The organism is Micromonospora sp. GCM10011541, from assembly GCF_042650725.1.
In the GTDB taxonomy this organism is placed as follows: domain Bacteria; phylum Actinomycetota; class Actinomycetes; order Mycobacteriales; family Micromonosporaceae; genus Micromonospora; species Micromonospora sicca.
The window spans coordinates 1-56,456 of record NZ_JBHSBP010000077.1 but is presented as its reverse complement, the minus strand read 5'-3'; the positions used below and the strand labels follow the sequence as shown (position 1 = coordinate 56,456).

Genomic DNA, 56,456 nt, shown 5'->3' with positions numbered 1-56,456 from the left:
GGCGAACGCCCGACGGGTGGGGATCGGCGCATGGACGACGTACTGGCCGCGGCGCGGGACTGGCGCCGGCGGGGCATCCCGTTCGGCCTGGCCACCGTGGCGTCCAGCGCCGCGGGCGGCCTGACCGCACCGGGTGACCTGCTGGCCGTGGACCCGTCCGGCGACGTGCGCGGTGGCATCCCCGCCGGCTGCGTCGAGTCGGCGGTGCTCGACGCGGCCCGGCGGAACGGCGGCACCGGTCGGGCACGGCACGGACTGCACGGCCCGATCCACCGCGCCCCGGACCGGGCCCGCCGGCCCGCCGGGTCGCTGCGGTGACCGTCGCCGGGCTGCTGCTCGCCGCCGGGGCGGGGCGCCGGTTCGGCCGGCCCAAGGCGCTGGTCGAGCTGGACGGCGAGCCGCTCGTCCGGCGCGCGGTCCGGCTGCTCCGGGCCGGCGGCTGTGCGCCGGTCCACGTCGTCGTCGGCGCGGGCGCGGACGCGCTGCCCGAACTGCCCGGGGCCGTGCTCGTCGTCAACCGGCACTGGCGGGACGGGCTGGGCGGTTCGCTGCGCCACGGCCTGGCGTCGCTGCCCGATCAGGTCCGCGCCGCCGTGGTGGTGCTCGTCGACCAGCCGTCGCTCACCCCGGCGGCGGTACGCCGGGTGTGCGCGGCCCACGCCGCCGGCGCGCCCGTCGCGGCCGCCGGCTACGCCGGACGGGTCGGGCACCCGGTGCTGCTCGACCGCGCCGTGTGGCCGCTGCTCGACCGGTACGCGACCGGGGACCGGGGCGCCCGCGACCTCCTGCGGGCCCGTCCCGACCTGGTGACCGTGGTGCCCTGCGACGGCCTGGGCTCGCCCCGGGACGTGGACACCCCGGCCGACCTGGCTCGGCACGGGTCGGCGGGTCACCAGGAGTGACGAAGGGGCAGGCCGAGGAAGTGGGCGTACCCGTCCAGCGCCGCCTCGACCCGGGTCCGCAGCCCCGGGTCGAACGGGGCCAGCGGGTGCACGGTGACCGTGGCCCGGCTCTTGGTGAGGGTGCGCTTCCAGGTGCCCACCACCCGCCCGGCGCGGACGACCGTGGCCTGGAAGATCCCGTTGCCGCCGGGGATGACCGCCTGCTTGTGCGCCGGGTCGAGCATCAGGCTCCGGTCCTTGAACCCGAGCAGGTATTCGTCGAACCCAGGGAGCACGTGCAGGTCGTCGACCTGCTCCCTGGGCGCGTCGAGCAGCGCCGCGTCGACGACCGCCTCGGTGTCGTCGACCCGGACGGTGGCCAGGGCGTCGCCGGCCACCGCGATGCCGCGTTTCGCGTCGGCGGCGGTCAGCCCGGTCCAGCCGGCGAAGTCCTGCCGGGTGGTGGGGCCGTGGCTGCGGAAGTAGCGCACCGCCAGGATGCCCAGCGCCTCGTCGCGCTCCGGCCGGTGCGGGTCGGGCGCCCACTCGTCCAGCACGGCGAACGTCTGCTCCGAGCCGACGTGCGGGGCGATGCAGGTGACGCCGCGCTGGCTCGCGTACCAGAGCAGGTGGTAGCCGCGCTGCCCGGCGGTGTCGATCCCGGCCGCCGCGAGGGTGGCGAGGCACTCGGCGCGGGTGAGCCGGCCGCCGCCGGCCAGCGCGGCGCCCAGCACGTCGGCCGCCCGGTCGGCCTCGGCCTCGGTGAGCCCCAGGGTGGCCCGCCGCGCCGCCGCGCCGGCCAATGTGCGGACGCCGGTCACCGCCAGCATCCACCGGGCGTCCCGCGCCGGTACGAGGTGGACCGTCCCGCGCATCGGCCAGGTCCGCAGCGCCTCCCGGCGCTCCAGCGCCGCCCGCACGTCGGCGACCGTGCGCCCCGGCAGGCGTACGCCCAGCGACCACAGGCCGCTCGCCACGTCCTGGGCCTGCATGGCGCCGAACCACTCGACCACCCCGGCCACGTCGTCCGGCCGGGCGGTCGGGTGCGGGCGCAGCAGCAGGCTGGTCATCCGCAGGGCCAGCGCCTCCGCGCCGGTGAGCCGCACGTCCACGGGCCGCCTTCCGTCGGTGGTGGCGGCCAGCATAGGCGGCCGGTCCGACGTTTCCGGGGTGGACGTGACCGGGCGGGTGGGCTGGTCGCCCACCCGCCCGGGTTGTCCGCGTCAGCCGGCAGAACCGTCAGCGGTTCCGGCGCGCCCGCTCGGGCACGTCCGCGTCGACCAGTTCGCGGCGGACCTGCGCGTTGACCGGCTCCTCCTCGACCACCTCGTCCTTGTCGAGCCGCACCCGCTCGACCGGGACCTGGTCCTTGGCGGCCACCGGATGCTCGGCGCGCAGCTCCATCTCCCGCTGCTCGTCGCCGATGTCCGGCCGGACGTCGCCCCGGTTCGCCGCGGTGATCGGCTCGCGGACCACGCTCACCTCGTCGTGCTCCACCGGGACCGCGGTCTGCACGTTCTCGGTCACCACGTGCTTGCGGAGCCGGGCCGTGCCGGCGGGCTCGCTCTCGGTACCGACCCGCAGCCGCTCCTCCGAGCGGACCACCTCGGGCGCGCCCGGCATCCGCTGCGGCGGCTGCTCCGGTTGCCGGGCCGCGCCCTGCTGCTGGAGCTGGTAGTGCTGATACAGCTGGGTGAGCTGGTCCGTGCCGAGCGGCTGGTCGGTGCCCGTTTCGACGTTGGGCGCGCTGCGGACGGTCGCCTTGTCGTACGCCACCTGGAGGCGGCCGTTCTCCTGCATCCGGGCCGCCTGAAGCGGGGCCATCGACTCGTGGTGGCCCATCACCCCGGTCTTCACGCTGACCCAGGTGGGCTCGCCGGCGGCGTCGGCCCAGACCTGGCCCACACTGCCGATCTTCGCACCCGAACGGTCCTGGACGTCCTGTCCGTACAGCGAACGGATCTGCTGCTCGGTCAGTCGCATGGTTCGTCCTTCCTCTCGTGGGTCACGACCTGGGTCCCCGCCGGGGTCCGTGGCATTCGCCGGATCCGGGACGAACTGGAGCAGAAGTGCCGGAAGTGACCTGGGCTGCACGCATAAGCGTCGCTGTAGCGGGGATGCGCCAGCCGCGATCGACGCGAGGAATGCGAGGTGTGGGATGACAGCGTCCAGCGAACCGGCCGGCGGCGCCGGCAGGGGCGCGGCCCGGCCGGCCGCCCCGGCGACCCAGGCCAAGACCAGCGCCGCCGCCACTTTCGCGCTGGTCTTCGGAGTGGCCGGCCTGCTCAGCGTGCTCACCGCGATCCTGGCGTCGGTGGGGCTGCTGCTCGGCATCATCGGCGTCATCCTGGGCATCGTCGGGCTGAAGATGAGCCGGCGGCCCGGGGTGACCGGACGCGGCGTGGCCATCGGTGGCCTGGTGCTCAGCGCCCTGGCGGTGCTGCTCGGGCTGGCGCTCGCCGCCGGCATCAGCACCTTCCTCAACAACGAGCAGGCGGTGGACCGGCTGGAGAAGCGGGTCACCGACCTGCGCGACAAGCTCAACGACTGACCGACGGCCGGTCCCCGAATCACGGTGGCCGGTTAGGGTGGGCGGCGTGCTCCGTCAGGTCACCGGCATCCGGTACGTCACCCCGCTGCGCGAGGGCGGCTCGCTGCCCGGCGTGGTGGAGGCCGACGACCTCGGCACCTACGTGGCGAAGTTCCGCGGCGCCGGGCAGGGGCCGAAGGCGCTGGTGGCGGAGGTGATCTGCGGCGAACTGGCCCGCCGGCTCGGGCTGGCCGTGCCGCCGCTGGTGATGCTCACCATCGACCCGGTCATCGGCCGGGCCGAGCCCGACCAGGAGGTGCAGGAGCTGCTGCGCAACAGCGGCGGCGCGAACCTGGGGATGGACTTCCTGCCCGGCGCGCTCGGCTACGACCCGGTCGCCCACCCGGTCGAGGCGGAGCTGGCCTCCCGGGTGCTCTGGTTCGACGCGTTCACGGAAAACGTCGACCGGAGCTGGCGCAACCCCAACCTGCTGATCTGGCACCGGCAGCTGTGGCTGATCGACCACGGCGCCACCCTTTACTTCCACCACAATTGGCCGCGCGCCGAGGCCGCCGTGCACCGGGCCTACCGGGCCGACGACCACGTGCTCGCCCCGTACGCCACCCGGCTGGCCGAGGCGGACGCCGAGCTCGCCCCGCGGATCGACCGGGAGCTGCTCACCGAGGTCCTCGCGCTGGTGCCGGCGGAGTGGCTGACCGGCCCGGACTTCGACACCCCCGACGCCGCCCGGGCGGCGTACGTGGACCACCTGGCCCGGCGGGTGGCGCGGACCGACGCCTGGCTGCCCGCGGGGAGCGTGGCATGAGAGAGCCGTTCGAGTACGCGGTGATCCGGCTGGTGCCCCGGGTGGAGCGCGGCGAGCAGATCAACGTGGGCGTGCTCCTCTACTGCCAGGCCCGCGGTTTCCTCGGCGCGCGTACCCATCTGGACGCCGACCGGGCGCGCGCCCTGGCCCCCGACGTGGACCTGGAGGCGGTGGCGGCGGCGCTGGGCTCCTGGGACCGGACCTGCGGCGGCGACGGGCCGGCGCGGACGATGAAGCCGGGGGAGCGGTTCCGCTGGCTGGCCGCCCCGCGGAGCACGATGATCCAGGCGGGTCCGGTGCACACCGGGCTGACCGCCGATCCGGCGGCGGAGCTCGACCGGCTGATGGCCGCCCTGGTCCGCTGACCCCTGATCGCGCTACGCCAGCCTCGTCGCCGGCGGAGCGCGATCCCCCGTTCAGGTTCGCCGGTGTGGGGCGGCGGCGGGGTTCCGCCGACACCGGTGCGACCAGGATCCCCGGCCGGCGGAGCCACGGCACCGTTGCGGATCGGAACTTGCGGAAATCTTGAGCAGGCGCAACCTATCGACCTCGATGACTGTGTGCGGTGACCGTTTGACGCCGCAAGCAACGGGTAGTCGCCGGAGCTGATCCGATTTGAGGAGGGAACGTCTGATGGATGGTCGGACCAAGGTCGCGGTGATCTACTACAGCGCGACCGGCATCACCTACCAAATGGCGCAGTCAGCGGTCGAAGCCGCCGGCGAGGCCGGGGCCGAGGTGCGCCTGCGCAAGGTACGTGAGCTGGCGCCCGACGAGGCGATCCGCTCCAACTCCGGGTGGCAGGCGCACCACCTGGAGACCCAGGACGTGATGGAGGCGCAGCTCGACGACCTCTCCTGGGCCGACGTGGTGATCTTCGGCTCGCCCACCCGGTACGGCCTGGTCGCCGCCCAGCTCAAGCAGTTCATCGACACCACCGGCCCGCTCTGGGCCCAGGGCTCGCTGGCCAACAAGGTGTACTCGGCGTTCTGCTCGACGGCCACCTCGCACGGCGGCCAGGAGTCCACCCTGCTGGCGCTGTTCAACGTCTTCTACCACTGGGGTGGCATCGTGGTGGCCCCCGGCTACACCGACCCCAGCCAGTTCGTCGCGGGCAACCCGTACGGCGCCTCCCACACCAGCAACAACGGCGAGACCGCGCCCGACGACATCGCGCTCAAGGCGACCGCGCTGACCGTCCGACGCGCGGTGCAGATCAGCACGGCGCTGAAGAAGGGCCTCGCCGGCTGACCCCGGCCGGTGGCGACCGGTGGTCGGATGGAGGCTCTCGACCCGTCCGGACCACCGGTCGCCCTTGAGCCCTACCCCCGATCGACCGGACCATGCCCGGTCAGGGCCGGGTGGGCGAGCAGATGCCCGAGCAGGTCGGCCAGCACGGCCAGGCCGTCCCGGCTGAGCACCGACTCCGGGTGGAACTGCACCCCGGCGAAACCCGGTCCGCGCAGCGCGTGCACCGCCCCGTCGGCCGGGTCCCGGGACAGCTCCACCGGCCCGTACGCGCTGGCCACCCGGTCGGCGTCGGCGCGCGCGGTGAACGTGGAGTAGAAGCCCACCCGGCGGGTCGCCCCGAAGACCCCCACGTCCCGCTGCAACCCCTGATACGGGGCTTCCCTTCGGTGCAGCGGCAGCCCGAGCAGCCCGGAGAGCAGCTGATGCCCGAGGCAGACCGCCAGCGTCGGTCGGCCGGCCTCCAGCAGGCCCGCCAGCAGCGCCCGCATCGTCGCCATCTTCGGCGCGGTGAGATCGCCCGGATCGCCCGGCCCGGGGCCGACCACCACCAGGTCGTACCCGTCCACCGGGGCGGGTTCCCGCCAGTCGCGGCGGTCCACCCGCAGGCCGAGCGCGCCGAGCTGGTGGGCGAGCATGCCGGTGAAGGTGTCCTCACCGTCCACGATCAACGCCCCCAGGCCGGTGAGCCCGGGCAGCGCGGACGCGCCGGGCGTGCGCTGGTCGAGCCAGAACCGGGCCAGCGGGGCGTTGCGGGCGGCCAGCGCCGCGCGGACCTCCGGGTCGTCGCCCAGCCGGGCCGCCGGGCGGGCGCCGGCCTCCGGCGCGTCCGGGCCGAGGCCGAGCGCCGCCAGCACCCCGGCCGCCTTCGCGTGCGTCTCCGCCACCTCGCCCGCCGCGGTGGAGTGCCGCACCAGGGTCGCCCCGACCGGCACCCGCAGCTCGCCCGCGGGGGAGAGCTCCGCGGTCCGGATCAGGATCGGCGCGTCCAGGGTCTGCCGGCCGGCGTCGTCGCGGCCGAGCAGCGCGAGGACGCCCGCGTAGTAGCGGCGGCCCACCCGCTCGTGCCGGGCGATCACCCGGCAGGCGTTCTCCATCGGGCTGCCGGTGACCGTCGGGGCGAACATCGTCTCCCGCAACACCTCCCGGACGTCCCGCGAACCGCGCCCCGCGAGCAGGTACTCGGTGTGCGCGAGGTGCGCCATCTCCTTCAGGTACGGCCCGACCACCTGACCGCCGTGCTCGGCGACCGTGGCCATCATCTTCAGCTCCTCGTCGAGCACCATGTACAGCTCCTCGACCTCCTTCGGGTCGTGGAGGAAGCGCAGCAGGGCGTCGCGGTCCGCCGCCGCGCCGGTGTGCCGGAACGTGCCGCTGATCGGGTTCATCATCACCAGGCCGTCGTCGACGCTGACGTGCCGTTCCGGGCTGGCCCCGACCAGGGTCCGGGTCCCGGTGTGCACCACGAACGTCCAGTACGCGCCGCGCTCGCGCAGCAGCAGCCGGCGCAGCGCGGCCAGCGCCGCCACCAGCGGCGGCCCCTGCACGGTGGCCCGCATGGTCCGGTGGATGACGAAGTTCGCGCCCTCGCCCCGGCCGATCTCGTCGGCGAGCACCCGGCCGACCGTCGCGGCGTACTCGTCGTCGGCGATGTCGAAGCCCGCCCCGGTGCTGCGTACCGGGCCGTCGGGCAGGACGTCGAGCGCCTCGGCCAGTCCGATCCGATGGTGTTCGGAGATCACCAGGCACTCCAGCGGCACCCCGTCGTCGACGCAGGCGAAGCCGCGCTCGCCGATCTGCCGGTACGGGACCAGGGCCAGCGTGCGGGGGCCGGGCGGGCCGTCCGGCAGCGGGATGTCGGCGAGCCGGTCGGCCGTGCGTACGGTGCCGGTGAACAGCTCGAGGTGGTCGGCGCCCTCGCGGCGGACGACGGCGAACGGGCCGGGGTCGACGCCGTCGGCGACGGCGGCGAGCAGGTCGTGCGGGCGGGTCATCGAGGTCTCCTCGGGCCGGGAGCCGCCGGCGGGGCGGCCCGGGATGCCGGGGAGAGACCGGCGGCCGCCTCGTCGGGCGGCCGCGTGGGAAAGCTACGCGCGGGGGTGGGCCGCCGGGTCGGCGGGCCACCAGCAGGACAGGTGCGCGGGCATGGCGATCACTGTACGCGACCCGTCGGGCCCCGGGAACCCGATCGCCGCGCCGCGGCCGAGTCGGGATCTTGGCTTCGCCAGCCGCCCTGCCGGGTAGGTTGACCGGCGATGGACATTCTCGCTCTCGACCTGGGCACCTCCTCCGTGCGGGCACTCGTGCTGGACGCGGACGCCATCCCGCGGCCCGGCGCGCTGGCCCGGCGGAAGGTGCACCTGGTCACCGGCGAGGACGGCAGCGGCACGCTGGACGGCCGGCGGTACCTCGCCTGCCTGCTGGAGTGCCTGGACGAGCTGGCCGACGCCGGCCACCTGCGCGACATCGAGCTGGTGACGGCCTCGGCGCAGTGGCACTCGGTGGTCCCGCTGGACGCCGACGGCGAGCCGATCGGGCCGGTGCTGACCTGGCTGGACACCCGGCCGGAGCCGCCCGCGGGCGCGGCCGGTCCGGCCGACCCGGACGCCTTCCACCAGCGCACCGGCACCTGGTGGCACCGCTGCTTCTGGTCGCTCCGGCTGCCCTGGCTGCGGGAGCGCGCGGGCACCCCGGTCGCCCGCTTCGCCGGCCTGGCCGAGTACGTCCTCGGGGTGCTGCTCACCGAGGCGCCCGTCTCCATCTCGATGGCCTCCGGGACCGGGCTGGTCGACCTGCGCCGGCTGGACTGGGACCCGGAGGCGTGCGACCTGGCCGGCGTACGCCCCGGCGAGCTGCCCCGGTTGGCCCCGATGGAATGGCGCGGCCGGCTGCGGCCGGAGTACGCCCGGCGCTGGCCGCAGCTGGCCGGAGCGCGGTGGACCGCGCCGGTGGGCGACGGCGCGGCGTCCAATGTGGGCTCCGGCTGCGTCGACCCGTCCCGGGCCGCGGTCACCGTCGGCACGTCGGCCGCGGTACGCCTCATCCAGCGGGTGCCGGCCGGAGCGGAGCTGCCGCCGCTGTCCCATCAGCTGTGGCGCTACCGGGTGGACCACGAGCACGTGGTGACCGGGACGGCGTACTCCAGCGGCGGGAACATCTTCGCCTGGGCCCAGCGGGAGCTGCGGCTGCCCAGCGGCGCCGAGTTGGAGGCGGCGCTGTTCCGGGTGCCGGCGGACGGCCGGGTGATGGCCAATCCCCGCTTCGGCGGTGACCGCCCGCCGGGCTCGGCCCCGGCGGGCTCCGGTGAGCTGCGCGGGCTCAGCTTCGGCACCACCGCCGTCGACCTGCTCGCCGAGTTGATGAGGGGCCTGTGCCGGCTGGTCGCCAAGGACCTGACGGTGCTGGAGGCCGGCGTGGTGAAGCCGGCCGAGGTGGTGCTCGGCGGGGGAGCGATGGCCGCCTCGGCGTGGTGGCGGCAGGCCTTCGTCGCCGCGCTGGCCCCACGACCGGTCCGGCACCAACGACATCCGGAGATCGGGGCGACCGGGGCGGCGTTGGTGGCGCTGGGCCGGGTCGCCGACGGGGGACGGATCGGCGGCATCGGCCGGACGGACTAGGTGGACGCGCCGAACACCGTAGCCGGTGCCCGGCCGGGCTGACCGTCCTCGTTCACCGGCCGGTCAGGCCGTTGACACCGCACGCCGGCCTGGTTGGATGGACTGCGCTCCCCGAGGTGGCGGAGGCGAGGGACCGAGGAGGCATGTGTGGGTGCAGGTCCCGACCCCGATCGGGGCGCGGTCTCGAACCACCGCCGGAGTCGGTTCGACGTGCGGGTCGTGCCGCACCGCCGCCGTTCGGCCCTGCGGCTGCGGGACTGGCGGATGGGGACCAAGCTCGCCACCGTGCTGGTCATCCCCACGGTGGCCTTCCTGGTGCTGGCCGGCGTGCAGACCCGCGGCCTGGTCGGGCAGACCACCACGCTGAGCGACTTCGCCCAGCAGGTCGGCATCGGCCGGCAGATCACCGAGGCGGTGGACCGACTCCAGCGGGAGCGGGACCGGACCGCGGGCGAGCTGGCCGCGCTGCACGGGTCCGCCGGGGGCGCCGAGCGGGACGCGGCGATCGCCGCGCTGAAGCCGCTGCAGACCGCCTCCGATCAGGCCCTGGCCGACCTGCGCGGCGCGGCCGAGCCGCTCGCCGACGCCGACGCCGCCTGGCGGGTCGGCTACTCCGAGGTTCTCGAGGCGTACGACCAGGTCATCTACATTCGGGCCGCGGTGCCGCCGGCGGTGCTCAGCAGCGACACCATCCTGAGCAACTACCACCGGGCGATCGGCGCGCTGCTCGCCCTGCTGGCCCAGCCCTCGCCCGGTGACGACCAGCGGGTGCTCACCGACGCGGTGCTGCGCTACGTCCAGCTCTCCCGGGTCAAGGAGCTCTCCTCGCGGATCCGCGCCGAGCTCTACGCGGCCGCCCGCGCCGGCCGATACGCGGCCGACGACCAGGTGGCCCTGGCCGACCTGCGGACCCAGCAGCTCACCGCCCTGGGCGCGTTCCGGGTCGTCGCGACCGCGGACCAGGTTCGCCGATACGACCAGACCTCCGAGGACCCGGGGTTCGTGGCGGCCACCAAGCTGGAGGAGACGACCCTGCCCGGCACGGCCGCCGAACCGGCGGTGCTGCTCGCGCCGGCCTGGTGGATGGTCAGCGAGCGGCGCCAGGACCTGCTGCACCGGCTCGAGAACGAGGTCCTCAACGACGCCGTACGCCGGGCCGACGCGGCCAGCTCGGGGCAGCTGCGGGACACCCTGCTGGTGGTCGGCGGCATCGGCGCGGTGCTGCTGGTCGCCGTGCTGATCTCGCTGCTGATCGGTCGCTCCATCGCCCGGTCCATGCGGCTGCTGCGCAGCCAGGCGCTGCGGATCGCGCAGGTGGAACTCCCCGACGCCCTGGACCGGCTGCGCGCCGTGGACAGCCCGGTGACCGGGATCGACGTGCCGCCGGCGGTGGTCCGTTCGCTGGACGAGATCGGCGAGCTGGCCGAGGCGTTCGTGGCGGTGCACCGCAGCGCGGTCAGCGTCGCCGTCGAACAGGCGCTGATGCGCCGCAACGTCAACGCCATGTTCGTCAACCTCGCCCGGCGCAGCCAGGTGCTGGTCGAGCGGCAGCTCGAACTCCTCGACGACCTGGAACGCGAGGAGAGCGACCCGGAGCAGCTGGAGAACCTGTTCAAGCTGGACCACCTGGCCGCTCGCATGCGCCGTAACGACGAGAGCCTGCTGGTGCTGGCCGGCACCGAGTCCACCCGGCGGTGGACCCGGCCGGTCGGCCTGGCGGCCGTGCTGCTGGCCGCCAGCGCCGAGATCGAGCAGTACCAGCGGGTCCGCCACGACTCGAGCCCCGACCTGCACGTGGTCGGGCACGCCGTCGGCGACCTGGTGCACCTCTTCGCCGAGCTGCTGGAGAACGCGACCGCGTTCTCCCGCCCGGACACCATCGTCCGGGTCACCGCTCGGGCCGAGGGCCTCGGGGCGTTGGTGGAGATCGCCGACCAGGGGCTCGGCATGAGCCCGAGCGGGCTCGCGGAGGCGAACGCGCTGCTGGCCGAGCCGCCGGCGGCCGACGTCGCGGCCTCCGAGCGGATGGGCCTGTTCGTGGTCAGCCACCTGGGGGCGCGGCACCGCATCCAGATCCGGCTGGAGGGCGGCGAGGGCGGCCTCGTCGCCCAGGTCCGGATCCCCGCCGAGCTGCTCGCGCCGGCGCCCGCCCCGGAGCTGGACGCCCCGGCGTCGCCCCGGATGCTGACCACCCCGATCGGCGCGGCCATCCGGCCGGCCACCCCAGCCGCGGTGCCGGTGACCGGGCTGCCGGCGTCGCGCCGGCCGACGGAGGTGCCGGTGGCCGGTGCCCGGCCCGGGGCGCCGACGGAGCTGCCGGTGGCGGGTCGGCGGCCGCCGGTCCCGACGGAGCTGCCCGTGGCGGGCCGGCGGCCGGAGCCGCCGGCGGCGCCGCGGCAGACCCGGCAGCTGCCGGTTCGGGCCGAGGACCTGCTCACCCCGTCGGCCGGGCCGACCGGCGGCGGCTGGTTCTCCCGGCAGGGGCCGTCGTCGTCGACGCTCGGCGTCACCCCGCCGCCGGCCGAGACGCCGGTGACCGGTGGGACCAACGAGCGGGGCCTGCCGGTACGGGTGCCGATGGCGCAGCTGGCCGCGGTCACCCGGTCCGCCCGCCCGGACGAGCCCGCCGCGCGCCACGAACCCGACCCGGACGCGGTCGGCGGCATGCTGTCCCGCTACTACGGCGGGGTGCGGCGGGCCGAGGCCGAGGAGACCAGAGAGTTGATCATGCCGCCCTTCGGCGACCGCAGTGAAGGGGTGGCCAGCAGTTCCGCCGCGGACCGAGCCCGTCGGGCGGTCGAAGTCGCTACCGGGGACGAGCCAGCGTGAGGACAAGGCAGGCGTACCGCTTCGCGTTGGACCTGACGCCCCGACAGGAGCGGGCGGTGCTGGCTCACGCGGGGGCGGCGCGGGTAGCGCACAACTGGGCGCTGGCCCGGGTGAAGGCGGTGATGGATCAGCGGGCGGCCGAACGCACTTATGGCATCGAGGGGGCGGGCCTGACCCCCACGCAGGGCTGGTCGCTGCCGGCGCTGCGTAGAACGTGGAATCAGGCGAAGTCCGATGTGGCGCCGTGGTGGGCGGAGTGTTCGAAGGAGGCGTTCAACACCGGTCTGGACGCCCTGGCTCGGGGGTTGAAGAACTGGTCGGACTCCCGTACCGGCAGGCGCGCTGGACGTCGGGTGGGGTTCCCGCGGTTCAAGTCCCGGCGCCGCTCGACCCCGTCGGTGCGGTTCACCACCGGCGCGATCCGGGTCGAGCCGGACCGTAAGCATGTGGTGTTGCCCCGGCTGGGCCGGTTGAAGCTGCACGAGTCCGCCCGTAAGCTCGCCCGCCGGGTGGAGGCGGGCACCGCCCGGATCGTGTCGGCGACGGTGCGCCGCGACGGTGGCCGCTGGTTCGTGGCGTTCTGCGTCGACGTCGCACGCGCTGAACGCGGGCCGGCGCAGCCACAGGCGACGGTCGGCGTGGACGTTGGGGTCACCAACCTCGCCGTGCTGTCCACCGGCGAGATGGTGCCCAACCCCCGCCACTTGGAGGGCGCGGCCCGCAGGATGCGCCGTCTCGCCCGGCGCGCCTCTCGCCGGGTCGGCCCGGATCGGCGCACCGGGCAACGTCCGTCCAAGCGGTGGGAGCGGGCCCGCGCCCGGCTCGGCCGGGCGCACGCCCGGGTCGCTCATCTGCGCCGCGACGGCCTGCACAAGCTGACCACCCGGCTCGCCCGCGAGTACGCCACCATCGTGGTCGAAGACCTCAACGTCGCCGGGATGCTGCGCAACCGGCGGTTGGCCCGGCGCATCGCCGATGCCGGGTTCGCCGAGCTGCGCCGGCAACTGGCCTACAAGACGGCGTGGAATGGCGGGCGGCTGGTGGTGGCCGACCGCTGGTATCCGTCCTCGAAAACCTGCTCGGCTTGCGGCGCGGTGAAAACCAAGCTCGCCCTGTCCGAGCGGACCTACATTTGCACCGTCTGCGGCCTGACCCTCGACCGGGACGTCAACGCCGCACGTAACCTCGCCGCACTCGCGGCTGAGGTGGACACCGCCGGGAGTGGCCCGGTGGCCGGAGGTGGAGCCGACCGTAAGACCCGCCAAGGCGGGCCGGTGGCCGTGAAGCGTCAACCCGGCATCGCTTCAGCGAGCAAGACCGGGACCGTCCCACCGCAAGGCGGGACATCCAATCACATGCTCACCAAAGCATCATGAGAGGAACGGAACAACAGTGATTACGTTGAGCCAGGAGGCGCGTGACCTGAGCTGGCTGGTGAACGCGTTCGCCGAACGGGTCCCCGGGGTGGCGCACGCGGTGGTGGTCTCCTCCGACGGGCTGCTGGTGGCGATCTCCGCCCACCTGCCCCGCGACCACGCCGACAAGCTGGCCGCCGTGACCTCGGGGCTGATGAGCATCACCGCCGGTGCCGCCCAGATGTTCGACGGCGACGTGGTGAAGCAGACGGTCGTGGAGATGGGCCGCGGGTACTTCCTCGTCATGCAGATCCGGGACGGCTCGATCCTGGCCACCCTGGCCGCCGCGGACGCCGACATCGGCGTGGTCGGCTACGAGATGGCGCGGTTGGCGAAGCAGGCCGGCGAGATGCTCACCCCCGCACTGCGGGCCGAGTTGCAGCAGGCGCTGCCCCGCTGACCGGGACGACCGGGCCGGGGCGTCCACCCCGGCCGGGTCGCCGCCGCGGCGCTCAGAGGCCGTTGTCGCGGATCACCGTCCGGTACCAGTGAGCGCTGCTCTTGAGCACCCGGCGCTGCGTCGGGTAGTCGACGTAGACCAGGCCCCAGCGCTGGTCGTATCCCTCGGCCCACTCGAAGTTGTCCAGCAGCGACCAGACGTGGTAGCTCTCCAGCGGCACCCCGTCGGCGATCGCCCGATGCGCGGCGGCGAAGTGGTCGCGGAGGAAGTCGATCCGGCCGGAGTCGTCGACGGTGCCGTCCGGGCCGAGCCTGTCCGGGCAGGGCAGGCCGTTCTCGGTGACGGTGATCGGGATCCGGCCGTAGTCCCGGGTGACCCGGGTCAGGATGTCGTACATCCCCTCGGGGTAGATCTGCTGCCAGTCCGCCTCCGAGGTGGGCCAGCGGCGGGTGGTGTCGCCGCCGGCGGTGACGTAGATGGGCGTGTAGTACTGCACCGCGAGCAGGTCCACCGGGCTGGCGATGACGTCGAGGTCGCCGTCGCTGATACCGGCGGCCAGCCGGCTGTCCGGGCCGAGGTCGGCCAGCACGTCCCGCGGGTACGCGCCCTTGAGGACGGAGTCGAGGTAGAGGCGGTTCTCGTAGCCGTCGTACAGCCGGGTCGCCGCGGCCGCCTCCGGGCTGTCGTCGGCCGGGTAGCAGGGGTGCAGGTTGAGGGCGGGGCCGATCCGGCCGGCCTGGCCGGTGGCCCGCAGTGCCCGTACGGCCAGGCCGTGCGCCAGCTGGAGGTGGTGGGCGACCAGGTAGGTGGCCTCCGGGTCCTGCCGGCCCGGCGCGTGGTGCCCCCACAGGTAGCCGTTCTGCACCACGGTCTTCGGCTCGTTGATGGTCAGCCAGACCGGGACCCGGTCGCCGAGGGCGCGGAAGACGGCGTCGGCGTACTCGGCGAAGCGGTGGGCGGTGTCCCGCGACTCCCAGCCGCCGGCGTCCTGCAACGCCTGCGGCAGGTCCCAGTGGAACAGGGTGGCCATCGGCGCGATGCCGCGCTCGTGCAGCCCGTCGACCAGTCGCCGGTAGAAGTCGAGACCGCGCTGGTTCGGCTTGCCGGTCCCGTCGGCCTGGATCCTCGGCCAGGAGATGGAGAACCGGTAGCTGCGAAGGCCGAGGTCGGCCATCAGGTCCAGGTCGTCGCGGTAGCGGTGGTAGTGGTCGGCGGCGACGTCGCCGGTGTCGCCGTTCCGGGTCCGACCCGGGGTGTGGCTGAAGGTGTCCCAGACCGACTCGCCCCGGCCGTCCTCCTTCGCCGCCCCCTCGATCTGGTACGCCGACGTGGCCGCGCCCCAGCCGAAGCCCGGCGGGAAGCGCAGCGGTCCGCGCGGGTCCGGGTCGTTCTCCCGGTCCTGGCTGCTGTCGCAGCCACCGACGGCCGCGGTGGCCACGACGGCTGGGGTGGCACCCGCCAGCCCGGCGCGGGCCGCTCCGGCGGCCGTGGCGGACAGGGCGGCGCGGTGGAGCAGGCGCCGTCGGGGAAGTTTCGACATGAGCGTTCTCCTCGGAGGATAGGGCCCCGACGGCCGGGAGCGCTCCCATCATAGGCAGGGGTTGCCGTGCCCCGATCCCGCGGGTGGGGCGCAGGGCGGACGTCGCCATGGCGTGCGCCGACTACGGGAACCTTCCCAACGAGTGAGCGCTCCCGGCGGACGGGCAGCCGGCCCCGCCCGTCCGCCCGCCCGACCGGGCCCTCGGGGAACTGGAGCAGCCCGGTCGGCGGGATGGCCTGATTCGCACGGTCAGGCCGGGTGGGCCGGCCGTCCGGACGAAGCAGCGGACCGGCCGGCCCACCGCTCCGTCCGGAGACGAGATTGCCGCGAAAAAGTCCACGAAAATCCGCGCTGCACGGGATCACACGGCGGCGGTGGACGGAGTAACCTACATCAACAAGAGAGGCCGCTCCCCCCGTGGCGGCCTCTCTTCACGTCCGGCGCCGGCTAGTCCCGACCGGCCGGACGCCGCGGCTCCGCCGGCCGGCCGGCAGCGCCCGACCCGGCCCGCTCCGACCACCTCCGCCGGCCCGCCGGCACGGCGACCGTGGTCTGCCGCGCTCCCGCCGAGCGCCGACCCGAGCCGGCCGTTACGGTGTGCGGGTGCGCGAGACGGCGAGGGGTTGGACGGCGGTCTGGTTGGTCGTACTGGCCCTGGCGCAGGCGGCCGCCTTCCTCGTGGTGTGGCGGCTCGCCCTGCACACCGAGGTCGGCCAGTGGCTCGACACCGTGGCGCTCACCGGCAACCGGATCGGCCAGGAGCAGATCGACGGGCCGGTGGGCCGGATCCTCAACGCGATGTCGGCGGTGTCCCTGGTGGTGGCCACCGCGGTGATCGGCTTCATCGCGCTGATCCGGGGGCGCAAGGCCCTCGCGGTCACCGCCACCCTGCTGATCGCCGGCGCCAACGTCAGCACCCAGTTGCTCAAGCAATTCCTGACCCGGCCGGACTTCGGGGTCGACCCGGAGCGGGCGGCGGCGGGGAACAGCCTCCCCAGCGGACACACCGCGGTGGCCGCCTCGGTCGCGATCGCGCTGATCCTCGTGCTGCCGCCCAAGGTGCGGGTCGTCGGCGCCTTCCTCGGCGCCGGGTACGCCGCCGCCGCCGGGGTGGCCACCCTCTCTGCCGGCTGGCACCGACCGAGCGACGCCGTGGCGGCGTTCCTCCTGGTCGGGGCCTGGGCGGCGGTGGCCGGCCTGGTCCTGCTCCTCTTCCAGCGGGAACGGGCGGCGATCTCCCCGCAGGACGCGCACCGGGCGGCCGCCGCCGTCCTCGGCATCGGCGGGGTGCTCGCCCTCGTCGCCTCCGCGCTCGCCCTGTCCTGGCTGGTCGACCTCCCCGAGGTTCCCGCCGACGAGCTCTCCCGCCGCCCCCTCTTCGTCGGGTATGCGGGCAGCGCGGCCGGCATCGCCGGGACGATCGCCGTGGTGGCCGCGCTGGTCCTCGCGGTGGTGCACCGCCTGGTGCCCCGGTACAAGGGGTAGTCAGCAGTTCACCGATCTGTGAGCAGACGTGCGAATCTGTGAGTATTAGTATCGGTCTATGAAGCTTGCCGAGTGGGCGTGTCGCAACGGGGTGCACCCGCAGACCGCGTACCGATGGTTCCGCGAGGGGATCATGCCGGTGCCCGCTCGGCGTCTTTCGTCTGGCACGATCATGGTGGATGTAGCCGGTGATGACACTCAGGGCCAGGTGGTCGTCTATGCCCGGGTGTCGTCGGCCGACCAGCGAGCCGACCTGGATCGGCAGGTAGCCCGTGTGACCGCGTGGGTGACCGGGCAGAAGATGGCCGTCTGTCGCGTGGTGACCGAAGTCGGGTCTGCGCTGGACGGCCGACGCGAGAGGTTCCTCGGGCCGCTGCGCGACCCGAACGTGACCACGATCGTCGTCGAGCACCGGGACCGGTTCGCGCGGTTCGGTGCCGAGTACGTCGAGGCGGCGCTAGCCGCGCAGGGACGTCGGCTGCTGGTGGTCGACCCGGCCGAGGTGGACGGCGACCTGGTGCGGGACGTGACGGAGATGCTGACCAGCCTGTGTGCCCGGCTGTACGGCCGCCGCGCGGCAGCGAACCGGGCCAGGCGCGCCGTGGCCGCCGCCACCGCCGGGGACCTCCGGTGAAACGGTACGAGCCGCCGGCCGGCTGGACCGTACAGGCGTACAGGTTCGCCCTTGACCCCAGCGACGGGCAGGTGGCCGGTCTGCGCCGTAACACCGGCGCGGCACGGTTCGCGTACAACCACATGCTGCGGCGGGTCGGCGCGGTCAAGGCGCAACGCGCCGCCGAGGCCAGCTACGGGGTGGCCGAGGCGGACCTGACCCCGTGGCAGGGCTGGTCGCTGCCGGACCTACGCCGCACCTGGAACGACATCAAGACGTGGGTGGCGCCGTGGTGGGCGGAATGCTCCAAAGAGGCGTTCAACACCGGCCTGGCCAACCTGTCCGCGGCGCTGGGCAACTGGCAGGCCTCACGTACCGGTGCCCGCAAGGGCCGCCGGATGGGCTGGCCCCGGACCAAGAGGAAGCACGGCCGCAGGTCGGCCCGGTTCACCACCGGCGCGATCCGGGTCGACCCCGGCTACCGGCACGTGGTGTTGCCACGGCTGGGCCGCATCCGCACCCACGAGTCCACCCGTAAGCTGGCCCGGCGGGTGAAGGCCGGCACCGCGACGATCCTGTCCGCAACCGTCACCGAGACCGCCGGCAGGTGGTTCTGCGCGTTGCAGGTGGCGGTCAAACGCGCCGTGGGCCGTCCGGCGCACACGCCGAAAGCCGGTCGGATCGTCGGCGTGGACACCGGCATCAAGCACCTGGCGGTGCTGTCCACCGGCGAGCTGGTGCCCAACCCGGCACCGTTGAAGGCGGCGTTGACCAAACTCGGCAAGGCCCAACGACGGGCCGCCCGCCGAATCGGCCCGTACGACCCGGCCACCGGGCGTAAGCGGAACGCGTCCAATCGGTGGCAGCGGGCGCAGGAGACCGTGGCCCGGCTGCACGCCGTCGTCGCCGCTGTCCGCGCCGACTCGTGGCACCAACTCACCACCCGGCTGGCGCAACAGTTCACCACGGTCGTGGTCGAGGACCTGCACGTGGCCGGGATGGTCCGCAACCGTAAACTGGCCAGGGCTCTGATCGACGCCGCCCCGGCGACCCTGCGCCGGCACCTCGGCTACAAGACCGGTTGGTACGGCAGCGTGCTGCACGTCGCCGACCGGTGGTACCCCAGCTCCAAAACCTGTTCCGGCTGTCAGACGGTGAAACCCAAACTGTCGCTGGCCGAACGCACCTTCAACTGCACCACGTGCGGACTGTCCCTGGACCGGGACGTCAACGCCGCACGTAATCTTGCCGGCCTGGTTCGGCACGTCGACCTGGAGTTGCTGGGCGACGCAAAAACAGGACGTGGAGCCTACGTAAGACCCGTAAGACCTGCACCCGCAGGCGGGGCAGCGGGCCGTGAAACGTCAAGACCGACACATCCGATCAACGCCGTCCGGCAACGGACGGCTGCCAATCGTGAGTCACGTTTACTCACTGAAAGGTAACGGCTAACTGCGGTAGTAGGTGCCGACCATCGTGCCGCTGGCGATCTCCTTGTCGGTGAGCGCGCGGTGCACGTCGGTGGCCTGGGGCGCCTCCGGCAGGTCCAGCGGGCGCTCCAGCGCGTAGAGGCGGAAGAAGTACCGGTGCGGATCCTCGTGCAGTGGCGGATGCGGGCCGCCCCACCCGGTCGTACCGAAGCCGTTGGGCCACTCGCGGCCGCCGTCCGGCACCGCGCCCTCGGCGACCCCGCCGGATCCCGGCGAGATCCCGGTCACCAGCCAGTGCAGGAAGGGAGCCTTCCCGGCGTCCGGGTCCTCGACGATCAGGATCAGCTCCTCGGCCGCGTCGGGGACCTGGGACCACTGCAGCGGCGGCGAGACGTTTCCGCCTTCCCGGGAGAAGCGCCCCGGTAGCAGGTCGTGATCGTTGAACGCGGTGCTGCGCAGCATGATGCCGGCCATTCGACGCCCCCTTTCGTCCACCGGCGCGTACCCGGCCAGGGGGTGCCGAAACGGCCGCGTGGGAAGGTACGCCCGGCGAACCGGATGATCGGGGAGGACGGATGGACGAGGTGCGGACGGCGTTCCGGGACGAGTGCGCCCGGCTGGCGGAGCTCCTGCGAGGGCTCGACGAGGCGGACCTCGACCGACCCACCCCCTGCCCGCCGTGGAACGTCCGGGACCTCGTGGCGCACGTCCGCACCGGCGCCCGCCGCCTCGTCGACATGCTCGCCGCGCCCGCCCCGGACCGGGCGGAGGTGGATGCCGCCGGCTACTTCGGCGCCGCCAAGTTCACCCCGGAGGTGGACGGCGCCAGGATCGACAGTGCCCGGCGGGAGGCGCGCGAGCGGCCCGGCGTACCGGAGGTGGCGGCGGACTTCGCGCGAGCCTGGCAGGCCACCGACGAGGCCGTGGCCGCGCAGCCGCCGGGCCGGCTGGTCCACACCCGACACGGTGACGCGATGACCCTGACCGAGTTCCTGCGGACCCGGGTGGTGGAGGTCGGCGTGCACGGCCTGGACCTTGCCGACGCGCTGGACCGGCGGCCGTGGCTGACCCCGACGGCCGCCGCAGTGGTGGCCGACCTGCTGACCGGCGGCCGCCCCGTCCCGGCCGGGCTCGACTGGGACCCGCTGACGGTGATCCGCAAGGCCACCGGCCGGTCCGGCCTGACCGACCGGGAGCGGACCCTGGTCGAGGAGGCGGGCTTCCGCTGGCTTTCCTTCGGCGGCTGACCCGGTCCGGGCCTCCATTGTCGACCGCGGTCGCCGACCTCGCGCGGTCCTACGTGGTGCGGGGTCAGTCGCCGGTGCGGGCGGCCGGGACGTGCGGCGCGGTGCCGCGCAGGTGGTCCAGCACGATCGGGTCGATCCGGCCGGGCACCAGCCGCTCCTCGAGGTTCTCCACGCCGGCCCAGGACGCCAGCGCGTCGTCCAGCCCGGCCGGACCCACCGGGTGACCGACGGCGGCCAGCAGCGCGGCGACATCGTCGGCGAGCGGGCCGGCCAGGTCCCGCAGGGTGGCCGGATCGGGCTTGCCGAAGAGCAGGGTGTGCGTGTCGAGCAGCCGCCCCAGCTCGGTCACCGGGTCGGGGTGGTCGTCCACCCGCAGGTCGACGACGGTGTCGCCGGTGCCGGCGTACCCGCCGTGCCGCTCGACCACCAGCAGCCCGGCGCTCTGCCGGCCCCGCCGGTCGCCCCCCGCGCGGTCGCCGGCGTGCAGCGCGGCGAGCAGCCGCTGCGGGAACGGCAGGCCGGCGCCGCCCAGCCAGGCGTCCCGGACCGCGTCGATGACGTGCGGTCCGGCGAGGATGTTGCCCTGGGCGGCCCAGCCGTCGCCGGCCTGCCCGCCGGCCCACGGGTGGCAGCGCGGCCCGGTCCAGGTGGCGCCGTCGCCGGTCGCCCCGACCACGCCGAGCTGCCGGTCGTCCCGGCCGGGGTCCGCCGCCACCAGGCCGGCCACCACGTCGGGGGCGGCCACGCCGGTGCGCAGCAGGGCCAACCCCTGCGGCCGGTACGCGAGGTTGACGTGCGCCTGGGTGGCGACGGCGCCCACCTCGGCCTCGGCCGCCGGCACCAGCGCGCCGGCGGCGAGGAATTTGCTGGCCACGGCGACGCCATGCAGGCGGCCGTCGGCGGACCGGGCGACGATCGAGAAGGTCACCCGCGGATGGTAGCGCCGGTACGTCCCGGCCGGCGCCCTGGCGCGACGGGGCCGGCGCCGTCAGAAGGGGGAGGTGGCCGGCTCCCACGGGCGGCCGCGGGCCCGCAGCAGGCCGTTCTCGTCGCCGTCCTTCATGGTCGGTGCTTCCGGCCCTGGCTCCTGCCCACCTGGCGGTCGTAACACTCTTTCCGGGCGGAACGGGGGGTATCGCCCGGATCGGGGCGGTGCGACCGACCGGGATCTTGCTCGGGGCGACGGCGAGCGGGCACGATCGACCGGTGACGAACCGATGGGGCATGACGGTGCCGTTGAGCGGGATCCCGCTCGCCGACCACGCCGCGGTCTACGCGGCGCTCGATCAGGCCGGTTTCACCGACGTCTGGTCGTCGGAGGTGGCCGGCGCCGATGCGTTCACCCCGCTGGCGCTCGCCGCGGCGTGGCAGCCGAGGCTGCGGCTCGGCACCGCGATCACGCCGGTCTTCACCCGGGGGCCCGGGCTGCTGGCGATGAGCGCTGCCGCCCTCGCCGAGGCGGCGCCCGGCCGGTTCGCCCTCGGCATCGGCGCCTCGTCGCCGGTGCTGGTGCGGGACTGGAACGCCGTCCGCTTCGACGAGCCGTTCCGGCGGACCCGGGACGTGCTGCGGTTCCTCCGCGCCGCGCTGCGCGGGGAGACCGTCGACGAGGTCTACGACACGTTCACCGTCCGCCGGTTCACCCTGGAACGCCCCCCGGCCGTCCCGCCGCCGGTGCTGCTGGCCGCGCTGCGCCCCGGCATGCTCCGCCTCGCCGCCGCCGAGGCCGACGGGGTGATCCTCAACTGGCTGGCCGCCGACGACGTGCCCCGGGCCCTCGCCGAACTCGGCGACCGGCGGCCGGGTTTCGAGGTCGTCGCCCGGATCTTCGTCTGCCCCACCGAGGACGCCGCGCACGCCCGCGCGCTGGGCCGCCGGCTGATCACCGGCTACCTCACCGTCCCCGCGTACGCCGCCTTCCACCGCTGGCTCGGCCGGGAGGCGACGCTCGGTCCGATGTGGGCGGCGTGGGCGGCCGGGGACCGGCGCGGCGCCGCCGCGGCAGTGCCCGACGAGGTGGTCGACGCGCTGGTGCTGCACGGCTCGCCCGAGCAGTGCGTGGCGCAGGTCCGCCGCTACGCCGAGGCCGGGGTGGACGTACCGGTGATGGCGTTGCTGCACACCCCGGAGCTGGCCGCCGGCGGCGCGGCGGCCCTGGCCACCCTGATCGCCCGACTGGGCGTCGCCGACGCGGACCGGAGCTGACAGATGAACCTCACCGACCGGGTGGCCGTGATCACCGGCGGGGCCGGCGGGATCGGGTCCGCGCTGGCCCGCCGCTTCGTCGCCGAGGGCGCCGCCGCCGTGGTCCTCGCCGACCTGGACGCCGACGCCACCCGGGCGGTCGCCGAGCAGATCGGCCCGGTCGCGCACGCCGTCGGCCTGGACGTCACCGACGAGGCGCAGGTCCACGCGCTGGTGGACGAGACCGAGCGGCGGTACGGGCGGATCGACCTGTTCTGCGCCAACGCCGGCGTGGCCACCGGCGGGGGAGTGGAGGCCCCGGACGCCGACTGGGACCGGGCCTGGCGGGTGAACGTCCTCGCCCACGTCTACACCGCCCGGGCCGTGCTCCCGGCGATGCTGCGGCGCGGCTCGGGGTACCTGCTGTTCACCTGCTCGGCGGCGGGCCTGCTCACCGCGGTCGGGGACGCCCCGTACACCGCCACCAAACACGCGGCGGTCGGCTTCGCCGACTGGCTTGCGATCACCTACCGGGACGCCGGCATCCGGGTCAGCGCGCTCTGCCCGCAGGGCGTGGACACCCCGATGCTCGCCGACGGCCTCGCCGCCGGCCACCTCGGCGCCCGGGTCATCGCCGCCTCCGGGGCGGTGCTCACCCCCGACCAGGTCGCCGACGCGACCATCGCCGGGCTGGCCGAGGAGCGGTTCCTGATCCTGCCCCACCCGGAGGTCGCCGGCTACGCCCGGCGGCGCGCCGAGGACCCGGACGGCTGGCAGGCCGGCCTGCGCAAGCTGGTCCGCAAGCTGCGCGCCTGACTACGCCCGTCGGTCAGATCCACCCGGTACCACCGCCGACGTCGCTGGGCGGGCCGCCCATGAAACTGGACCAGTTGTCGGTGGGGCGGGCGCTCTCCGTGTCGGAGAGACCGGGGCCGGCGCGGCGGGCGCTGCGGCGCAGCCCCCGCGCCGCCTTCCTGGCCGCCGACAGCTTCTGCTCGCGGGTGAGGGTGCGACGGCGACGGGCGCGCCACGTCCAGCCGGCCATGACCAGCGGGGCGCCGGTGAGGAGGGCGATGACCACCCAGCCGGGTCCGGACATGCCCCGACGGTAAGGCCCGGCGGCGAACGTCACCGGCGCCAGCGCAGCGGGCCCGGGTGCACCGACCAGAGCAGCCGCCGCCACCACGGCCGGGCGTCCCGCAGCGCCGACACGTACCCGTGGGCGACCGCCGCCGCCCGCTCCGCCTGCTCCGGGGTCGCCGTGCCCGGGGCGAAGGCGACCCGGTTGAGCAGCCCGGCCAACTCGTCCACCGCCACCGCCGGCGCGCCCACCTCGGTGGACGTCGCCGCCCGGGCCTCGGTGAGGGCCCGCCGCGCCGCCCAGGCCACCTCGGCGGCCGCCAGGTCGTCGCCGACCGGCTGGCCGGCCAGCCGCAGCCCGTCGGTCACCTCCCGCCAGGCGCCGGCGATGCGCCCACCGGGGTCACCCCGCCCCAGCCGGGCCCGGGTCAGGTTCCGGCGCAGCGCCGCCAGGGTCAGCAGCACCAGCCCGACCAGCAGCACCAGGCCGCCCGCGCCGCCGCCCATCAGGACCGGAGTGGCGAGCCCCGACCGGCTGTCCGGCGGGCCGGACGCGGCCTCCGCCGGGGGCGTCGCCGTCGGCTCCACGGTCGGCGCGGGCACCTCCGACGGGGGCGGGTCCTCCGGGGTGGGCCGGAAGTCCTCCTCCACCGGGCGCGGCGCGGAGTCCGGCTGCGGCATCGGGTCGAACGGCACCCAGCCGACGCCCTCGAAGAGGACCTCCGGCCAGGCGAACGCGTCGGCCGCGCGGACCGGACCGTCCCGGCGGGGCTCGAAGCCCACCACCACCCGGGTGGGCAGCCCGGCCAGCCGGCCCAGCACCGCGAACGCCGCGGCGAACTGCTCCGAGGTGCCCCGCTGCCCGCCGCCGTTACGCGGGCCGAAAAGGAAGAACGCCAGGTTCGGGTACGCGTGCCCGCTCGGCGCGTCCGCGGTGACCCGGTAGTGCTCGGCCAGGAACTGCTCGATCGCGGCGGCCCGGGCGTACGGGGCGCCGTTGGACTCGGCGAGCTGGGCGGCGAGCCGGCGCAACTCCTCCGGCGCCCCGTCGGCCACCCGCAGCACCCGGGACACCGAGTCCCCGGCCGGCACGTTCGCCGTGGCCAGCAGGTTCCCGTCGGGGCGCTCCCGGAGCGAGGTGACCGTGTAGCGCAGCCCGGGAGCCAGCCCCTCCGGCCGGATCAGCGTCCCGGTCGCCGGGTCGTACGCCACCCGGGCGCCGGTGATCTCCCGGGGCGTGGCGACCGCCGGCAGCAGCCGCCCGGTCAGGTCGGCCACCGTGATCTCCTGGCGGACCGGATCGGTGACCCCGCCCGGGGCCGGCTCCACCGCCGGCAGGATCCGGCCCGCGTTGCGGTAGGTGGCCCCGACCCGCCAGGTCACCCCGTCGTAGTCGCTGAGCACGGCGAGCCGGATCCGGGCCGGCTCCCGCCCCGACCCGCCCGCCTCGGTGCGGACCTCCAGCAGCTGCTGGTCCGGGTTCAACGCCCAGCCGGAGACCCGGATCAGCGGGTTCTCGTCCAGCGACTCGACCTGCGGTGGTTCGACGTACCGGCGTGGGTCCGCCGGGCGGTCGTCCACCTGACCGGCCACCACCGGGGCGAGCAGGGCGGCCAGCCCGACCACCGCGGCCACCCCCGCCGCGCCGGCGGCGAGCAGCCGGACCCGGACCGCGGCGCGTACCGCCGGGCGGAGGCCGGCCGACGGATCGCCGGTCTCCGGTCCGTCCCGTCGCGACGGTGCCGCCAGGCCCACCGCGGCGACCGCCGCGAACGCCACCGTCGGCCAGATCGCCGGCTGCGCGTTCGGGCCGACCACGTAGAGCGCGCCCGCGTAGAGCAGGGCCGGCGGCAGGTAGCCGAGCAGCACCCGGCCGGCCCGCAGCGCCACCTCCGCGCCGGCCAGGCCCGCGAGCCAGGCGGCGACCAGCGGCAGCAGCACCGTGTCCGGCGCCGGTTCGACCGGGATCATCGCGGTCAGCAGCCGGGGGATGGCGTTGCGGGCGGCGTCCGCGGTCACCGCGCCGAGGCTCTCCGGCAGCTCGGCGTGCGCGGCGGCCAGCCGCAGCGCCAGCGCCGTCCAGCCGGCCAGGGCGAGCACCGACAGCGGCGCGACCAGCCAGGACGCCAACCGCCGGGCGGCCACGCTGACCAGCACCGACCCGACCGCGGCGCCGATCAGCAGGCGGGTCAGCAGCGACCCCGCGTACACCCGGTCGAGGACCACGCCGGCCAGGACGATCATGGTGATCAGCGCCAGCGGCACCGGCACGGCGCCGAGCAGGCGCGTCACGGCCCCACCGCGCCACCCCTGCCTCGGTGGCGGTCCGCCCGGCGCGTCCGCGTCGCGCGGCGGCGCCAGGCTCACCACCGGCGGACCCCGTCCCACTCGGCCGCGAACTCCGCGCCGTCCGCCGCGTCCACCACCAGCAGGCCGGCCGCGCCGGCCGGCGTCGGCTCCGCCACCCCGAGGACCCCCACCAGCACCGACGGGTACGCCCCGCGCAGCGCGCCGACGTGCCCCAGATCCCCGCGGCCACCCGGCCCGGTGAGGAAGACCAGCGTGTCGCCGAGCCGGTCCTGCCGCAACCGGCTCATCGCCGTCCGCAGCACGTCGTCCCCGCCGTCGGCCAGCTCCACCGCGGCGAGCCGGTCCAGCGGCCCGCCGGCGCCGGCCGGATCCCCGTCGGCGGGTACGACCAGCAACAGGCTCACCGGCAGGTCCTCCCGGACCGCGGCGGCGACCACCGACGCCGCCGCCTCGCAACCGGACTCGAAGGACTCCGCCACCCCGTCGACCCGTTCGGGGTGCGCGGCCGCCCGGTTGTCCAGCACCACCACGATCCGGGGCAGGCTCGTGTCCACGTTCTCCCGGACCATCAGCTCGCCGACCCGGGCGCTGGTGCGCCAGTGCACCCGGCGCAGCTCGTCGCCGACCACGTACTCGCGCAGCGAGTCGAAGGTGATCGAGCCGTGCGGCACGCTGTCGGTGCGGCCGTCGAGGCTGCGCCCCGCCCCGGTCGGCACCGCGCGCAGCGGGTGGATGCGCGGGTGCACCCTGACCGGCAGCGTGCCCCCGTAGGGGCGGGCCAACGCGACGAGCCCGAGCGGGTCACGCCGGGTCACCCGCAGCGGACCGACCGGCACCACCCCCCGGCGGCGGGTCGGCACGTCGTAGCGGACCGTGGTGTCCCGGCCGGGACGCAGCCGCAGCAGCGGCACCGGCACCAGCGCCGCCCCGCAACGGTCCTCGGCGACCAGGGTGGCCGCCCGCAGCCGCCCCGTGTTGCGTACGGTCAGCGTCATGCTGGCCGGCTCGCCGCGGGCCACCCGGTCCGGGTCGGCGCTGCGCTCCACCGCCAGCCGGGGCCGCCACGCGGCGGTGACCAGCGCATGCCCGACCGCGACGGCGGCCGCCGCGCCGAGCACGGTCAGCTCCGGGTACGCGTACCGGAAGCCGACGCCGAGCAGCACGACGGCGGCGACGAGCAGCCCGACACCACGGGCGGTGATCCCCACGGCTCAGCCGTGCACCGGGGCGGGCTGGCCGGACGGCAGCGGCACCGGCACCGAGGCGACCGCCTGGCGCAGCACCTCGGCGGCGGTCACCCCGCGCACCTGCGCGTCCGGGGTGAGCAGCAGCCGGTGCGCGAACACCGGTTCGACCAGCGCCTTCAGGTCCTCCGGCATGATCCAGCCCCGCCCGTCGATCAGCGCGTACGCGCACGCCGCCCGGGTCAGCGCGATGACGCCCCGGGGGCTGACCCCGACCCGCACCTGCGGGTGGCCGCGGGTGGCCGCGGCCAGCCGGACCGCGTACGCGTAGAGCGGCTCGGCGATGTGCACCCGAAGGGCCATCCGCACCATCTCCCCGACGGTGGCGGTGTCGGTGACCGGGCTCAGCGAGTCGGGGGAGCGGACCGTGGCGCCGCGCAGCACCTCCACCTCGACCGCCTCGTCCGGGTAGCCCACCGACAGCTTCACCAGGAACCGGTCGAGCTGCGCCTCCGGGAGGCGGTAGGTGCCGTCCATCTCCACCGGGTTCTGGGTGGCCACCACCAGGAACGGCTGCGGCACCGGGTGCCGGACACCGTCCACGGTGACGGTGCGCTCCTCCATCACCTCCAGCAGCGCCGACTGGGTCTTCGGCGACGCCCGGTTGATCTCGTCGGCGATGACGATGTTGGCGAAGACCGGACCCGGGTGGAACTCGAACCCGCGGGTGGCCTGGTTGAAGATGGTCACCCCGGAGACGTCCGAGGGCAGCAGGTCCGGGGTGAACTGGATGCGCCGCCACTGACCCTTGACCGTGGCCGCGATCGCCCGGGCCAGCGTGGTCTTGCCCACCCCGGGCACGTCCTCCAGCAGCACGTGCCCCTGGGCGAAGAGCGCGGTCAGCGCCAGCCGGACCACCTGTGGCTTGCCCAGCACGACCGCGTTGACGTTCTCGGCCAGCCGGGCGGCGAGGGCGGCGAAGCCCTGCACCTCCGTCTGGTTGAGCGGCTCGGGGGTGTTCACGTGCGCGGTGCTCCTCGGCTGGATGGCGCGGTCAGCAGGTGGGCAGGACGTTGATGTTGTCGCCGCCCTCCAGGTTGAGCCAGGCCCACGGGATGTAGTTCCGTCCCGAGTAGTCGACCTGCACCCACCAGGTGCTGCGCTTGTTGTCGTTGTAGATGTAGGCGTAGACCTCTTCGCCCTGCTTCTTGCAGTACGCCTTGAGCCGCGTGCCCGGCTTGGCCCAGCCGACCTGCTTGGCGTTGACCTGCTGGGGCACCGAGAAGACCTCGTTGCCGTTGCGGCCGTCCACGTCCGCGTTGCAGTACGTCGCCTCCGGGCCGGACGCGCCGTTGTTGCAGGTGGCAACGCCGTACAGCGGGTCGGTGGGCTGCGCGCGGGTCGCGGTGCCCTTGCCGGCCGCGTTGCTCGCGGTCACCGTCACCGTGTACGCCGTGCCCGGCATCAGCCCGGTCACCCGCAGGCTGGAGCAGCTTCCGCTCGCGGTCCGCCCGCCGGTGGCGGCCGAGCAGGTGGCGTTGCCGCCGCCCGCGTCCACGGTGAACGACACGGTCACCGAGGTCGCGTCGGCCGACGAGCCGGTCACGGTGATCCGGGGCGCGGCCACCGTCCGGGCCGTCGTCGACGCCTCCGCACCGGGCCCGGCCTCGTTGACGGCCTTCACCTTCACCGTGACGTTCTGCCCGTCGCCCAGCCCCCTGACCGTGGTCCGGACGTCGGTCACCTCACTGGTCTTCCCGCCGGCGTCGACCAGGTACTTCGTGACCGGGCGGCCGTTCTCCACCGCCGGCGACCACTGCACCGCGATCGTGCCGGGCTGGTCGGCCACCGTGGTGGCCCGCAGGTCGGCCGGCGCGGCCGGAGCGGTGAACGGCACCACGGTGTTGCTGACCGGGGAGGCCGCCGACCCGGCGCCCTTGTCGTTCACCGACACCACGGTGAACGCGTACTGGGTGCCGTACTCCAGCTCACCGGCGGGGATCACCAGCTCCGTCTTCGTCGACTCGCCGGCCGGGGCGGTGGCGCCGGCCGAGGCGGTGGTGACCGCGTACCGGGCGATGGTGTTGCCCTGGCCGTTGGCCGGGGGCCACTTCACCAGCACGGTGCCGTCCGGGCGGGCCTCGGCGGTCACGCCGGCCGGCGGGTCGGGCACCGCGGCGGTCGGGGTGACCGGGTTGCTCTTCCGGGCCGGCCCGTCGCCCTTCGCGTTGACCGCGTGCACCGAGAACGTGTACGTCTCGCCGTTGGTCAGCCCGGTGATCTCCACCGCGCGCTGGTTGGCGCCCACCTCGTGGCGCTGGTCGGCGCCCTCCACCACGTACCTGGTGATCTCGGCGCCGTTCGCGGCGGCCGGCCGCCAGCTCACCCGGGCCGAGGCGTTGCCGGCCGCGGCGGTGACGGCGCGCGGCGCGCTCGGCTTGCCCACCCGGGGCTTCTTCGGCGGGGGCGCCGGCGGCGGGTCGCCGCCGAGCACGTCGTTGGCGTACTTGTTGACCTCGCGCACCTGGTTCCTGTCGTCCACCACCCGGGCGGTCGCCGAGTTCGGCGCGTTGATGAAGAGGTGGTTCTCCCGCACCTCCAGCTCCAACGGACCCGAAGCCCCGGAGCCCTTGATGGTGTCGACCAGCTTGCCGTCGGCGTCGAACGAGTACACCGTGCCCGTCGCCTCGTCGGCGCAGTAGAAGCGGTTCGCCCAGGCCACCGCCGGGCTGAGCCGGTCACCAGCGCCCGGGACGGTGAACTGCCGCACCTCGCCGCCGTCGCGGACCACGTGCACCCGCCGCTCGCCGGCCACGGTGACGGGCACCTGGGGACCGCTGGTCCGCGCGGGCAGGGCGCCCGGGGAGGTCATCGCCAGGTCGGCCCGCTGGGTGCGGCCGCCCCGGACCGTGATCAGCGAGGCGGAGGTCCGGTCGAGCACCGCGACCCCCTCGTCCAGGGTGGAGACCGCCAGCTCGTGGCTGGGCTCGGCCACGTCGTACGTCTGGACCAGCTTGGGGCTGAGGCCCGCCGGCGGCGCGGCCCCCGGCGTGGCGGGCAGCTCCGCCGCGGTGATCGCCGAGACCGTGCCCTCGCTGGGCACCGCGATCCACAGTCGACCCTTGCCGTCGAACGACCCGCCGGTGATGCCCGGCGGGTAGCGCACCGGCTCGCCCACCGGGGTCAGCGAGCGCGGGTCGAGCTGCCGCACGATGCCCTGCACCGCGTCCACCACGAACGCCGCGTCCTCGTGCAGCGCGACGTTCACGCCGAAGCCGGGGGTGGTGGGAGTGGTCGCCGTGATCTGGAGCGTGGCCAGGTCCAGCGAGCTGACCTGGCCGGTGTTCAGGTCGCGCAGGATCAGCAGCCGGTCGGTCTGGGTGACCTGCACCTGGTGTCGCCGGGCGCCGGGGACCTCGACCCGGGTGTCGACCCGCGCGGTGACCCCGTTGACCCGCGCCAGCTCGCTGCGGGCGGTGCTCCACAGCCAGGAACTCGCGTCGTAGTTGGCGACCGCGTTGTCGGCGGCGCCCAGCCCGAGGACGGTCAGCCCCATGGCGACCAGCAACGCCGCCACGGTGCCGACGGTGACCAGCCCGCCCCGCATCCGGGACCGGGGTCGGGGCGTGTCCGCCCCGGTGCTCGCGACGTCCTCGATGGTGGCCACTGCCGGCTGCCTCCCGTGTCGGTGCGGGGAGGCGTGCCGTGCGGCGACGACCCTCCCCAGAGCCGGGAGACATCATATGGGCCGCTCCGACGCGGGGGAACCCGCACCGTCCCGCTGTGGACACCCAGCGTGTTGCAGGTGGACCGTCGGTCAGCCCGGCGGGGTGGCGGCCTCCCGGTCGGTGCAGACCTGACCCGAGGTGGCGAACGTGTCCGTCGAGTAGACCGCGAGCACCGTGAAGCAGTAGTCCAGCCGCCCGTTCAGCCCGTTGACCGTGTAGCTGGTCTGCCCCGGGTCCACCGTGGCCATCACCCCGAGCTTCTGCCCGGCCCGGCCGCCGGCCACCATGAACGGCACGCCGCCGCCGGTCGGGTCCGTCCAGGTGATGGTGATCGTGGTGGTGTCGTCGCGCAGCCGCAGGTCACCCGGGGGCGCGCCGGTCGCCACCGGCTTCGCCCGGGTCGGCCCGGGTGCGGGCGCCGGCGCCGCGTCGCGGTTGAGCAGCACCGCGCCCACGCCGACCACGGCGGCCACGGCCACCACCGCGACGCCCGCCGCCACGGCGATCACCGCGGGGTTGCGGCCGCCCGGCTCGGGCTCCTCCACCTGCGGGTACGCGGGCGGCTGGTGGAACGGCGCCGGCACCGCCGGCCACCCGCCCTGCGCCGGGTGCGCCTCCGTCCCGGCCGCCGGGTCGGCCTGCCGGGGCTCGGGGAACTCCAGCAGGTCGTCGTAGACCGGCAGCGGTGCCGGGGCGGCGGATTCGGCCGCCGGCGCGGGCCCGGGCAGCGGATGCGGGTCCGGTTCGTCGGCGTCCTCCGTCGACGGGCCTGGTGCCACGTCGGCCGGCGGGTCGAGCGGCTGTGGCGGCGCGGCGCTGCTCCACGGCGGCGCGGTCAACCCCCACGGCGGTACGGGCGACGCGCTGACCGGGGCCACGGCCGGCGGCCCGCTCACCGGCGGCGGGCCCACCGGGTGACCCGTCCCGCCGGGGTACGGGTTTACCGGGTCCACGCCGGGTGGTCCGCTCACCGGGTACGCCGGGTGGCCCGGCGGGCCGCTGACCGGGTAGGCGGGCGTGGGTGGCGCGCTGACCGGGTGGCTCGAGCCACCGGGCCCGGCGGGGTGCGGGTTCGCCGGGCCGGCACCGGATGGCCCGCTCACCGGGTACGCGGCTGTCGGCGGCGCGCTCACCGGCGGAAGGGAGGCCGGCGGGCCGCTGATCGGTTGGGTCGGTGCCGGCGGGGCACTCGTGGGTACGCCGGCGACGGGCGGAGTGCTCAGGGGCGGCGTGCCGACGGGCGCCGCGCTGACGGGCGGGCTGAACGGCGGTGCGCTGGCAGGCTGCGTGGCTACCGGTGGAGCGCTGACTGGTGGGGCGTTGAGCGGCCCGGCGGCGACCGGCGGGGCCGGCGGAGTGACGATCGGCGGGGCTGGCGGCGTGCCGGGCGGCGGGGTCGGTGCCGCCGCGGCGGCCCGGTCTGCCTCCTCCCGCAGCAGGGGCGCGATCTGCTGCACCTGCACCGTCGGCTTGGCCCAGCCGGGCGCCGGGGTGCCCGGCTGCTGCTGCTCGCTTCCGCCCGCGGCGGCCCCCGTTGCGGAGGGCCGACTCGCCGGGGACGGCGGGTCGGGGACCGGCCGCGGCGTTGACAGGGGGCCGGTGGTCGCCGGGGGACTGGCGAGCGACGTGGGCGGGGCGGAGATCGGCGTCGCGGCGGAGACGGGGGGACCCGAGGTCGGCGCGGGAAGGCCCGACGCGGGCGGCGCCGAGCTGGGCGCGGGCGGCTGGGGCGCGGATGGCCCCGGGACGGGGGCGACGACACCCGGCGTGGGCCGGACCGGCGCGGGCGGCGTTGCGGTCGGCATGCCGGGCGCGCGTGGCGCGGAGGTCGGTGCCGGGATGGCCGGGGCCGGCGGCAGGTGGGCCGGTGGCGCGGAGACCGGCATCCGGGCGGTGGACGCGGCCCAGGTCGCCGCCGGAGCGGTGCCGCCCGTTGGCCTGGGTGCCGGTGCGGAGTCGGGCGCCGGGGTCGGCGCGGGCGGGGCCGACGCGGGTGCCGGAATGACCGGGGGTGGTGGCAGGGGATTGGCCGGTGCGGGCGGAGCGGAAGCGGGAGTCGTGCCGGCCGGGGACGGCGAGGCGATGACGGGTGGCGGCGGCAGCGACGCCGCCGGTCCGGCGGCCGGTGGCAGCGCCCACCCCGACGACGCCCGGTACGGGTGCGCCGGCGCCGAGACGGGCCGGGCCGGCTGCGGCACCCCGGACTGCGGCACCCCGGACTGCGGCGGTGCCGACTGCGGCACCCCGAACTGCGGCGGCGCGGGCTGCGGCGCCCACTCCGAACCGGGTACGGCCGGCGCGGGCGGACCGGGCCGCGGCGCGCCGGGGACCGGCGGAGGCGGCGGGGCCTGCGGTGCCCGTGGTGCGGGTACAGCCGGCAGCGACATCGTTGGCCCGGAGAGCGCCGCCGGATCGGGGAGTGGGCCGGCGGGAGCGGCGGCGGAGCCGCCGAGGTAGCTGCGGGCCGCGCGTACCGCCGGGTGGTCGGGGCCGAGCACCGCGGGCCCGGCGGTGGCGACGCGGGTGTAGTTGCGGCGGGCCTCGTGCCGGTTGCCCAGCTCCTCCGCCACCCCGGCCAGGTCGAAGCTGAGCGCCAACATCAGCGGATCGGCGTCCCCACGGCGGCGCTCGCCGGCCGCGTACGCCTCCTCCAGCACCCGGCGGGCCGCGGCCGGGTCGTCCGCCTCGCGGTGCAGCCGGGCCAGCAGGTGGGCGCTGCCCAGCACCTCGGGGTGGTCCTCCCCATACGCCGGTCGGGCCGCCGCGATCGCGTCGGTGAGCAGGCGGCGCGCGTTGGCCAGGTCACCGGCCGAGCGCAGGGCGAGGGACTGGTGTTGAGCGCCGGTCAGGGGGGAGGGGTGGGACACGTGAGTCATGCTGCCGGTAATCGGCGGTCGGACGCTACCCACCCCGACGCATGCTGGGACCAGGCCGCCCGTGAGGTCCGCGATCCGACGCCGTGAGCTGCGGAAATCTCCGTCGCCGGAGCGTGGCGGGCGGCGATGTGCATGATCCATCCCAGCCGTGTACAGTAATGCCCCGTGCAGCCCACCGGGGCGGCCGACGGGTGACGAGGTCACCGCGGCCGACAGGGTAGGCTGGACGAGCAGGTCCGGGTGGCGGAATGGCAGACGCGCTAGCTTGAGGTGCTAGTGCCCGTATAGGGCGTGGGGGTTCAAGTCCCCCCTCGGACACCAATCAGACCAGGCAGTGACAAGGCCGTTGAGCTGGCATTACTCAGCTCAGCGGCCTTGAGTGTTTTCGGGGTACTGCCCGCCTGGGGATCACCTGGGTCTCACCGGCTCGGAGTCGCGCCGTTCGCGTCAGCGGGAGGCGCGATCTTGTCCCGACCCGTCGAGACGGTTACGGTCCCACTGTTGCGCATATGGCTGCGCGGCTGGCGGCAGAGCCCGCGACGGGTCGAGGCCGCCAGTTCACGTGGAGGAACAGTGGCGCAGATCGAGAAGAGGACCGCGAAGAGCGGCACCCGCTGGCGGGTGAAGTGGCGTACCGGCGGCGGGCGCGACGGCCAGTGGAACGTCGAGACGTTCGACTACCAGGTGGACGCGAAGCGCTTCAAGGCGGTGGTGGACGCCAACGGCAACCACCGGCCCTCGCCGGAGCAGCTGGTCGAGCAAGGCTTCGCCGAGCTCCTTCCCGCCGGCGTGGCCGCCGCCCCGGCGCCGGAGCCCGCCGAGAGCGTGCTGACGTTCCGGGCGTACGCCGAGGAGTGGCTGGGCCAGCTGGTGAAGCCGCACCAGGAGACGGTGCGCAAGTACCGGGAGCGGCTGGAGAAGCACGTCTTCCCGCGGCTGGGCGACCGGCCGATCGCCGAGATCACCCGGCGGGAGATGCGCGAGTGGCAGCAGGGCCTGCGCGACGCCGGCCTGTCGGCGAAGACGATCGCCAACATCCGGGGCGAGAGCGTGGTGCCGATCTTCAAGGCGGCGTGCCGGCCGGGCGAGGACGGCGAGCCCGCCGTGCGGACGTCGAACCCGATGGACGGGCTGCCGCTGCCCGAGGGCCCGCGCGCCGAGCGGGACATCCTGGAGAGCCCCGACGAGGCGAAGCTGTTCCTGGAGGCGGCGTACGCGGTCGACCCGGAGGCGGCGGACCTGCTGCTGTGCAAGCTGTCGACCGGCCTGCGCTGGGGCGAGGTGTCGGCGCTGCCGCCCCGGGCGGTGAACGTCGCCCGCAGCACGGTGTCCATCGTGCAGGTCCTGCGGAAGGTGAACCGGCGGTGGGTGGTCGAGCCCAAGCCGAAGACGAAGCAGGGCTACCGCGAGGTGCCGCTGACCGCCGCGGTGGCGCGGATGATCGCCGAGCGGTGTGCGGCCGCCAGCCGGGAGCCGGGCCGGCAGTTCGTGTTCGTGGCGCCGCGCGGGAACCACTGGCGCTACGAGGACTTCTACGAGGGACGGTGGGTGAAGATTCGCGACCTGGCGCGGGAGAAGGGCCTGCCGCGCCGGATGACGATGCACGGGCTGCGGCACTCGCTGCTGACGCTGCTGGCCACGGAGGGCGTCGACCTGGCGGCGCTGCGGACGATGGCCGGGCACGCGAGCGTAACCACGACGATGAACGTGTACGTGCACGCGACCCGACGGCACCACGAGCCGGTGCGGCAAATCGTCGGGGACTTCCTCGGCGTCGACGACCTGGCGGCGGTCGGGCGGTAGGGCGCACAGCTCAGCGGGCGGCGAACCAGTGGGTTGGCTCGCCGCCCGATGTCGGGCGACGCCGGTCACGCAGGGCTATTGGGCTTGCCGTGCATCATGCCTGCGGTTGCGGCCCACACCAGAGCTGCATCGGTCAGCTTCGCGATCAGGTGGGTCTTGCCCCCGGTGTACGTGGCCAACGCTTGACAACCGCCATTGAGACTCGTCCGGTAGGGCGCTCCACCTTGTCTCCGTCCGAGGAGGATGGATGGTCTACGGCTTGCCCGACGATGAGATCCGCCTTACGCCACGGCGAGGGCTCTCACGTCAATTGCCAACGGTTAGCGTTCCGCCGAGACTCTGGTGAGCCCGGTCAGCCCAGACGTCGGGTGCCACCAGGTTCCAATTCTCGCCGCTCAACATGCTCACCGACTGGCCGTTTAACGTGATGGCCGGCCCCTGCTCCTTCGCTCGTATCTCAGCCGCCAGGACCGCCGGATCACTGTAGGTAGCTAGGAGGACCTCCGCACCATCCTCTGTAGTGCACCTGGCTGCCGCTGAACGACCCGCCAGCTGAAAGTCGATGTCCCTGAGACCGGCGCAAACTAGATCCGCCTCCCGCAGTTCGTCGACGATTGCCTGAGGGCTAGAGAACGTGCCGCCGCTCGCGGGAGGACCGGTTGGAGACGCGGATGGTGACGGTGTGGCCGTTTGCTCCTGCGTGTCGGAGGTACAAGCGGCAAGGCCACAGAGCAGGAACGCCGTCGAAACGACGACGAGGGGCCTTCGTAACCAGATCATCAAGGCAGTGTCGCTGGGAGCCAGGCTTGTAGTCACCACACGATCGGGCGAGCCATATCCCCGTTCGGGGAGGCCGGACGGTCTACGACTGCCCGGCGGGGAGATCCTCCACAGACGAAACGCATGGCACTGGTTGCCGAAGCGAGCACCGTCGTACCAGCGGACTACGGTCTGGCATTGACCACCGGTTCCAGGAAGGGCGCGAGATGACGGAAGAACCGCTCCGCTATGAGATGAGCATGAAGCCCGGCTTCGGTCAGAAGTACACGAGGGAGCAGGCGATCGGCTCTCCGATAAAGCAGTCGCTGAACGGAGACGTGATGACGACCGGCATCATCGTGGACTGGATCGACGAGGCGGACGGAAGCGTCACTCTAGTCATCGAGCAGCGGGACCTTGGCCTGACCTGACTCCTGCGACCGGCGGGCCATCCACCACTTCCGCCGCTTACCGTATCCGCTGTCACGGTGAGCTAGGGACCAGAGACAGGGGCGAGCGGCGGGGCGAGCTGGAGGAACCGGGTCACCTTGTGCGGGTCACCGAGGTCCTCAACCGGCCGCGGCGGTGGCCATTGGATGGTGCGTCCGGCCGGCCAGATCGGCAAGAGAGCGTCGGCTGCGGCAGAGCCGAGCTTCGGCCGCGCCCGCAGCCCTGGCCAGTCATGCTGGAGCGCCAAGGCGAAGAAGTGCCCGACCCGGAAGACCGTCGCATTGAATACGCCGCCCTCGCTGCGGTACCTCTCCAGGTCCGGCGGCAGCGGGAACCCCGGGAAGACGTTGGTCACCGGCATGAAGTGGGACTCGAAAAGCTGTGCCCTGCTAGGCCGGTTCGGATCGGTGAGGTTCCACCGTCGCCCAATCCAGACCCGCATCGTGTTCGGCGGCGCCCCTTCGAAGGCGTGAACGCGGCGGTAGTGAGGTTCCGGGATCGGCTGCTCCACGTTGCTGGTGTGCACCGCCACGAGGCCCTTGAGCGCGACCCAGTTGGCCACGATCTCGTTTCTTCTCTCCAAGTTCCCCAGGAAGCCCGGTTTCTCCGCGTACCCTTCTTTGGCCTCCATGATTTCGTGTCTCTCGAAACGGTCGACATTAACGCTGAGCTTTCCGTACCAAGACTGTTTGAGCCAACCGACTAGCACGGCTGTGGGAGTCACGTACATCACGGCCTTGAGCCATTTGCCTTGGTCACCGCCGTTGAGTCCGGAACTGGTTCCACGAAACTCCTGGAGAGGAGAGTCGGTGGCACCAAGATGCGCCCTCATTGCGCCAGGGATGTCTACCATCGGCAAGCCCTTCCAGGCTGAGTGCGGGCACTCTACCCGCCCTAGGCTTAGCCTCGATCCACCGACGCGGTTGCAGCTGAACGCCAGTTGATCATTTCGGTGTTTGATGATTTGGTGGGTGCGCGGGAGCCGCCGATCGCGTTTTCGGCTTTCTCGGTGGTCGTTGGGGTGGGCAGCGGGGGTTGTGGCCTGTGGTCGGGCCGCCTGGTGTCGGCTGGTGCGCGGTGGTCAGCCGGGTGCTGGTCCGATGGCGGTGTGCAGGTTGTCGAACGCGGCTTGCCAGGGCCAGTGCTCGGGTAGGTGCAGGTGGATGGTGCGGGCGTGGTGGGCGAGGCGGGCGGCGACGTTGATGATCCGGGTGCGGATCGTGGCCGGGCGGGCGGTCGACCAGGCGCCGGCGGCGAGGTGTCCGGCGGCGCGGGTGAGGTTGTGCGCGATCGCGGCGCAGGTCAGCCAGGCGTCGTTGGCGCTGAAGTGCCCGGAGGGCAGGTGCGCGAGTGCTCCGGCGATCAGGTCGGCGTTGACCTGCTCGATGATCGCGTGTTGACGGTGTTGGGCTTCGGCCTGCAGGAGGGTGTAGGGGCTGTCGGTGAACACTGCGTGATAGCGGTAGGCCGGTACGAGTTCTTCCTGGCCGGGTGTTTGGGTGGGGTCGTCGCGGCGGATCCGGCGCACGATCAGCCGGGCGGTGATCGCATGGCGGGTGCCGGCGAACGCGGTATAGGTGGCTTCGGCGATCTGCGCGTCGGAGATCCACCGTCCGGCGTCGTCGTCCCACACGGCCTGCGGGTATTTGATGTCGATCCACTCGTCGTCGGCGATGCTCTCGCAGGCGGCGCGGATCTTCGCGTCGATGCGGGTGGTGACCGAGAACCGCACCTGCCGGCGCCGGCACGCGCTGATCACGGTCTTGGTGTAGAACGCCGAGTCGGCGCGGACCACGATCTCACCCGTGACGCCGCACAACCGGGCCGTGGTGATCGCCTCGGTGATCATGCTCGCCGCGCCACGGGCGGAGCCGGCGTTACCCGAACGCAGCCGCGTCGCGGCGATCACCGACGCCGCCAGCGGCGTCGACAACGTCGCGATCAGCGGGTTGTAGCCCCGGAGGTAGACGTTGTAGCCGCCGACCTTGGCGTGACCGAACCCGATGCCCTGCTTCTGCTTGCCGTAGACACGACGCAGCATCGAGTCGATGTCCACAAAGCACAACGTGTCGGCACCGGCCAGCAGTGATGCCCGGCCGGTCAGGCCGATCAGGATGTCACGGGCGGCGGCCTGTAACTGGCGCACGTGCCCGTGGGTGAACGTGCGCAGAAACGAGCCCAGCGTCGACGGCGCGTACACGCTGGTGAACAGCGACCGCATCCCACCGTGGCGGGCCACGTCGAGATCGTCGATGCTGTCCGCCCCGGTGAGCATCCCCGCCACGATCGTGGCGACCTTCCCGGCCGGGTTCGCGCCCTTGTCCGTCGGCAGCCGCACCCGGTCAGCGACCGCATCATGCAGACCGACGTCCTGGGCCAGGCGCATCACCGGCACCAGACCGGCACACGACACCAGATTCGGATCATCAAACGTCACGCGCCCCACCGGCGCGTCATGGCGTAATCTCACCTGCGAGGTGCCCTTTCGAGCCGAACGATAGAAGCGTCAGAACTCCTATCCTTCCAGCTCAAAGGGCACCTTCTATGTCCGGGGTGCCGCCAACCCCAGGTTCATCGGTGGATCGAGGCTTAGATGGATCCGGTATCGAGCGAAGGCTAGAATAAGGGAGATGTGGTTGCTCTAGGGTCGACAACAGTGTCGGATGATGCATAGACACGGCTTGTTTCCCCTGCTATCGACGGGGTTGGTCGACGGAGTGGTGTACGACTTGCCCCTGATGGGCGTGTTCGGTAGATAGGAGGCGGGCATAGGCTCGGCAGGCATCACGCCGACCGTCCCCAGCGCGTCGATGCGGGATCCGGCAACTGTGCAGAGGCGCGCCCAGTCGTCAGCGAAGTCGAACGCGTACGCGAGCTGTTCGCCGCGCCCAGGCGGCTCAGTTTGGTCCGGCCGCTGTGGATGCTGCCCTCGGCCGCGTTGCCGTCCCATAACAGCGGCATGATCTCGGTCCGGTCGGCCACCGTGAACGTGTGCATGTGGGCCGAGTATCAGCGGGCCCGTCTGCGGCCCTCGGGGCGCGTCCTCGGCCGGTGGCCGTTACTGCTTCAGCTGTTGTAGCCGTTTGCGCTCGATGTGATGAAGAGTGCGGTTCCCCTCGTAGCGTGGAGGCCAGGACTTGAGGGATAGGGGTTCATGGTTGAGACGAGACGCCGGTTCGATCCGAGTTCGGGGCGGGCGCGGTGCGGATCGTGCGCGAGACCGGGAAGCCGATCGCCCAGGTCGCGCGTGACCTGGGGATCAACGATGGGACTCTGGCGAACTGGGTGAAGAAGGACCGCGAAGCTCGGGGCGAGGCCGCCGCGGGTGGGCTGTCCGAGGACGAGAGGGCCGAGCTGGCCCGGTTGCGGCGGGAGAACGCCGAGTTGGCGATGGAGCGTGAGTCCTCAAGCGATCCGTGGTCCTGTGGGTCAAGGAAGCGACGGGCCGGTGAGCGTGGCCGCCTTCATCGCTTCCCAGAGGACCGAACACGAGGTGCCCCACGCGGTGGCCTGCCGAGCCCTCGGTGTGTCCGAGTCCTGGTTCTACAAGTGGCGCGACCGGCCACCCACACCCCGACAGGACCGTCGGGTCCGGCTGGCCGACGCGGTGCGCAAGGTCTTCGACGACTCCGGCGGCACCTACGGCAGCCCGCGCGTCGGTGCCCACCAGTCGACCCGGCCGTCGCCGCCCTGGTCGAGCAGATGGGGCGAGACAATCCCGGCTGGGGCTACCAGCGCGTCCAAGGCGAACTGCTCGGCCTCGGCCAGCGCCGGCGCGCCGCGACCACACCACCCGGCGGAACTCCTCAACACGCAGGCGTCGACCATGCTCGCCTGCGACTTCTTCCATGTCGACTGCGCGCTCACCCTCCAGCGCCTGTACATGTTCTTCGCCATCGAGGTCGACAGCCGCTACGTCCACACCCTCGGCGTCACCACCAACCCCGACGGGGCCGTGGACGGTCCAGCAGGCTCGCAACCTGCTCATGGACCTCGGCGACCGCGCCGAGCAGTTCAAAGTCCTCATCCGGGACCGGGCCGGGCAGTCCACCGCCGCCTTCGACACCGTGCTGGCCGATGCCGGCGTGACCGTGTGCAAGATCCCACCGCGTAGCCCGCGCGCGAACGCGTTCGCGAAAACGGTTCGTGCTCACCGCCCGCGGCGAGGTCACCGACCGCATGCTCATCCTCTGCGAACGACATCTACGCCGAACACTCGACGGATACGCCCGCCACTACAACGGGCGACAGCCACAGCGGGCCCTGGCGCTGCAACCCCCCCGCCCCGACCGTCCCGTCATTGACCTGACCCATGAACGGATCAGACGCAGGCCCGTCCCCGGCGGGCTCATCACCGAGTACGAACGGGCTGCATAAAGCCCAGCTCGCACCGGACGCCAGGGTTTTGAAACCCCACAGGTTCCACCAACGCACCCGACTCAACCGCGAATACGCCCTGGTCAACTAGCCATTGGCGGCTGCCGTAGTAGCCGCTAGGTTCGTTCGATAATCCTGCTGATGATGGCGTGCCAACGCCCATCCACGTTCGCCGGCTCGGCGTCGTCCGGCAGGGGCGGGTAGCTGGGCGGGTAGCCGGCATGCCGGAACAGTTGGTCGACCAGCCGGTAGTTCGGCGTACACGTTGGCTGGCGGGCGTCCCACTGCTCACGCACCGCGGCGATCCGGTGGCGGTCATCGAGGCGCAGGGCGTGGAGGAGCTCGGCCGACCACTCCCGCCAACCCGGGAAGCCGGAGCGGGCCCGGATGATCGACGCCGCCTCGGCGAGGATCGCGGACACCGCCGGCTCGTCGCCCACCAGGCAGATCGCCTTGGCGGCGAGGGAGGTCCGCATGATCAGCCAGGCGCCGGAGCGGTCCGCCTTGGCGATCATGGCGTCGCACTCCGCGACCGTGGCGCGGCCAGCGAGGGCGGCGCGCCACAACGCCGCCGATTGATTCTCCGTCGCGACCCGGTGCCGCCCCGCCGCATGCAGATACTCGGCCCGGGCCGCCGCGCCCGCCATCGCCACGGTTAGCTGCCCGCGCTCGAAGGCGAGGTCGCTGCGCAGCCGCTCGACTTCCGTGGGGTCGGCCGGCGGGGACTCTCGCAGAAGGACGTCCAGCTCGTCGTACCGCCCGAGGGTGTGTAGCGTTCGTCCCAGCTGGTATCGCAGTAGCGAAGAGTCGGGCTCGGCGGCGAGCAGCGCTTGGAGGATGGGCAGCGCGCGGTCCGCGTCACCGGCCGTGCGGTGGGCGTACGCGAGGAACAGTCGGGCGGCGCGGGCGACGTCGTGCGGCAGTGGCGTGGTGACCAGGTCCTCCAGGTAATCGATTCGCTCGCGGGTCGTCCGACCGCGCCACGCCTCGAAGAAGCGCGACAGTTGGCCCATCCAGGTGCGGTCGTCGGGCGGCGGGAGCCGTTCGGCGGTCCGGCTCATCCCGGGAAGCTCGAACAACGCTTTGCGCAGCCAGGGCGCCTCGATGCCGTGCTCCGCGCACAGCCCGGCGGCGAGCTGAAGCAGGTCGAGCCGGTGGTCGATGTCGTTCAGCACGCCGTCGTGCCGCTGCCGCAGCGCGTCGAGCAGGTCTTGGGCCCGGGCGAGGCGATCCGGGGCAGTCCAGGCGCCTCGGTTGCTCGGCGCCTCGTCGGCCAGTGCCGTGCGGACGGCGTCGTGCAACCGGTACGGAAATCTTGGATGCTCGTCCCTGCGGACCAGGGCGCGGGCGCAGAGTCGCCGCGCATCGCCTTCGAGCAGCCCCGCAGCCCGCGCGACCAGGGCAGGGTCGAACCGCGGCAGCAGGCTGGCCGTACGAGCGAGCTTCCGCTCCTCCTCGGGCAGGTCGGCGAAGACCCGGGTCACCAGCGCCGGCAGGGGGCCGCCGAACTGCCGCGAATCCAGCCGCTTTCCACCGTGGGCCCGGGCGATCGACAGGGAAAGATCGAGGTACAGCGGCAGCCCGTGCGCTCCTCGCAGGATGCGGTTCATCACCTCGTCGCTGAGCACCGGGGTGCCGCCGGTGCCGGACGCCCTGCTCAGGTAACGCATGACGTCGGCATCCGACAGATCCCCGACGAGGTGCTGGCTCGGCTCGGCCCGAGGGGGGCTGCACAGCCCCGGCCACGTTCCCGGGCCGGTCTTGGGCAGCACTCCGTCTGTCGCCGGGCTCGTCCAGTCGAGGCTCCGCTGCGAGGTCACCACCCATAGGATCGCGGGGGTCAGGTACACGATGCGGTTGAACAGCGCCTCCTGTACGCGGTCGGCATCCTGGATGTACTCGGCGGCGTCCGCGAACGCGACCACCAGCGGCCTTTCGCCCGGAAGCAGGTGCTCGAAGTCCCATGAGAGCAGGCCGGCCAGGCTCGAGGCGATATCCTGGGAGGGGTCCCGGCGGGCCCGCTCGGTGATCGCCACGAGCGGGTCGCACTCGCGGAGCAGCCGGCCCCGCAGCCGTCGCTGCCGGACGGCGTCGACGATCCTGACCCCCATTCGGACGCTGAACGGGCCGATACCGAGCCTGCCGCCGGCATCGCTGACGACGTCGCGCAGGGTGTCGTCGAGGGCCCCGCCGAGGGCGTCGGTGAGGGTAGCGGCGATCTGCGCCCGGACGTCGAGTCCCCCGGCCTTCGCGATCACGGGCAGCGGCTCGCCGGGGCGGGCCAGTGCCCACCAGGCGGCCAGCCCGACGTCGAAGGCCGGAAAAGTCCGGCCCTCGCCGGCCAGGGCCGCGCGCAGGACGAGCAGGATGTCGATCGCACTGACGACCTTGCTGCCGTGGAAGTCGATCCGTGCGGTGTGGACGGACTGGTCGAAGACCGGCCGGTCGCCCCAGTCCGTGGACCCCGTGAGCTCGCCACGGAGCCAGTCCTCCAGCCGCTGCGACAACATGGTCTTACCGATTCCACCGATGCCGTAGAAGCTCACGACGTTACGCCGGACCGGGTCTCCCAGGATGGCGACGCCGTCGAGCACTCGCTCAAGGTGCATCAGTACGGCGTCCGCGAAGACGCGGTTTTCCGGCACCCGGTTGGTGAAGAGGTCCACGGCGGCGTACTGGGGGTCGAAGAGATCGTCGAATTCCGTCATCGAGGCAACGCTCTCCTACCACGCCTCATCCGGATGCAGTTCACGCCATACCTCCAAGTCGACTGGAGCGACGTACATGAGTCCGTATCCTTGACTTCTGAGGAACTGCATCGCGGCATCGACCATGGCGACGTAGTCGGGATGGCTTGTGCGCGCAGTGACCAGGTCTCGGACGCAACGCTGCCCGCCATAGACTGCCCATGCCCCGCTCGGTAGCACCGCTGCCGCCGACGCCGTAATGAAGCCGTCGGGATTCGCCGACGCTATCGGATAAAGCGGCCCGTAGATCAGCTCGTTCAAATGCCTAGCGGCATCCGGGCCGCTCTGCTGAGGCGCGAACTCGAACTTGCCGTATATGACCATGCGTCGTGCGATGTCGGCCGGCAACAGGGATTTTTGCTTCTTGCCTCCGAACAGCGGCATGAACACTCCGATGATCCATTGCGGCGTCTCCAGCGGCCGCAGAACCGGGATGTTACTTGCGGGCAGGCCGGTCAGGTTGGACAAGTCGTCAACAAGACACGTCCGCCAGTCGGCACAATGCCAATCGCTACTGCAAGCACGAAGCAGCGCGGGAGGATCAGGTTGAAGTGAATCCCCTGAGACCGGACACCTCCTGACTTGGCATCCTGCCGAGGAGGAGGTTACCGCTGGCACCACACGGTGCCGGCCGGCGCCATCCCGGGCTTCCACGGGGCCGAGACCGAGAACTTCATGCCCGAGATCGACCTCGGCGGGACGACGGCGCGGGCCCTGGCGGCGGAGTCCCTCTCTCGGTCGGGGTCGGGGCCCGTGCCCAGGTGGGCGAGACGCAGACGGTCGTCGGCGCCCACCCGGCGTCGGTGGAGCTGTCCGGCGTGGAGCGCGGCGCGACGTACGAGTGGTACGCCGAGCTGCGCGACGGCGCCGAGCACATCACCCGCAGCGCGGTGCGGTCATTCACGGTGGCCAAGCCCTCGGCGCCCGAGGCCCCACGGACCGTCGAGGCGACGGTCGACGGAAAAGCCGTCACCGTCACCTGGGCGGCGCCGGCCTACAACGGCGGCGCCGACGTCGAGCAGTACGAAGTGACCCACCGCGGAGCCGTCTGGCTCGCGTCCTGGTGGACGCAGAACCAGACGCCGGGCGACCCGTACGGGCCGTGGCAGGAGATCGCGACGGCCGACGACGGCACCGCCGTCTGGACGCCGTCGCGAATGGACCGGACGTCGAGGTGCGGGAATGAACCGGGCAGGTTGCTCAACGGCGGCCTGCCACGCCTTCTGCCCCGTCAACAGGTCTCCGTCGGTGGCCACGAACACCCCAGTGGGCAGTCTGGCTTCGCCGTCGAACATCAACGGCGCCCACCTGCCCTCGGGCCACTCCACCACCGCCACGGTGCTGGCGCGGCCACAGTCGATCGCCAGCCGCGCCTCCCCCGATTGCATAGAGATCAGTCAACACGAGGATCGTGCATACTTCACGACGAAACTACTCGCCGGCATGACCCCGTGTCCGGGGGACGAGCTCAGGGTCATTGCGTTCTGGGGTTGCTGCTGGTGACGGCGGTGATGAGGTCGTGTGGGCAGCGGCTGGCGCGTCGGGTGGCGCGGGCGATGTTGGTTTCCCCGCTGGTGCGGTGGTAGCCGATCGCGGTGTTACGCAGGGTGGCCATGACGGCGGGGTCCGTTGCCGGTCCGGGCTTGATGTGAATCTTCACGGAACGTTACATCTCGGACGTGGTGCAAAGATTTTCGATGAGCCATTCGCGGCGGATCCACTCCTGCAGGTCGGCTGGGTGGGCGTCGGCGGGGGGCAGCGAGATGGTGAGATCTGCGGTTTCGCGGCTGGTCTTGCCGCTGCTGGTGATGGTGCGGGTACGGGTGATCCGGACGGCCTGCTGGGGGAACCTGATGCCGCCGGGGGTGTTGACGGTGACGGCCTTGACGGTGCGGGTCTCGGCTCGGCCGTGGCCGCGGTCGCGGGTCTGGCGGCCGACCGGGATCTGCGCCCAGGGCAGGGTCTTGAGCTGCGCGAACAGAGTCGGCTGGTTGGCCTTGACCGGGATCAGCAGATGAGCGCCCCGCTTGGCGATTTCGCCTGCGTGCCCGGTCTGGGTATGCAGTGCGTCGGCGACGAAGATCAGGCCGTGCAGGCTGCCCAGGACCTGTTCGACCGCGTCCAGCAGCGGCGCGAAGGCGGGGATTTCGTTGGATTTCGCCGCGACGGTGACCTGGGCCAGGACGATGCCGGTACTGGTGTCCAGCGCGGACAGCAGATGCACCTGGCCGCCGTCGGCGCGGCGGGCACCCCGCAGGGTCTTGCCGTCGATCGCGATCACCTGCCGGTACCGCGGCGCCGCCGCGACACGGCCGGCCGGGTCCGGGCCTGTAGCCAGCCCGCGAGAATCGTGGAGAGCAGGTCGGCATCCAGGCGAATCAGTAGCCGCCACATCGTGGTCGTGGCGGGCACACCCCGGCCGAACCCGAGCCGGGCGCGGGCGGCCTCGTCGAGGTCGTGCAGCCAGTCCGCGATCGCGGTGACCGACGACGCGCCGGCCATGACCGCGCACACCGCGACGGCAAGGAGCCCGGCAAGCGGGTAGCGCAACCCGCGCGGACTACGGGGGTCCGGCACCGCTGACAACGCGTGCAGCAGCCCTTCCTGTTCACACTCGGTTACCAGACGGGGTGGGGTGTCGGTGGGGGGTGGTGACTGCGGACAGTACGGAGATCGGGCATGCTGACATCGCGGGTGAGGTCCTCGAAGGTGTCCTGGCAGCCTGAAGAACTCCATGATCACCTAGGCGATCTCACCCGCCCCGACTGCCTCCACAAAGGCCGATCATCCCGTATAACCCCAGCTCAAACGGTCATCCACCTAACACGCAATGGCCCTGGGGACGACCTGGTGCTGTCGCTGTCGGCCAAGGGGCTGACGCGCGGGGAGATCGCGGCGCACCTGCCCGAGGTGTGTCGCACCGAGATGTCGAAGCAGACGATCTCGTCCATCGCGGACAACTGTTCGCCTCGCAGTGGTTGATGAAGGACAAAGCATCAACATCTGACGTAAGGAACGAGCAGGTCATCCCTGAAGGAGTGGGGCCGTGTCAACCCGCGACCGCCGGGGTGGTTGTGGCCGGTTTCTGCCGGTTTCCCGGCTCGGTGCAGACAAACGCCAGCGAGGGGTCGGGGTCAAGGCTCGACCGCAGGTCGACCCCCGTCAGGGGCTTGGCCTTGATGCCGGCTCCGGGTGGCGCATGATCGTGGCGCCGGGAACAGGGCGGTTCGGTTGTGGGGGCCGTCTCTCCAACGTCCGGTGTGGACGAGGTGGCAACTGTCAGAACCGGGGGTCTGGTTGCCGGTCATCCCTTCGCCGCCGACATGGGCGCCATGGAGTGGTACGGCCGCAGCCAGGCGGGGTCAATCAGATGCGTCGACCGCGCCACCGGCCGGTGGGGGTCAGACCTGCGTCGGCCTCGCGTCCTGGCTGCGTCCAGATGGTGCTCACGCCGATCGGGCCAGGCAACGGATGTGTCCGTCGCGGAGGCCGTAGTAGACCAGCGTGAGGAGTTTGCGGGCGGCGGCGACCTTGCCGATGTTCGCGCCGCGGTGTTCGCCTATGCGGGCCCGGGTGGCGGCGATCGGGCCACGGCGTACGCGTTGCACCGCCTCGACCGCGGCCCACCGCACGAGGGTGGAGCCCTGTTTGGTGATCCGACCACGCCGGACCTTGGTGTCGGACTCGCGGTGGCGTGGGGTCAGCCCGGCCCAGGAGCACAACTGCTCCGGTCGGGTGAAGCGGTGCACCTCGCCGATTTCGGCGACGAACACCCCGGCCAGGATCGGGCCGACACCGTCGATGGCCTGCACCGCGACATAGCCGGGGTTGGTGGACAGGCGGGCGCCGGTCATCTTGGCGTACAGGTCGATCTCGAAGCCGAACGCGTCGATCAACCTACGTAGTGAGGCGATCCGCCCGGCGTAGACGTCCGGCAGGCGCAGCTCGGTGAGCAGCTGCTGCCCGGCGACGCCGAACAGATCGGTCATCGGCACGCTCACGCCGCACTTGGCCAGCACCGCATGCACCCCGGCCTTCAACCCTGAACGCACTGCGACCAGCTTCGCCCGGTGACGCACCAACTCACGTAGCTCACGGGTGGCCGGTGGCGCGATCCACGCCTCGGGCAGCCGTCCCATGCGCAGCAGATCGGCAAGATCAGAGGCATCACGCACGTCGTTCTTGACCCGCCGGTAGGCGAACCCCTTCACACCCAGCGGGTGGGCCAGGTGCACCTGCGCGCCGGCCTCGGCGAGCACGTCAGCGGCCCAGTACCAGCCGTAGGTGGCCTCCAACACCACCTGCGGCGCCTCACCCCACCCGGCGACCTGCTCAGCCAGAACGAACGGGTCATTGTCGATCCGCGTGACACCCAACCGGTCACCGACCTCGCTCTGCTGCACGATCACGGTGCGCCGCCGGTGCAGATCGATACCCACCACCTGCCGACCGTCGTAGTCTGTGTTCACAGGGGCCTCCAACGTCGTGACGGACGTGAACACCTCCGAGTGAACGCCCAACGGCACGCCCAGAGCGAGATTCACGAGGAGCGGAGGCCCCGCTCCTTCATCACATCAGTTCTGCTTCGGGCCGGAATTCGTCTATAGCAGGAAACCCAGTCCTCTGTCAATGTCTTATCCGACACTGCGGTTATCCCGCCGGCAACCACACCTCCGCTATTCTTACCCTCGGTCGACACTCGATTTATCAGCGCCTAGGGCGGCGGTTGACTCGTCCCACAATTCAACCTGGAAAGGCGTCCCGATGGTAGACATCGTTGGTGCAATGGGAAGCCACCTTGGCGCCGCAGACTCTCCCCACCAGCAGTTTCGTGGGTCCAGCTCGGGGCTCAACGGCGGCGATCAAGGCAAATGGCTTACTGCCGTTATGTACGTGACTCCAGTTGCCGTACTGGTCGGTTGGCTCAAACAGTCCTGGTACGGAAAGCTCAGCGTGATCGTCGACCGTTTCGAACGGCACGACATCATGGAGGTCAAAGAGGGTTACGCGGTGAAACCGGGTTTCCTGGGCGACTTGGAGCGAAGGAACGCCAAAAGTATGGTCGGGGCAATAGGGGGTCTGAACGGGACCTATCCCGCACTCACGATCGTGAGCAGGCGGGGAGACCTCGTCTTCGCTTTCGGCCCAAAGGATCTGGGGTCCGTGCGTCAGGCCTACGTAGCAATTTCCGACCTGATTGCCTGAGTTCAGGCGTCGTCATGAGTGGACGTTGGGCACTGAAAGTTCTGGCAGTCGTCCTCGGAAGTGTGCTACTGCCAGTTGCCGCGAACGCCGCATCGAACCAGTTTCCTCAGGTCATAAGGCGTTCCGGAGCGCTCCACAACGCTACGAGCACCCGGTAGGAGAACCGATGACGTCGAGTGTGGCTGCGGGCGATGTCGCGCGCGTAGATGCGCTGCTGGCACAGTTCGAGACGAACGCAGGCGGTAGCCATCTCGCGATGTGCGAGGCGGCGGGTGCCATCGCCCGTGCCGGCGGCCCGGGCGGCCCGGAGGTCGTCCTGGGCGCGACGAAGAACGGCCGTGGCATTGACGACACCACACGCAAGCCATGGCAGTGGCTGCTTGCGGTAGCCGAAGCCACGGGGCACCAGGACTGGAAACTGGTGGCCCGCATCGCCTGGTTTGCCGAGGTCTGGACCGAGCACCTTCTGCCCACCATGGTTCGGGGTGAGGCGCTGGATACAGGTCTCGGGGAGGCGCCGGACGACATCCGAGCCGAGCTGTCGGCGCTGGCCTTAACCGCGCTCTCCCGTGTAGATGAGAAAGAGGTCGTCACACGGGACGCCACCGGCACGGCGGCGACGGCTGGCGTTGTCGCGAAGGTGTGCGCGCAGGAGCTTGCGCGCGCCGCCGAAAGGGGCGTGCCAGTGTTCGAGGCTGCACTGGCCTTGGCTCGGCGAGAGAAGGGCGACGCGGCGTCCGGCTCGATCAGCGACAATGTGGCGGATGTGCCGCAGCCCGTGCCCGCTGTCCGTGTCCGCGTGGGGCCGCCGCCAGCGGAGCCAGAGGCAGCCATGGGTGAACCAACGGCCGGCAAAGGCACGTTCAGCAGCTTGGGCGTGCTCTTTGCCAAGGATTCGTCCGCAGCCGATCGGACGCGGGCGGTCAAGGATTTCGCCGAAGCTGCCCGGGCGCGCCTGCCTGCGGCGGCCAGCGCGGCGGAGCAAGGTAGAGACGTTCTAGCTGAGCGGAGCGCGCAAATCCTGTCGGAGTTGGCGGGGCGGCTGCCGATCCGAACCGCTGACAGTCTGCGCGGTCTGTATGGTGACGACCCCGAGGTCCAGTCCCAGCATGTGATCAACGAGGCCGGCGGGCTCGCCGGACTGGCGTGGGCCGCCGCCGCGGCGCTGCCTGGGCCGCCGCCCGTCGTCCAGGCAATCAAGGTGGTCGTCCACTCCGCCATCGAGATCAAGATGATCGGCGAGCTGTACGCGATCCACGCCGACCGGGCGAACCGAGACGCTACCTGGCTGGGCGTGGTCCTGGTGTCATGGGCCATTGGTCAACCGGTGACTCCTGGTGGATCGGTGGCTTCCACGACACCACTGCTCGTCGCCAAGATCCGAAGCTCGGTGACGGAGCTGATTGGCAGCCAGAGCCGGGGAGCGGTTTTCGCGAGTCGTGGCCGCGAGGGCAGGGATGTGATGGTGCGTGCTGGTGCCCGAATGCAGCGACGCATGCGGTTGCATCCGTCATCGTGGGCGCAGCCTGGCGACCAGTCCGCAGGCGGGGTGCTGCGGGAAGCCACCGTGAAGCTCGTTGCGGACAAGCTCGCGGGGAGGGTGCCCGGGGCACTGGTAAGCGCCGCTCGTGACCGGCTCGCGCCCACCACACCGCCGGTGCCCGGCCAGCCGGAGGCGTCGGCCGACCCTCGGGAGGCGCTCGCTTGGGCATGGGCGCTGCATCGGCAGGCGGCGGAAGCCGCCTCGGCAGTGTCCTCGTCGGACCTCATCGCCCCTCGGCTGACCGCTGCGCTGGCCGCGCAGGAACGGCACCTGCAGGATCTAGAACTTCGGCTGGGCAAGCTAGGGCGGTCCGTGCCGGCCCAGCGGGACGATGGCGCGGGCAGTAGCGACGCGGGTTACCTGGTTTGGCAAGCGGAGGGTGCGATCGATGTCGTGGAGGCGACAGGGGCACGGTCACGTCGCCTGCCGTCCTGGTCCAGCCGACGGCGGGCCGCGCTCGTCTACGTGATCACCGCGCTGGTGGTCTCGGTCCTGCCCGCCGTCGGTCTCGTGGGCTCGTCAGGGTTCGGCACGCTCGCGTTCGTCGCCACACAGTGCATCGCGCTGCCATGGCTGTCGTTGGCCGTCAGCGCCATCGCCATCGGGGCACTGTTCCGGCCGTGGCTGGGCAGGCCCGTGCCCCGCCACCCAGTGATCGGCACGTGGATCGTGCTCGCCGTGCACGTCGGGATAGGTGTGGCCGCCACCGTGGCTGGCGTCCTCACATGAGCACTGTCGTCGAGTTCGCGGCGCGCCTGCAGGAACACATCGACCGGTACAACCACGCGCCTGGCCGCTACCCTGGCAGCTGCAGCCACCTTCGATCTTGTAGTCCTCACAGACAGATGATCGGCAGCCAGCTACGTCCACTTCGCACACCTCCACCCCATCCCGACACGGCAGACCGCCAATGGCGGCTGCCGTACTAGATTCGACGCGTCGCCACTGATCCGAGGAGAGAAGCAGCATGGCGTTGCTCGGCAAGAAGAACAGTCCCGAGATTGAGAGCCTGATTGATGCGATGAAGGAGCGGGGCCTCCGCTCCTCGTGACAGTCACCCTGGTCAGGGGTTTCCCTGGGGTTGTCACGACGTACCACGACGAAGGAGGCCCCAGTGGCAGAGTACGACGGCCGGCAGTATGTGGGGATAGATCTGCACCGGCGGCGCAGTGTGATCGTGCGGATGAGGCCGGACGGCGAGCGGATCGGTCCGGTGGTGCGTATCGCCAGCGACCCGGTCGAGTTCGCTGCGCAGGTCAGTTCGTGGGGCGAGGCCCCTGAGGTGGTGTTGGAGGCCACCTATGGCTGGTACTGGGCCGCGGACGTCCTCGCCGACGCCGGCGCCACGGTGCACCTGGCTCACCCGTTGGGGGTGAAAGGTTTCGCGTATCGGCGGGTGAAGAACGACGAGCGTGATGCCGCTGACTTGGCCGACCTGTTGCGCATGGGCCGCCTGCCTGAGGCGTGGATCGCGCCGCCGCAGGTGCGGGCGTTGCGGGAGTCTGTGCGGCATCGGGCCAAGCTCGTCGCGTTGCGTTCCGGGCTCAAGGCGCAGGTCCACGCCGTGCTTGCCCGGCAGGGCGTCACCCTGGCGCCCTCGGACATGTTCGGCGCGGCCGGCCGGCGGCAGCTCGACGAGCTGCGGCTCGATCCACCGTTCCAGGCCCGCGTGCTGTCCCTGCTCCGCCTGATCGACGCGTACACCTTCGAGATCGACCAGGTCGGCAAACGGGTCAGCGCCGAGTTGAAGCACCACGCGGGGTTCCGGGCGATCCAGGCACTGCCCGGCGTGGGCCCGGTGCTGGGCGCGGTGTTCGTCGCCGAGATCGGCGATGTCACCCGGTTCACCCGTCCGCAGCAGCTGTGCTCCTGGGCCGGCATGACACCCCGGCACCGCGAGTCGGACACGAAAGTCCACCGTGGGCGCATCACCAAGCAGGGCAACAACCTCGTCCGCTGGGCCGCGGTCGAGGCCGTCCAACGCGTCCACCACGGGCCCCTCGCCGCCACCAAGGCCCGGCTCGCTGCCCGGCGAGGCAACAACATCGCCAAGGTCGCCGCCGCCCGCGAACTACTCACCCTCGTCTTCTACGGCCTCCGCGACGGACACATCCGCTGCCTGGCCACCCGACCGGCATGAACACCCCCAGTCCCGGCGCGGCCAGGCGCGAGGTCGTGGTCTGTCTGACCCCCCGCCGGCGTGGTCGAGTGATTTTATTGACCCCGCCTGACCGCGGCCGTTTCACTTCATGCCACCAGGGCAGACCCGCGTGGCGAAGGAATGACCGGCACCGGGACCTCCCGGCTTGCCAACCCGTCCACATTATGGACGGTGAAGAACACGGCCACACCCCCACAACTTCACCAGCCGAGCGTGTGTCTCCCGGCGCACCGATTCTGCGCCGCACGGGATCGGCGTCAAGACCAAGCCGCTGACGCGGTCGACCTCCGGTCGAGCCTTGACCCCTACCCCTTACCGGCGTTTGCCTGCACCGAGCCGGGAATCAGCACAAACCGGTCGCAGCAGTCCGACCAAAAAGGGTTGACACGGCCCCACTCCTTCAGGAATGACAGTCTCGCGCGATCCTACATGCGAGGGTTCGCCGGGGACCGGGACGAGTTCGTCAAGCAGATCGCCGCAGTGGCCGCACAGCTCAAGAGCGACGGACTCGCCAAGGCGGTGGCGAACGCCAGGTCCTATCGACCTGCCTTCTTCGCCGGCCTTCCCGCTCCCGTTCAGCGGGAGGTGGCGCAGTACCTCGACCAGGCACTCGGCTGACAGGAAGCAAGGAGTTCGAGATGGCCACGTCATCGTGCTGCGGCGCTCCGCTTGAGCGCTGGAACGACGGAACCGTCTGTTGCTCAGAGCGCAGCAAGAAGCAGTGATCCGGCTTACCCCAGGCCGGGTCACAGCGGCGCTGAGTTCGCAACACCTTGCCGGCAGCCGACGGCAGAACCCATGTCTCTTACGCACAAGGACGGAACGCCATGGGCTTGTTCTCAAAAAAGTCTCAGCAGAAACCGCCGACCCCAAGGGGCTGGACACCGCCTCCGCTCCCTGAAATCGGTCCGCAGCAGTTGGCTGAGGCCAGTTCATTGATGAAGGACTGGACGCGCATCGTTGGGCGCGCTAGCGACGCTGTTTTCTGGGACGCCGTCACACGCTTCGCGAGGATCGGCGGCGCCGTAGAACCGGCCGAACAGATCGTGGCGGCGATCCACCAGAACGGGGGCAGCGCCACCGCGATCTACGAGCGACCTTGGCAGCGTTGGCTTGAGATCGGATCGAAGGCGTATGAGGCGGGCGACCTCGTACTCCCATGCCGCATCTTCTTCTTCGCCTGGACCATCCGAGAGCAGGTCCGCTTCGGCCGAGAAACGTTTGACATTGCCATTCAGCAGCCCGAACCCGGTACCTTCCAAGCCATCGCACGGCAGGCGTTGTTCGCGGTCAACAGCGCCCCACTGGACTTCGTTGTGGTCGAGCGAACGGACAACGCCCCTGTCACGCGACGCACCCTACAGATGGGTCTGAGTCAGGTTCTGGGGATCGAGCCGCCGCCGGAGGAAGCGACACCGACGTCTTTGGATGGCCCGTTCAACGAGTACCAACTGCAGCGGGCCAACCCACATGATTGTCGCGAACACCGCGTTCCACGCGAACCTCGCCGCGTTCCAGAAGGACAACATCGACAGAAGGCTGCGCCAAACGGGGCCGCCGCGCTCGAGAGCGTGGCGCACCACCCGCGGCCGACCGTGTGCCTGCCGAAAACCTCGTCCGTGCTGCTCAAGCGGCACATCGGTACTCGTGGAGGATGCCGCCCAGTCGATCACTTCGCTCGATGCGCAACTGGCTGATCGCGGCCGCGTCGGTCAGCGGTTGGGGGAGTGTAGCCAGCGGTCGGGCGTTGGCAATGCCTTGATGTGGTCGGTGCTCGTTGTAGTGCCGCTCGAACTCACCGAGTGCCCGCAGCAGGTGGCGCTGGTTGAAGATGAGGGTGCGGTCGAGCAGTTCCCGGCGGCAGGTACGTACCCACCGTTCCATGATCGCGTTCATACGGGGCATGCGGACGCCGGTGAGGATCACCTCGATTCCCGTATCGGACAGGATCGCGTCGAACAGGTCGGGGAACTTGCCGTCCCGGTCACGGATCAGGTACCGGGCCCGTACGCCGGCGTCCTGTAGGCCCATGGCCAGGTTTCTGGCGGCCTGGGTGACCCAGACGGCGGTCGGGTGGGCGGTGGCGCCGAGGATGCGTACCCGGCGGGTGGTGTGCTCGATGACCGCGAGCACGTACATGTGGGTACCGAACAGTGTGGTGGTCTAGAAGAAGTCGCAGGCCAGCAGGGCGTCGGCCTGCGAGCGTAGGAACTGCGCCCAGGTGCTGGAGGCTCGGTCGTGCGGGGTCGATGCCGGCCTGTTTGAGGATCTCCCACACGGTCGACGGGGCGACCTTGATGCCCAGGACCAGCAGTTCCCCGTGCACGCGGCGGTATCCCCATCCGGGATTCTCGGTGACCAGCCGCAGGACCAGGGCACGGATCGACCGTAGGGTCGGTGGCCGCCCCGGACGTTTCGACCGCGATCGTGCGGCGTGCTGTCGAGCGAGCAGGTCCCGGTGCCAGCGCAGGATCGTGTCTGGGCGTACCAGCAGCCGCAACCCGCGCAACGCCTGCCGCGGCATCGGTTGCAGCAGCGCCGCCAGCAACGCCCGCTCGGCCGGGCTGAACCAGATACGTCGGCCGCCAAGTTGCCGCTGAAGGACGCCGAGTTGGTGCCGTGAGGCAAGGATCTCCGCGTCCTTGTCCCGGTCACCGACCGGAAGAAGCCGCAGCACGGCGAACACGTTCGTTCGACACCGTCAGATAGGCCAATCGCATCAGCACGACCGGTCATCATGCCGCCCAAGCGGCCACCTGTAGTAGGCCGGGTGACCCGCCGACGCGGAAGGGGTACCGAGCGGCGGACCTGCTCTCACCAGGGCGGACGAGGTTTTCGGCAGGCACAGCGCGGCGTCGCCCCTGCTCCTCGATCAGGTGCACGCACATGCCGCAAGTCGGGCGGGTCCGACGGCACGACCGGATCTAGCCGAGATGAGCGCGCCTGATCTTGGAGGCCAAAGTGCAGGTCCCGTCGGCATGACGACGGCAATTCCGCGCGCATACTCGATGCGGCCAGTGGATCGGATGCTCGTTGCCCGCGTCTCGGCGCGCGGTCGGCGGCTAGGGCGTGGGCGTGGCGAGTGCGGCAACCGGGTGCGGATGGCCGGAACACAGGCGACCGGTGGCGAACGCAAGCAGTCCGGGCTATGGGAAGAGAACGAGCGCAGGGTCGCAGGCCAGGGCAATGAGCTGCTCCACGGTCAGCGGTGGTTCCGTCATCGTGGGCCGGCTGTTGTCGGACTCGGGTGCGTTGTGCGCCCCGGCCAGGATCGTGGTTTGTCCACTGTAGACCGTAACGGTGCGGCCCCAGACCCCGGCGGAGTCGGGACCGAAGTCCATGATCTGGATGCGTTCGCCGTGCGGGCCGGTGCGGCACTCACCCTTGGCGTCAGGCCCGTTGCACCGGCTGGTCCAGGTAGGCCGCCCCCGCAAACGCCTCGATTCCCTCTGCGCGGACAAGGCCTACAGCTCGCGCGGCAACCGCCGATCGCTGCGGGCCCGGCGCATCCCCCACGACATCCCAGAAGAAGACGACCAGAAAGCCCACCGGACCCGGAAAGGGTCACGCGGTGGTCGTCCGCCCTCGTTCCGCCCGCACCGCTACCGGCAGCGCAACACCATCGAACGGCTGATGAACCGGCGCAAGCAGTTCCGCGCCGTGGCCACCAGATACGACAAGCTCGCCTGCCGCTACCGCGCCACCGTCCAGATCGCCGACATCCTCATCTGGCTACGCGAACCGCTCGACGGCTCGCTGATCGTCGTCCTCATCGACAAGCGCGCGAACCGCCTGCCGGCAGTCGGCAGCAGATGCTCGCGCCCTCGTAGCTCGGGGGATAGAGCAAGGGTTCCCTAAACCGATTGCCGCAGGTTGGCCAGCAGAGTCGCGCGATGCGACCGTGCCGGCGACTCTGGCAGGTCCACTAACCTCGGTCTTTCGCTAACTGTTGATCAAGGTTGTTGAGGCGGTTGGTTGATCTTTTGGA

Annotated in this window: 49 protein-coding genes, 1 tRNA gene and 2 pseudogenes; 29 read left to right on the top strand and 23 right to left on the bottom strand. The window is 72.3% G+C overall.

Going from position 1 to position 56,456, the window contains the following annotated elements; genetic code table 11:
- Nucleotides 1–30: 30 nt before the first annotated feature.
- Both ACFOYX_RS28865 and ACFOYX_RS28860 read left to right on the top strand, forming a co-directional pair.
- Nucleotides 31–318 (top strand): XdhC family protein, encoded by a 288-nt coding sequence (locus ACFOYX_RS28865; RefSeq protein ID WP_322441772.1) that lies wholly within the window; start codon nt 31–33, stop codon nt 316–318.
- Nucleotides 315–902, top strand: coding sequence for a nucleotidyltransferase family protein (locus ACFOYX_RS28860; protein ID WP_322441773.1), 588 nt, complete (start codon nt 315–317; stop codon nt 900–902). Before ACFOYX_RS28865 ends, ACFOYX_RS28860 begins: the two co-directional genes overlap by 4 nt.
- On the opposite strand, the gene ACFOYX_RS28855 is transcribed toward ACFOYX_RS28860, so the two are convergent.
- Nucleotides 890–2,026, bottom strand: coding sequence for a winged helix DNA-binding domain-containing protein (locus ACFOYX_RS28855; protein ID WP_377534568.1), 1,137 nt, complete (start codon nt 2,024–2,026; stop codon nt 890–892). The two genes, ACFOYX_RS28860 and ACFOYX_RS28855, sit on opposite strands and share 13 nt — an antisense overlap.
- Before the next feature lie 94 nt (nt 2,027–2,120).
- The gene (locus tag ACFOYX_RS28850; protein WP_322441775.1) at nt 2,121–2,864 is read right to left on the bottom strand and encodes a YsnF/AvaK domain-containing protein; all 744 of its coding nucleotides are present in this window, start codon (nt 2,862–2,864) and stop codon (nt 2,121–2,123) included.
- Nucleotides 2,865–3,039: 175 nt separating this feature from the next.
- Here ACFOYX_RS28850 and ACFOYX_RS28845 point away from each other — a divergent pair, with 175 nt between their 5' ends.
- The 4 genes from ACFOYX_RS28845 to wrbA all read left to right on the top strand — a co-directional run bounded on the left by ACFOYX_RS28845 (nt 3,040) and on the right by wrbA (nt 5,488).
- Entirely contained in the window at nt 3,040–3,432 is a 393-nt protein-coding gene (locus ACFOYX_RS28845) for a DUF4190 domain-containing protein (RefSeq protein WP_109802151.1), read from the top strand.
- Nucleotides 3,433–3,478: 46 nt separating this feature from the next.
- Nucleotides 3,479–4,237, top strand: a complete 759-nt coding sequence (locus tag ACFOYX_RS28840; protein ID WP_322441777.1) for a HipA family kinase — start codon at nt 3,479–3,481, stop codon at nt 4,235–4,237.
- Nucleotides 4,234–4,602 (top strand): DUF3037 domain-containing protein, encoded by a 369-nt coding sequence (locus ACFOYX_RS28835; protein ID WP_322441778.1) that lies wholly within the window; start codon nt 4,234–4,236, stop codon nt 4,600–4,602. The genes ACFOYX_RS28840 and ACFOYX_RS28835 overlap by 4 nt, the downstream gene beginning before the upstream one ends.
- 268 nt (nt 4,603–4,870) lie before the next feature.
- Nucleotides 4,871–5,488: an NAD(P)H:quinone oxidoreductase gene (gene wrbA / locus ACFOYX_RS28830; RefSeq protein WP_322441779.1), complete on the top strand. Its 618-nt coding sequence runs from the start codon at nt 4,871–4,873 to the stop codon at nt 5,486–5,488.
- Nucleotides 5,489–5,559: 71 nt separating this feature from the next.
- On the opposite strand, the gene ACFOYX_RS28825 is transcribed toward wrbA, so the two are convergent.
- Complete coding sequence (locus ACFOYX_RS28825; protein WP_322441780.1) at nt 5,560–7,479, bottom strand: chorismate-binding protein; 1,920 nt, start codon at nt 7,477–7,479, stop codon at nt 5,560–5,562.
- Between the two features lie 261 nt (nt 7,480–7,740).
- Here ACFOYX_RS28825 and ACFOYX_RS28820 point away from each other — a divergent pair, with 261 nt between their 5' ends.
- From ACFOYX_RS28820 to ACFOYX_RS28805, 4 genes are all read left to right on the top strand, one after another.
- Complete coding sequence (locus ACFOYX_RS28820) at nt 7,741–9,102, top strand: FGGY family carbohydrate kinase (protein WP_322441781.1); 1,362 nt, start codon at nt 7,741–7,743, stop codon at nt 9,100–9,102.
- A 147-nt stretch (nt 9,103–9,249) separates the two neighbouring features.
- Complete coding sequence (locus tag ACFOYX_RS28815; protein ID WP_322441782.1) at nt 9,250–11,931, top strand: nitrate- and nitrite sensing domain-containing protein; 2,682 nt, start codon at nt 9,250–9,252, stop codon at nt 11,929–11,931.
- Nucleotides 11,928–13,307: an IS607 family element RNA-guided endonuclease TnpB gene (tnpB, locus tag ACFOYX_RS28810; RefSeq protein WP_377534565.1), complete on the top strand. Its 1,380-nt coding sequence runs from the start codon at nt 11,928–11,930 to the stop codon at nt 13,305–13,307. The genes ACFOYX_RS28815 and tnpB (ACFOYX_RS28810) overlap by 4 nt, the downstream gene beginning before the upstream one ends.
- A gap of 25 nt (nt 13,308–13,332) precedes the next feature.
- Nucleotides 13,333–13,746, top strand: coding sequence for a roadblock/LC7 domain-containing protein (locus ACFOYX_RS28805; RefSeq protein WP_200215717.1), 414 nt, complete (start codon nt 13,333–13,335; stop codon nt 13,744–13,746).
- Between the two features lie 52 nt (nt 13,747–13,798).
- On the opposite strand, the gene ACFOYX_RS28800 is transcribed toward ACFOYX_RS28805, so the two are convergent.
- A complete protein-coding gene (locus tag ACFOYX_RS28800; RefSeq protein ID WP_322443418.1) occupies nt 13,799–15,286 on the bottom strand; it encodes a GH1 family beta-glucosidase in 1,488 nt (495 codons plus the stop codon).
- A gap of 597 nt (nt 15,287–15,883) precedes the next feature.
- Here ACFOYX_RS28800 and ACFOYX_RS28795 point away from each other — a divergent pair.
- From ACFOYX_RS28795 to tnpB (ACFOYX_RS28785), 3 genes are read left to right on the top strand one after another with little or no spacing between them, the layout of a single operon-like run.
- Nucleotides 15,884–16,771 carry a phosphatase PAP2 family protein gene (locus tag ACFOYX_RS28795; protein ID WP_322443420.1) on the top strand — a complete coding sequence of 296 codons (888 nt, stop codon included), beginning with the start codon at nt 15,884–15,886 and terminating at the stop codon, nt 16,769–16,771.
- A 58-nt stretch (nt 16,772–16,829) separates the two neighbouring features.
- Nucleotides 16,830–17,405 (top strand): IS607 family transposase, encoded by a 576-nt coding sequence (locus ACFOYX_RS28790; protein ID WP_322443421.1) that lies wholly within the window; start codon nt 16,830–16,832, stop codon nt 17,403–17,405.
- Nucleotides 17,402–18,829, top strand: a complete 1,428-nt coding sequence (gene tnpB / locus ACFOYX_RS28785) for an IS607 family element RNA-guided endonuclease TnpB (RefSeq protein ID WP_322443422.1) — start codon at nt 17,402–17,404, stop codon at nt 18,827–18,829. The genes ACFOYX_RS28790 and tnpB (ACFOYX_RS28785) overlap by 4 nt, the downstream gene beginning before the upstream one ends.
- Before the next feature lie 3 nt (nt 18,830–18,832).
- On the opposite strand, the gene ACFOYX_RS28780 is transcribed toward tnpB (ACFOYX_RS28785), so the two are convergent.
- A complete protein-coding gene (locus ACFOYX_RS28780) occupies nt 18,833–19,288 on the bottom strand; it encodes a YbhB/YbcL family Raf kinase inhibitor-like protein (RefSeq protein WP_322443423.1) in 456 nt (151 codons plus the stop codon).
- A gap of 101 nt (nt 19,289–19,389) precedes the next feature.
- Here ACFOYX_RS28780 and ACFOYX_RS28775 point away from each other — a divergent pair, with 101 nt between their 5' ends.
- The gene (locus ACFOYX_RS28775) at nt 19,390–20,061 is read left to right on the top strand and encodes a maleylpyruvate isomerase N-terminal domain-containing protein (protein WP_322443424.1); all 672 of its coding nucleotides are present in this window, start codon (nt 19,390–19,392) and stop codon (nt 20,059–20,061) included.
- 64 nt (nt 20,062–20,125) lie between these two features.
- Here ACFOYX_RS28775 and ACFOYX_RS28770 read toward each other — a convergent pair whose 3' ends face one another.
- Nucleotides 20,126–20,989 carry a DUF1028 domain-containing protein gene (locus ACFOYX_RS28770; protein ID WP_322443425.1) on the bottom strand — a complete coding sequence of 288 codons (864 nt, stop codon included), beginning with the start codon at nt 20,987–20,989 and terminating at the stop codon, nt 20,126–20,128.
- Nucleotides 20,990–21,285: 296 nt separating this feature from the next.
- Between ACFOYX_RS28770 and ACFOYX_RS28765 the strand changes: the two genes are divergently transcribed.
- Nucleotides 21,286–22,266 carry an LLM class F420-dependent oxidoreductase gene (locus ACFOYX_RS28765; protein ID WP_322443450.1) on the top strand — a complete coding sequence of 327 codons (981 nt, stop codon included), beginning with the start codon at nt 21,286–21,288 and terminating at the stop codon, nt 22,264–22,266.
- A 3-nt stretch (nt 22,267–22,269) separates the two neighbouring features.
- Nucleotides 22,270–23,061: an SDR family oxidoreductase gene (locus ACFOYX_RS28760; protein ID WP_109804773.1), complete on the top strand. Its 792-nt coding sequence runs from the start codon at nt 22,270–22,272 to the stop codon at nt 23,059–23,061.
- A gap of 13 nt (nt 23,062–23,074) precedes the next feature.
- Here the strand turns inward: ACFOYX_RS28760 and ACFOYX_RS28755 are convergent, their stop codons facing one another.
- The 6 genes from ACFOYX_RS28755 to ACFOYX_RS28730 all read right to left on the bottom strand — a co-directional run bounded on the left by ACFOYX_RS28755 (nt 23,075) and on the right by ACFOYX_RS28730 (nt 33,414).
- Nucleotides 23,075–23,344 (bottom strand): hypothetical protein, encoded by a 270-nt coding sequence (locus tag ACFOYX_RS28755; protein ID WP_322443426.1) that lies wholly within the window; start codon nt 23,342–23,344, stop codon nt 23,075–23,077.
- 29 nt (nt 23,345–23,373) lie between these two features.
- Nucleotides 23,374–25,713: a transglutaminaseTgpA domain-containing protein gene (locus tag ACFOYX_RS28750; protein WP_377534561.1), complete on the bottom strand. Its 2,340-nt coding sequence runs from the start codon at nt 25,711–25,713 to the stop codon at nt 23,374–23,376.
- Nucleotides 25,689–26,843 (bottom strand): DUF58 domain-containing protein, encoded by a 1,155-nt coding sequence (locus ACFOYX_RS28745; RefSeq protein ID WP_322443428.1) that lies wholly within the window; start codon nt 26,841–26,843, stop codon nt 25,689–25,691. Before ACFOYX_RS28745 ends, ACFOYX_RS28750 begins: the two co-directional genes overlap by 25 nt.
- Before the next feature lie 3 nt (nt 26,844–26,846).
- Nucleotides 26,847–27,842: a MoxR family ATPase gene (locus ACFOYX_RS28740; protein WP_322443429.1), complete on the bottom strand. Its 996-nt coding sequence runs from the start codon at nt 27,840–27,842 to the stop codon at nt 26,847–26,849.
- A gap of 31 nt (nt 27,843–27,873) precedes the next feature.
- A complete protein-coding gene (locus tag ACFOYX_RS28735; protein ID WP_322475157.1) occupies nt 27,874–30,426 on the bottom strand; it encodes a fibronectin type III domain-containing protein in 2,553 nt (850 codons plus the stop codon).
- A gap of 210 nt (nt 30,427–30,636) precedes the next feature.
- Nucleotides 30,637–33,414: a tetratricopeptide repeat protein gene (locus ACFOYX_RS28730; RefSeq protein WP_377534559.1), complete on the bottom strand. Its 2,778-nt coding sequence runs from the start codon at nt 33,412–33,414 to the stop codon at nt 30,637–30,639.
- A gap of 243 nt (nt 33,415–33,657) precedes the next feature.
- Here ACFOYX_RS28730 and ACFOYX_RS28725 point away from each other — a divergent pair.
- From ACFOYX_RS28725 to ACFOYX_RS28715, 3 genes are all read left to right on the top strand, one after another.
- A tRNA-Leu gene (locus ACFOYX_RS28725) sits at nt 33,658–33,744 on the top strand.
- 252 nt (nt 33,745–33,996) lie between these two features.
- On the top strand, nt 33,997–35,226 hold the full coding sequence (locus ACFOYX_RS28720; RefSeq protein ID WP_322443430.1) for a site-specific integrase: 1,230 nt from the start codon (nt 33,997–33,999) through the stop codon (nt 35,224–35,226).
- 986 nt (nt 35,227–36,212) lie between these two features.
- Nucleotides 36,213–36,416, top strand: coding sequence for a hypothetical protein (locus ACFOYX_RS28715; RefSeq protein ID WP_238454497.1), 204 nt, complete (start codon nt 36,213–36,215; stop codon nt 36,414–36,416).
- A 62-nt stretch (nt 36,417–36,478) separates the two neighbouring features.
- Here ACFOYX_RS28715 and ACFOYX_RS28710 read toward each other — a convergent pair whose 3' ends face one another.
- From ACFOYX_RS28710 to ACFOYX_RS28700, 3 genes are all read right to left on the bottom strand, one after another.
- Nucleotides 36,479–37,288, bottom strand: coding sequence for a hypothetical protein (locus ACFOYX_RS28710; protein WP_322443431.1), 810 nt, complete (start codon nt 37,286–37,288; stop codon nt 36,479–36,481).
- Nucleotides 37,289–37,516: 228 nt separating this feature from the next.
- Entirely contained in the window at nt 37,517–38,905 is a 1,389-nt protein-coding gene (locus ACFOYX_RS28705; RefSeq protein ID WP_322443432.1) for an IS1380 family transposase, read from the bottom strand.
- A 314-nt stretch (nt 38,906–39,219) separates the two neighbouring features.
- On the bottom strand, nt 39,220–39,432 hold the full coding sequence (locus ACFOYX_RS28700; RefSeq protein ID WP_322443433.1) for a hypothetical protein: 213 nt from the start codon (nt 39,430–39,432) through the stop codon (nt 39,220–39,222).
- 198 nt (nt 39,433–39,630) lie between these two features.
- On the opposite strand from ACFOYX_RS28700, the pseudogene ACFOYX_RS28695 reads away from it, so the two are divergent.
- A pseudogene (locus tag ACFOYX_RS28695) lies at nt 39,631–39,804 on the top strand (transposase); the annotation flags it as partial.
- 270 nt (nt 39,805–40,074) lie between these two features.
- On the opposite strand, the gene ACFOYX_RS28690 reads toward ACFOYX_RS28695, so the two are convergent.
- The 3 genes from ACFOYX_RS28690 to ACFOYX_RS28680 all read right to left on the bottom strand — a co-directional run bounded on the left by ACFOYX_RS28690 (nt 40,075) and on the right by ACFOYX_RS28680 (nt 44,027).
- The gene (locus ACFOYX_RS28690) at nt 40,075–40,302 is read right to left on the bottom strand and encodes a hypothetical protein (protein ID WP_322443434.1); all 228 of its coding nucleotides are present in this window, start codon (nt 40,300–40,302) and stop codon (nt 40,075–40,077) included.
- A 626-nt stretch (nt 40,303–40,928) separates the two neighbouring features.
- Nucleotides 40,929–43,520 (bottom strand): tetratricopeptide repeat protein, encoded by a 2,592-nt coding sequence (locus tag ACFOYX_RS28685; protein ID WP_322443435.1) that lies wholly within the window; start codon nt 43,518–43,520, stop codon nt 40,929–40,931.
- 15 nt (nt 43,521–43,535) lie between these two features.
- Complete coding sequence (locus tag ACFOYX_RS28680; protein WP_322443436.1) at nt 43,536–44,027, bottom strand: hypothetical protein; 492 nt, start codon at nt 44,025–44,027, stop codon at nt 43,536–43,538.
- Between the two features lie 293 nt (nt 44,028–44,320).
- Between ACFOYX_RS28680 and ACFOYX_RS28675 the strand changes: the two genes are divergently transcribed.
- Entirely contained in the window at nt 44,321–45,145 is an 825-nt protein-coding gene (locus tag ACFOYX_RS28675) for a hypothetical protein (RefSeq protein WP_322443437.1), read from the top strand.
- Between the two features lie 80 nt (nt 45,146–45,225).
- On the opposite strand, the gene ACFOYX_RS28670 is transcribed toward ACFOYX_RS28675, so the two are convergent.
- Both ACFOYX_RS28670 and ACFOYX_RS28665 read right to left on the bottom strand, forming a co-directional pair.
- Nucleotides 45,226–45,840 (bottom strand): ISAs1 family transposase, encoded by a 615-nt coding sequence (locus tag ACFOYX_RS28670; protein ID WP_322443438.1) that lies wholly within the window; start codon nt 45,838–45,840, stop codon nt 45,226–45,228.
- Nucleotides 45,837–46,295, bottom strand: coding sequence for a transposase family protein (locus ACFOYX_RS28665; RefSeq protein WP_322443439.1), 459 nt, complete (start codon nt 46,293–46,295; stop codon nt 45,837–45,839). Before ACFOYX_RS28665 ends, ACFOYX_RS28670 begins: the two co-directional genes overlap by 4 nt.
- Before the next feature lie 105 nt (nt 46,296–46,400).
- Here ACFOYX_RS28665 and ACFOYX_RS28660 point away from each other — a divergent pair.
- Nucleotides 46,401–46,517, top strand: a pseudogene (locus tag ACFOYX_RS28660) (transposase); the annotation flags it as partial.
- A gap of 488 nt (nt 46,518–47,005) precedes the next feature.
- Here the strand turns inward: ACFOYX_RS28660 and ACFOYX_RS28655 are convergent.
- Nucleotides 47,006–48,028 (bottom strand): IS110 family transposase, encoded by a 1,023-nt coding sequence (locus ACFOYX_RS28655; protein WP_322443440.1) that lies wholly within the window; start codon nt 48,026–48,028, stop codon nt 47,006–47,008.
- Between the two features lie 295 nt (nt 48,029–48,323).
- Between ACFOYX_RS28655 and ACFOYX_RS28650 the strand changes: the two genes are divergently transcribed.
- The 5 genes from ACFOYX_RS28650 to ACFOYX_RS28630 all read left to right on the top strand — a co-directional run bounded on the left by ACFOYX_RS28650 (nt 48,324) and on the right by ACFOYX_RS28630 (nt 54,165).
- Nucleotides 48,324–48,764: a hypothetical protein gene (locus ACFOYX_RS28650; RefSeq protein ID WP_322443441.1), complete on the top strand. Its 441-nt coding sequence runs from the start codon at nt 48,324–48,326 to the stop codon at nt 48,762–48,764.
- 166 nt (nt 48,765–48,930) lie between these two features.
- A complete protein-coding gene (locus tag ACFOYX_RS28645) occupies nt 48,931–51,036 on the top strand; it encodes a hypothetical protein (RefSeq protein WP_322443442.1) in 2,106 nt (701 codons plus the stop codon).
- Between the two features lie 385 nt (nt 51,037–51,421).
- Nucleotides 51,422–52,447 (top strand): IS110 family transposase, encoded by a 1,026-nt coding sequence (locus ACFOYX_RS28640; protein WP_322443443.1) that lies wholly within the window; start codon nt 51,422–51,424, stop codon nt 52,445–52,447.
- A gap of 450 nt (nt 52,448–52,897) precedes the next feature.
- Nucleotides 52,898–53,086, top strand: coding sequence for a hypothetical protein (locus ACFOYX_RS28635; RefSeq protein WP_322443444.1), 189 nt, complete (start codon nt 52,898–52,900; stop codon nt 53,084–53,086).
- A gap of 209 nt (nt 53,087–53,295) precedes the next feature.
- Nucleotides 53,296–54,165, top strand: a complete 870-nt coding sequence (locus ACFOYX_RS28630; RefSeq protein WP_322443445.1) for a hypothetical protein — start codon at nt 53,296–53,298, stop codon at nt 54,163–54,165.
- On the opposite strand, the gene ACFOYX_RS28625 is transcribed toward ACFOYX_RS28630, so the two are convergent.
- Complete coding sequence (locus tag ACFOYX_RS28625) at nt 54,095–54,607, bottom strand: integrase core domain-containing protein (RefSeq protein ID WP_322443446.1); 513 nt, start codon at nt 54,605–54,607, stop codon at nt 54,095–54,097. The genes ACFOYX_RS28630 and ACFOYX_RS28625 overlap by 71 nt on opposite strands.
- Nucleotides 54,608–54,902: 295 nt before the next feature.
- On the opposite strand from ACFOYX_RS28625, the gene ACFOYX_RS28620 reads away from it, so the two are divergent.
- On the top strand, nt 54,903–55,091 hold the full coding sequence (locus ACFOYX_RS28620) for a hypothetical protein (RefSeq protein ID WP_322443447.1): 189 nt from the start codon (nt 54,903–54,905) through the stop codon (nt 55,089–55,091).
- A gap of 523 nt (nt 55,092–55,614) precedes the next feature.
- Here the strand turns inward: ACFOYX_RS28620 and ACFOYX_RS28615 are convergent.
- Nucleotides 55,615–55,809 (bottom strand): hypothetical protein, encoded by a 195-nt coding sequence (locus ACFOYX_RS28615; RefSeq protein WP_322443448.1) that lies wholly within the window; start codon nt 55,807–55,809, stop codon nt 55,615–55,617.
- Between ACFOYX_RS28615 and ACFOYX_RS28610 the strand changes: the two genes are divergently transcribed.
- The gene (locus ACFOYX_RS28610) at nt 55,808–56,326 is read left to right on the top strand and encodes a transposase (RefSeq protein WP_322443449.1); all 519 of its coding nucleotides are present in this window, start codon (nt 55,808–55,810) and stop codon (nt 56,324–56,326) included. The two genes, ACFOYX_RS28615 and ACFOYX_RS28610, sit on opposite strands and share 2 nt — an antisense overlap.
- The last annotated feature ends 130 nt before the right edge of the window (nt 56,327–56,456 follow it).

Excerpts from the sequence above, each read along its gene's own strand:
- ACFOYX_RS28625 (WP_322443446.1), bottom strand. The coding sequence starts at position 54,607 with ATGTACGTGCTCGCGGTCATCGAGCACACCACCCGCCGGGTACGCATC.
- ACFOYX_RS28650 (WP_322443441.1), top strand. The coding sequence starts at position 48,324 with ATGGTAGACATCGTTGGTGCAATGGGAAGCCACCTTGGCGCCGCAGAC.
- ACFOYX_RS28735 (WP_322475157.1), bottom strand. The coding sequence starts at position 30,426 with ATGCGGGGCGGGCTGGTCACCGTCGGCACCGTGGCGGCGTTGCTGGTC.
- ACFOYX_RS28765 (WP_322443450.1), top strand. The coding sequence starts at position 21,286 with ATGACGGTGCCGTTGAGCGGGATCCCGCTCGCCGACCACGCCGCGGTC.
- ACFOYX_RS28715 (WP_238454497.1), top strand. The coding sequence starts at position 36,213 with ATGACGGAAGAACCGCTCCGCTATGAGATGAGCATGAAGCCCGGCTTC.
- ACFOYX_RS28760 (WP_109804773.1), top strand. The coding sequence starts at position 22,270 with ATGAACCTCACCGACCGGGTGGCCGTGATCACCGGCGGGGCCGGCGGG.
- ACFOYX_RS28820 (WP_322441781.1), top strand. The coding sequence starts at position 7,741 with ATGGACATTCTCGCTCTCGACCTGGGCACCTCCTCCGTGCGGGCACTC.
- ACFOYX_RS28665 (WP_322443439.1), bottom strand. The coding sequence starts at position 46,295 with ATGGAGTTCTTCAGGCTGCCAGGACACCTTCGAGGACCTCACCCGCGA.
- ACFOYX_RS28755 (WP_322443426.1), bottom strand. The coding sequence starts at position 23,344 with ATGTCCGGACCCGGCTGGGTGGTCATCGCCCTCCTCACCGGCGCCCCG.
- ACFOYX_RS28775 (WP_322443424.1), top strand. The coding sequence starts at position 19,390 with ATGGACGAGGTGCGGACGGCGTTCCGGGACGAGTGCGCCCGGCTGGCG.
- ACFOYX_RS28790 (WP_322443421.1), top strand. The coding sequence starts at position 16,830 with ATGAAGCTTGCCGAGTGGGCGTGTCGCAACGGGGTGCACCCGCAGACC.
- ACFOYX_RS28630 (WP_322443445.1), top strand. The coding sequence starts at position 53,296 with ATGGGCTTGTTCTCAAAAAAGTCTCAGCAGAAACCGCCGACCCCAAGG.
- ACFOYX_RS28700 (WP_322443433.1), bottom strand. The coding sequence starts at position 39,432 with ATGCACACGTTCACGGTGGCCGACCGGACCGAGATCATGCCGCTGTTA.
- ACFOYX_RS28825 (WP_322441780.1), bottom strand. The coding sequence starts at position 7,479 with ATGACCCGCCCGCACGACCTGCTCGCCGCCGTCGCCGACGGCGTCGAC.
- ACFOYX_RS28635 (WP_322443444.1), top strand. The coding sequence starts at position 52,898 with ATGCGAGGGTTCGCCGGGGACCGGGACGAGTTCGTCAAGCAGATCGCC.
- ACFOYX_RS28685 (WP_322443435.1), bottom strand. The coding sequence starts at position 43,520 with ATGACGGAATTCGACGATCTCTTCGACCCCCAGTACGCCGCCGTGGAC.
- wrbA (WP_322441779.1), top strand. The coding sequence starts at position 4,871 with ATGGATGGTCGGACCAAGGTCGCGGTGATCTACTACAGCGCGACCGGC.
- ACFOYX_RS28855 (WP_377534568.1), bottom strand. The coding sequence starts at position 2,026 with ATGCTGGCCGCCACCACCGACGGAAGGCGGCCCGTGGACGTGCGGCTC.
- ACFOYX_RS28850 (WP_322441775.1), bottom strand. The coding sequence starts at position 2,864 with ATGCGACTGACCGAGCAGCAGATCCGTTCGCTGTACGGACAGGACGTC.
- ACFOYX_RS28615 (WP_322443448.1), bottom strand. The coding sequence starts at position 55,809 with ATGGACTTCGGTCCCGACTCCGCCGGGGTCTGGGGCCGCACCGTTACG.
- ACFOYX_RS28780 (WP_322443423.1), bottom strand. The coding sequence starts at position 19,288 with ATGGCCGGCATCATGCTGCGCAGCACCGCGTTCAACGATCACGACCTG.
- ACFOYX_RS28645 (WP_322443442.1), top strand. The coding sequence starts at position 48,931 with ATGACGTCGAGTGTGGCTGCGGGCGATGTCGCGCGCGTAGATGCGCTG.
- ACFOYX_RS28835 (WP_322441778.1), top strand. The coding sequence starts at position 4,234 with ATGAGAGAGCCGTTCGAGTACGCGGTGATCCGGCTGGTGCCCCGGGTG.
- ACFOYX_RS28845 (WP_109802151.1), top strand. The coding sequence starts at position 3,040 with ATGACAGCGTCCAGCGAACCGGCCGGCGGCGCCGGCAGGGGCGCGGCC.
- ACFOYX_RS28800 (WP_322443418.1), bottom strand. The coding sequence starts at position 15,286 with ATGTCGAAACTTCCCCGACGGCGCCTGCTCCACCGCGCCGCCCTGTCC.
- ACFOYX_RS28610 (WP_322443449.1), top strand. The coding sequence starts at position 55,808 with ATGATCTGGATGCGTTCGCCGTGCGGGCCGGTGCGGCACTCACCCTTG.
- ACFOYX_RS28865 (WP_322441772.1), top strand. The coding sequence starts at position 31 with ATGGACGACGTACTGGCCGCGGCGCGGGACTGGCGCCGGCGGGGCATC.
- ACFOYX_RS28710 (WP_322443431.1), bottom strand. The coding sequence starts at position 37,288 with ATGGTAGACATCCCTGGCGCAATGAGGGCGCATCTTGGTGCCACCGAC.